Genomic DNA, 56,333 nt, shown 5'->3' on the forward strand with positions numbered 1-56,333 from the left:
TTCGCCCGCGCCTGCGAACAAGCCGGTTTGACCTTCATCGGCCCCAGCGTCGCAGCCATCGAATTGATGGGCAGCAAACGTCAGTCGAAAATCGCCATGCTCGCCGCCGGCGTGCCCTGCATCGCCGGTTATCAAGGCACCGAACAGGACGACACGACCCTGCTGCGCGAAGCCGAACGCATCGGCTACCCGTTGATGATCAAGGCCAGTGCCGGTGGCGGCGGTCGCGGCATGCGTCTGGTCCACGATGGCGCTGATTTACCGGCACAACTGCGCACCGCACGTTCAGAAGCATTGAACGGTTTTGGCTGCGACGAACTGATCCTCGAACAGGCGTTGATCGAGCCGCGTCACGTCGAAGTGCAATTGTTCGGCGATCATCAGGGCAACCTGATTTACCTTGGCGAACGCGATTGCTCGGTACAGCGGCGTCACCAGAAAGTCATCGAAGAAGCGCCCTGCCCGGTGATGACCGCCGAGTTGCGTCAGGCCATGGGCCAGGCGGCACTGAAAGCCGGACGCGCGGTGAATTATGTCGGCGCTGGCACCGTGGAGTTTCTGCTCGATGCGCGTGGGCAGTTCTATTTTCTGGAGATGAATACTCGCTTGCAGGTCGAACATCCGGTGACCGAACTGATCACCGGGTTGGACCTGGTAGCGTGGCAACTGTTGGTTGCCGAGGGGCAGCCGTTGCCGCTGACTCAGGATCAAGTCCAACTCAGCGGCCATGCAATGGAAGTGCGACTCTATGCCGAAGACCCAACACAGGGTTTTCTGCCACAAACCGGCCGCATCACGGCGTGGGAGCCGGCGCAGCAACACGGCACACGCATTGATCATGGCCTGCGCGAAGGGCAACTGATCAGCCCGTTCTACGACCCGATGCTCGGCAAACTGGTCGCCCACGGCGCCACTCGCGAGGAGGCACGACGCAAACTCCTGCGCGCGGTGCAGGACACGGTGCTGCTCGGTGTGCAAAGCAATCAGCGCTTGCTGGTCAGCGTGCTGCAACACCCACAGTTCATCAGTGGCAACTTCAGCACAGACTTCATCGGGCAGCATTTCAGCGATCACCCCTGCCTGCATCCATACGCGCCGAGTGAAGAAGATCTGGCCATCGCCGCGGTGCTGTTTTATCAAACCAGCGCCCTCATCCACCGCAAACCGCTTTCCGGTTGGCGCAATAACGCCAGCGTGCCGCTGCTTTACCGCCTCGGTCTCGACACTCAGAACTGGAACCTGCAACTGCTTGCTGAACCGCAAGGCGTGTTCAAGGTGAAGGTCGCCGAACGCACTCTCGAATTGAAACTGATCAACCACGATACCCAGTCGGTGACGCTGGAAATCGACGGCTTGCGCCAGCGTCACGCCTATCGACTCGATGCCGGTCAACTCTGGCTGTTCACCCATCCCGGCGCCCTGCGGCTGGAGGATCGAACTCACGCGGTGATCGACAGTCAGACCAGCGTCAGTTCCGGCACCTTGAAAGCACCGATGGACGGTGCCATCGTCGACGTACTGGTCAGCGAAGGCAGCCCGGTCAGCAAAGGTCAATTGCTGGTGGTGCTGGAGGCAATGAAAATGGAGCACCCGCTCAAGGCCGGCATCGACGGCGTGCTCAAGCGGGTGCAGGTCAAGGTCGGCGATCAGGTAAAAAATCGTCAGGTTCTGTTGCAGGTCGAGTAGTCAGCCGAGCGCAAATGCAGGGTTTGGCTACGCTCTGAATTATCAGAACGCGGAAATCAGGAACCCTGCGATGCCCCACTGGCTGGTCATAGATCTGGAAGCCACTACCGACGAGGGTGGCTGGCCAGTCACCGAGATGGAAATTATCGAGATCGGCGCCACGCTGGTCGATCGTGCCGGGCGCGAGCAGGATCACTTCCAGCGCTTCGTCAAACCGACACGACGGCCCCTGCTCACGCCGTTTTGTCGCGAGCTGACGCACATCACTCAAGCCAATATCGATGCGGCGCAGCCACTCAACGAAGTCTGGCCGGCGTTCGAACGTTGGCTTGCGCAGCATCAGTCACGCCTCGAAGGCTGGGCCAGTTGGGGCGATTACGACCGCAAGCAATTGCTTCAGGAGTGGCAGCGCCTGCAGATCGACAGCGGCTTGAGCCGCGTGCCGCACATGAACCTCAAGCAACGTTTCGCCAAGGCCCGACGCCTCGAGCGCCCGCTGGGCCTCAACGGTGCACTGCAACTGGCGGGTATGCAGTTCAGCGGTCAGCAACACCGGGCGCTGGAAGATGCGCGCAACACCGCGCGGTTATTGCCACTGGTGTTGCCACTCTAGGGTCAATTCGAGAACTCACCGGACAGACGCCGGGCAGGTGACGGCGTTGAAAGCCTTGTGCATACTGGCCGCCTCAATTTTTTAGCCCTTTTCGAGGAATCGCCCATGTTTAAAGTCAACGAGTACTTCGACGGCACCGTCAAGTCGATCGCCTTTGGCACCGCTGAAGGTCCGGCGACCATCGGCGTCATGGCCCCGGGCGAATACGAATTCGGCACCGCCCAGCGTGAAATCATGCACGTGGTATCCGGCGCACTGACGGTCAAACTGCCAGACAGCGGCGACTGGGAAACCTTCGCCGCCGGTAGCCAGTTCAACGTCCCGGCCAACAGCAAGTTCCAGCTGAAAGTCGCTGTCGATACCGCTTACCTGTGCGAATACCGCGGCTAAGCCCGCGGCCCGCAGCAAAAAAAGAAGTACTGCGCAAAAAAATGCCCGTGTCCAAGGACACGGGCATTTTTCGTTTCGGTGACGGGTTATTCGAGGATTTCCACCGACATCCCGACCTCCAGCAGACCATTGCTGTCGTTCACCAGGTTCTGGCCGAACATCGCCCCGTCGGCCTCGGCTCGGTATTTCTGCAAGGTCGCCAGCGGCTCACGATCAGCGCTGCGCTCACCGGTTTGCGGATCGATGGTGGTCAGGATGCAGCGTGAGCACGGCTTGACCACGCGGAACTCGACATCACCGATACGAATGCGTTTCCAGCTGTCCTCGGCATACGCTTCGCTGCCTTCGATCACCAGATTCGGTCGAAAGCGCAGCATCTCCAGCGGCCGCCCAACCTTTTGCGAAAGGTCCTGCAGCGACGCCTCGCCAATCAACAGCAGCGGAAAACCGTCGGCGAACGCGACTTGATCATCTTCGTTGCCATAGCCGGCTTGCGTGGTGCGGGCGCGATCCAGTGGCACCTGCACCAGACGCGTCGGTTTGCCAATGAAATCGCTGACCCAACGGGCCGCTTCTTCACCGGCATCCGGCACGCGCAAGGTGTCACGCCAGATCGTCACGCCGCGCAACTCGGCATCGTTTCCCGGCAGGGCGATGTCGATGGCAGCCTGCTGCGGCGCACTCAACGTCAGACCGCCCTGTTCATTCCACAGGGCCGACAACTGGCTCATCTTCGCTTCGGCACGCTGTGTCAGAAAACGGCCACTGGCTTCGTCCACGAGCATCCAGCGTCGGTCGCCATCAAGCCCCAGCTTGTCGAGGTCGACACTTTGCAGCACATCGACCTTGCCGGATTTCAACGGGTAACGATAAAGCGCGCTCAGACGCAGCATGGCCAGCTCCCTGGAGGATAAAAACGCCACCCTATACGAGCTTGAGCAGGAATCAAAGAGCAAAAACCGTAGGAGTGAGCCTGCTCGCGATAGCGTTGGGTCAGCAATGATTTGGGGCTGCCCCCCCCTCTATCGCGAGCAGGCTCACTCCTACAAGGGGTGCGTGATCAGGCCGGCACTTCGTCAAGCATCAGGCGCTGACGCACCACGTCGACCAGTTTGTCCGGCTGAAACTTGGAGAGGAAATTGTCGCAGCCGACCTTCTTCACCATCGAGTCGTTGAAGCTACCGGACAGCGACGTATGCAACACCACATACAGGCCTCGCAGACGCGGATCGTTGCGAATTTCGGTGGTCAGACGGTAACCGTCCATTTCCGGCATTTCCGCGTCGGTGAATATCATCAGCAGCTTATCGGTCATGTTCACGCCGGTATCGGCCCAGGCCTTGAGCATGTTCAGCGCTTTCAGGCCGTCGCTGGCAATGTGCATTTTCACCCCGAGCTGGCCAAGGGTGTCGCGCAATTGCGAAAGCGCGACGTTGGAATCGTCCACCAGCAATACTTCACGGCCACGGGCACGCTCCAGCACCGGATCATCGAGCTTTTCACGCGAGACTTTGGCGTTGTACGGGACGATCTCGGCGAGGACTTTTTCAACGTCAATGATTTCCACCAGTTGATCGTCAACCTTGCTGATCGCGGTCAGGTAGTGCTGACGGCCAGCGCTGGTTGGCGGCGGCAGAATGGCTTCCCAGTTCATGTTGACGATACGGTCAACGCCACCGACCAGGAAAGCCTGTACCGAGCGGTTGTACTCGGTGACGATGATCGTGCTGTTCGGCCCCGGCACCAGTGGTCGCATGCCAATTGCCTGAGACAGGTCGATTACCGGCAGCGTCTGCCCGCGCAAATTGACCACACCACAAACAAACGGGTGACGCTGAGGCATCAGGGTCAGTTTAGGCAACTGCAGCACCTCCTGAACCTTGAACACGTTGATCGCGAACAATTGGCGCCCGGCCAGTCGAAACATGAGAATTTCGAGGCGATTCTCACCCACCAGTTGTGTGCGTTGGTCTACCGTGTCGAGAATGCCGGCCATCAATGACTCCTGGGCTTGTTCTGAAGAATTCACTAAGAGGGTTTATCGGCTGCGTGCGGCAAATCTTGATCACTGCCAAATTCGCCATCAAAATGCCACAACCGGTCATTGATGTCACATTAACATCATGCTTTACTGGCCCCCGTGATTTCATCTGTTACAACCCTTGTGGCGCGACCTCGGTTTGCGCTCCAGGTTCCCGCGCCTAAGGGATTCCCCTACCGACAATCAGGCCCAACCTGATATTCGCAATATCCAATAGCCATTAATGTGACGCCATTCTCATTGCATGAACGGAGTCAGGCTATTGTGTGCGATCGCAGTTCAGTGGAAACACATCCTCTTGAAACCCCGAATTTGTGCACCTGCGCACCGGGGCGCGATCTCGCGACGGTTCATGATCGTCGACACACACGGCATTCCCTCATCAGACATGACGTGGTGGAGATAAGCATGCCAATCGACCATAAAGAGTGGGCCCAGCGGTTCCCCGAATTTCTTGTCGAGGCCGAAACGCTGCTGGCCAAGTCCGAGGAGTGCCTCAGCCACCTGCAATTGATCAGCAACGACAAAGACGCCATCGACTGCATGCTCAATACCCTCCTCAAGCTCGCGGGCAGAGCCCAGGCATTGGCACTGGAGGCAGTTTCCGAGTTTTCCCTGCACATCTACGGCTTGCTCAACCTGGCACAGGATCATGTCGACCTGCACGAACAGGCGCTCGCGGCCTTGAAAGACTGCTTCACGCTGATGGCCTGGCAACTCGAACTGGTTGATCAGAACACGGGGCAACTAGGCCTGGATGACAGTGAACAGACCTCGTTGATCGAGGCCTTCGCCTTTCAGGTCGGCCAAAGCCGGTTCAAGCCCCTCCTCGCGCCGCAGCCTTTGTCACTGATGTCCTATTCAGAGCGACAGGCCTGATGAGCGCGCATGTCGTAATTGAATAGTTCATACCTGCCAGCGACAAAACCAATTAAATAACCAACCTGACCAGAGCGGATACATTCCAGCAGGCCTCAGGGTTTTCCTGTGTCCAGGTAACTCAACTTCGGGCACGCAGCAATATCTATCAAACTCAATTAACCGACATTTTCCATTATGGAACTTACGTCCAACATACCGTGTTTTCTGACTCATTGGACATATATGGCGAACGCGACCAACGGTATCTTAAGTGGTATTATGCCGCCCGTTAGTTGCTTTCGAATTAATGGCACAGTGACTTCAGAGATCGACATCGCTCGAAGTTGACGGTCAAACACCGCTCACTGAAGCCTGTTGAAATCAATAATATATTTATCAGCATTTCCAGACAGAGACCCGTCAAACCTCCGGCAGGTCTACCCGCAGCGAACATCCATTGGCTCCATCCGTTATGTACGCCAGCCTCAAGTCAATCTCTACATGGCCACCCTCCCGGGAAAATGCCCGTCGGTTCACCCTCATATTGTGTGTGCTCGCGGCAGTGGGCAGTCTGCTGACCTATGCTTTTTCCCTGCCACTTTGCCTGGGGTTGCTGCTGCTCAACATCGCGGCCACGGCTTGCGTATGGGTGCAATATCGGCTGTCACGCAAATCGATCAAGTTCCAGCCGCAGGAACTCGCTGATCGTTTGCTGGAGGTTCAGGAAAACGAACGTCATCGCCTCAGCCGCGAATTGCACGACGACATTGGCCAGTTGCTGACCGCCGCCAAACTGCAAAGCGAGTGGCTCAGGCGGCGCCTGCCGGAGGACTTGCAGGAGCACTGTACGACGCTCTGCGACACACTCGAAGAAACCCTCAATAAAGTGCGCGACGTCTCGGCGATCCTGAACCCGCGTCAACTGACCAGCCTTGGCCTGGAGGCCAGCCTGCGCGCGCACTTGCTCAAGGCACTGGCCAACACTTCGGTGCACTGGAGCCTCGATTGCCAGCAGCGCCTCAACGGGATCCCTGAAGAAATGGCGGTTGCCGCGTTTCGTATCGCTCAGGAGGCCGTCACCAATATTCTGCGTCACGCGCAGGCGAAAAACCTGCTGATACGCGTGCAGCGACTGCCCCAAGGACTGACGCTGATGATTACTGATGATGGTCAGGGATTTGCCCCTGCCGCCAACCCGGGGCGGGAAGGACAACGGGGCATGGCCGGGATGGCCGAACGTATCGAGCAATTGGGTGGCACTCTGAGCGTCACCAGTGAGCCGGGCAATGGCACTCGGATCGAAGCACTTTTCCCCTGGGCGCCCCGGGCACTCGAGCGGGCCAGTACGAATAAGGTTATGCGTTGACTTGTAACTTACTTCTGGTGGATGACCACTCGCTGATCAGGGCCGGCGTGCGCGCTCTGGTACTGGATATTCCCGGTTACGCAGTAATCGGCGAAGCCAATGACGGCTCGCAACTGCTCGAAATGGTTGAGCAATTGAGTCCCGACATCGTGCTTCTGGATATTTCCATGAAGGAAACCGGCGGCCTCCAAGCCCTGCAACGGCTCAAACGCGTGCGCCCACAAAGCAAAGTGCTGATCCTGTCGATGCACACCGATCCTTCATTGATCATGCAGGCGCTGGAATCCGGTGCCCACGGCTATCTGCTCAAAGACACCACAGCCACCGAGCTCGAACACGCGCTGGAAGCCTTGCGCAACGGCGAGCGTTATTTGAGTCCGGCGATCGCCCACACGGTGATTACCCAGGCGTTGACCCGTAATCAGAAGCAGCAACCGGAAGTCGCCGACTCGCATAATCTGACGGCGCGTCAGCTGGAAATTCTCCGTCTGATCGTGCGCGGCAAATCCACCCGGGAAATTGCCAACGGCCTCGGCCTGAGCATCAAGACCGTCGAGACCCACCGCTCGCAAATCATGAAACGCCTGCAAATCTACGATGTGGCAGGCCTGGTGCTGTTCGCCGTGCGCGAGCAGATCATCAGCCTTGATGATTGACCGAAGGTTTGCCGCTCAACAGTGGTGAACCCTCGGGCAAATGCACCTGCAACGCCGCCGGACGCGCTTCAAAGCGCATGTTGTCGCCCTCCAGCGGTTCGCCATCAAGATTGATATAAAGCCCCTCGGCCACCTTGATCTCGACCCACGGCAAACGGGTACGGACGAACATGTTGTCGATACCGAACCCGTCGCTCAGCAGATTCTTCAATGTACCGACCAACTCCTGTGGCGCCGGCAGGATACTGATATCCAGCATCCCATCGTCGACCAGAGCCTGCGGACACAGCACGTGCCCGCCGCCGGCCTGACGGCCGTTACCGATACCCAATGCCAGCAGTTCGCCACGCCAATGGAAATCCGGCCCTTGCAGTTCACCATAGGCGGCATGCAGCTCACTGAAGCGCGACAATCCGGTGAACAGGTAGGCAGCGCCACCCAGAACCTTCTTCAGGTCTTCGGAGGTGTTAGCGGTGACCTGACTGCCAAAACCACCCGTGGCCATATTGAGGAAAATCTGCCCGCCTACTTCGCCCAGATCGATATCCGATGGCGGTGTATCGAGCAGTTCAAGCGCGTCGGCCGGCTCGAGCGGGATACCCGCTGCGCGAGAAAAATCGTTGGCCGTACCCAGCGGCAGCAGCACCAGACTGGCCTTTTTGGGTTGCTGCGCAAGGGCTTCGGCGATGTCGCGCAAAGTGCCATCACCGCCGCCGGCAATGATTCGCGTGTACCCCGCCTCCAGCGCCTCCCCCACCAGACGCTGTGCATCGCCGGCTTCCCAGGTCAGTCGGACCGCCAGCTCCCAGCCTTTCTCACGCTTGGCCTCGACGGCCGCGCGTACGGACTCGTTGAGTGCCTGCTTGCCATGCAGAATCAATAGCGCCCTTTGCTCACTCATATCACTCACTCCGAAAATGGTTTGGGGTATGAGACATCTTGACCCTTCAAGCGCACAAAAAAGTCGCCGCAATCGCAATTAATTCAAACGTATGGCCACCGCGTCCTACAGGGCGGTATTTATTCTTACAAAAAATGCAGAAACGGCTTAATTGACCAGATTTCATGTGTAGTCCACCGTGTGTCGGCGCTATCAATCTGCAACCCAACAATACACAAGGATGTGCATGTAATGAGTGGATACACCCTGACGACTATCGACTATCAATCGGGTGACATCAGTTGCCAACGCCGACCCGCAGCAGAAGGCGGATGCTTTCATGCAGAGCATTGATGCCAAAAAACCTGTGAGCCCGGCCATACCCGCCAGTGACTGTCACATGTTGCATAAAACCGATACGAAAGGCCGCGCCAAAGCCACTGGAGACATTGATATGGAACCTCGATTTGCCGAGCTTGAAACCCACCTCAAGTACATTCGACGCGACATGGACGAAGTCAGAGGTGACGTCAAATCGATCAAGCATCGCCTTGCCTATGCGGCAGGGGCTACCGCTGTGGTATTGGGTTTACTGGGTTGGGTGGCCAACAGCCGATTTGACCAGCTCGTGACGCTCATAGGCTGAATGCCCGGAGTGCCGGCGCCGGCTGTTTTCCACCGGCGTGGCACTCACGGCGCCGATCTTCAACCGAGAAGATCACTTAACGGGATGAAACCGACCTCATCACCGGCCACCAGTGTTCTTCCCTCCAGTACCTCGACAAGACCATCGGCCCAGGCAGCACTGCGCAGGACACCGGAACTTTGATTGCGGTAAATGATTGCCTGCCCTTGCTCAAGACGGCCACGCAAATATTCCCGCCGATTGCCGGGCTGCGGCCAGTCGAACCCCGCAGGCACCTTGAACTTCAGCGGCTCGAGATCCTTCACACCTTGTCGGCGCAACAGATAAGGGCGAGTCAGCAAGGCGAAAGTCACCAGCGTCGAAGCCGGGTTTCCCGGCAAACCAATCACGGGCACATTGCGAAAATGGCCGACGGTCAATGGTTTGCCTGGCTTGATCGCCAGCTTCCACAACGCCAGCTCTCCTTCCTCCCGCAACGCGATGCCGAGGAAGTCGGCCTCTCCGACCGAAACGCCGCCAGTGGAGAGAATAAGGTCAACGTCCTGCAGTTCACCCAGGCGAGCTCGGGTCGTGGCCAGATCATCCGGAAGAATACCGGCATCGATCACCTCGCATCCAAGCCGCTGCAACCAGCTGCACAGCACCACGCGATTGCTGTTGTAGATCTGCCCCGGGCCCAGCGCCCGCCCCGGCTCGACCAGCTCATCACCGGTTGACAGCACCGCCACACGGACCTTGCGTATGACATCAAGCCCGGCATACCCCAACGACGCAGACAAACCCTGCTCGATCGGCCCCAGCCGGGTTCCAGCCTCGAGAATCAATTCACCGACCGTGGTCTCCTGACCTTGCGGGCGGATATTCTGCCCCGCCGCCATCGTCTCGATGAAACGTACGCGGCCATCGGCCTGGACCTCAGCGTTTTCCTGCATCTCGACGCAGTCCGCACCCGCTGGCACCGGCGCACCGGTAAAAATCCGCGCGCAGGTTCCCCGCTGCAAAGGCTCGGGCGCCTGACCGGCAAAAACCTTCTGGCTGACCGGCAACGGTTCGCCTGTCCAGTCGCCCAGGTTCAAGGCATAGCCATCCATAGCGCTGTTCGGCCAGGGTGGCAGATCCAGGGTCGAAATCAGATCCTCGGCCAGCACCCGCCCCTGAACCTCGGCCAGAGGCAAATACTCACGCTCGCTGACGGGCGAGGCTGCGGCCAGTTCCAGCAAGCGCGCCAACGCCGCCTCGACGGGCATCAGGCTAGCGGTCTTGCCCGGCTTACCCACGGGATTCACAAGGCGCCGCCTGTTTCAGATGCGTGACGAAATTGCACGGGCGGTGCCGGGCATCGAGCTGTTCGCCAAGAATGCCGTCCCAACCCGTACGTACTGCGTTGGTCGAGCCCGGCAAACAGCAAACCAGCGTACCGTTGGCTAGCCCGGCGAGGGCGCGCGATTGCACGGTCGAGGTGCCGATGTCGGCTACCGAAATCTGCCGGAACAGTTCGCCGAAACCATCCACTTGCTTGTCGAGCAGGCACGCTACCGCTTCTGGCGTGCTGTCGCGACCGGTGAAACCCGTGCCGCCAGTGATCAGCACCACCTGTACGACATCGTCGGCAATCCAGTTGGCGACTTGCGCACGAATTTTGTAGAGATCATCTTTGAGCAAAACCCGCTCCGCCAGATGGTGACCGGCCGCCGTCAAGCGGTCGACGAAGACCTGGCCTGAGGTATCGGTTTCCAGGGTGCGGGTATCACTGACAGTCAGTACCGCTATATTGAGCGGCACGAAAGGTACATCAGCCTTGGCTTTCATAGGCTCGTCCAGTTGTAGGAGAAACAGCCCGGTGTTATATCACAGCGCCCCATTTTTTCGCCGCCCCCGTGGAGAGCCGCCATGCCCCTGAATACGCAACTGCCACCCTGCTCCATTCTGCTTTTGGCAGGCGGACGCGGCCAACGCATGGGCGGGCAGGACAAAGGACTGGTGGAGTGGCTGGGCGAGCCTTTGATTGCACATTTGCAACGCAAGGTGCGAGCGCTGACTGACGACCTGATCATCTCGTGCAACCGCAATCGTGAACGCTATGCGCCGTTCGCCGATCAATTGGTCGTAGATGACCAAGGCGATTTCCCCGGACCACTGGCCGGTATCCGTGCGGGTCTGAAAGCCGCGCGCCACTCGCACCTGCTGGTCTTGCCGTGCGATGTTCCGCGGATTGACGCAACATTGCTGCAAGACATGCGCGAGACTGCCAGCCAGAATCCTGAAAAACCTTTAATGTTGCGCCATGATCAGCATTGGGAACCGCTATTGTGTGTGATTCCTGTCGCCCTTTTGCCGGCATTCGAAGAGGCCTGGAACGCCGGTGAGCGCAGCCCTGGCCGGGTAATGCGCAGGCTCGATGCCAGTGCACTGGAATGTCCTGACAATGACCCGCGGCTGGCGAACCTCAACACCCCCGAACTGTTAAATTCGCACAACACTGTGTCAGACTGACAGCACTCAAGGAACTCTCACGCCTTGTATACGTCTCAAGCTCAGTAACCAAAAGAATTCCCATTCGGAGACACACCCATGACTCAACGGACCCTCGCCACTTTCATGCTCGCACTGGGCCTGGCTACCCTCGCAGGTTGCTCGTCGCCTACAGTGATCACCTTGAATGACGGTCGCGAAATCCAGGCCGTCGACACCCCGAAATACGATGACGATTCGGGTTTCTACGAGTTCCAACAACTGGACGGCAAAGAAACTCGCATCAACAAGGATCAGGTTCGTACCGTTAAAGAGCTGTAAGCTCTGCGTCGACACCGGATACAGAAAAGCCCGCATTATTGCGGGCTTTTTCATGGGCGCTGGAAAGTGGACTGGCGCTTACCACTGCAGAGTGATGCGGCTCTCGAATTTACGCTCTTCACCCGTCACCGGATCGATAAATCGCAACCCCTGTGCAAGAAGCTTGAGCGGGTTGGCGTAATCATCCTCGACGTCTTTCAACACCTCAGGATAAAACGGATCGTTGCAGATGCTCGCGCCCAGTGCGGTCATATGCACGCGCAACTGATGCTTCTTGCCGGTCACCGGGAACAGACCGTAACGCCAGAGCTCGCCATTCTTTTCGCGAACTTCCACCGCCGTTTCGGTATTGCTGACACCCGGCCCTTCCTGCATGCGAAAGAACGGCTGACCATCGACCAATCGGCTTTTGTGGATCAGTGGAAAGTTCAGGTCGGGCAAGGCCTTGGCAATTGCCTCGTAGCGCTTGTCGATCTGCCGGGTCGGGAAGAGCGACTGGTAGGCGGAACGGGTTTGCGGATTGGCCGAAAAAATCACCAGCCCCGCAGTGTGCCGATCGATCCGGTGCAGCGGCACCAGATGTGGGTTGTCCAGCCGTCGAATCAAGCGGCGCAGCAAGGTTTGCTCGACATATTCACCGGCGGGTGTCACCGGCAGAAAATGCGGCTTGTCGGCTACCACCAGATGTTCATCGGCATAGAGGATCGACTCGACCACCGGAATCGGCTTTTCGTCCGGCACTTCGCGGAAATAGTGAATCCGCAAACCTTCCCTGTACGGCAGATCCAGCGAGATCGGCTGGCCCTGAGCATCCAGAACCCGACCGCGGGCAATGCGGTCCAGCCATTGCTCGCGACCAATGGCACTGAAATGCTCGCACAGGCAATCGAATACGGTCAGCCAGGCACCGGCCGGCAGATAAAGTGTGCTGGCCTGATTCTGAGCAGCATGGAAAGTAGATGTGGACATACGGGAATTCGAATCCTCAAGGCAGACCGGCATTATCCAACACCGGCGGAAACGAACCTAGCGCGAATCCTCAGGCGGAAATCGATTTGAGCGCCGCGGCCTCGGTGAACTCCTTGAGCCAGCGCAGCACATCGACGGCTTCCCAGCGGCCCGGGTCATACAAGGCGTAGAGCAAACCCTGGTAGCCGACCACATCGAGTTGCCGATGGTAACCGGCACGCTGGAAAAGCGCCTCGATCTCGGCGAAACAAGTGTTGAAATGCAGCTTGTTGAATGGCGTCTTGCCTTCCGTGACCAGCCCGTCCAGGCGCAATTCGAGGACGGCCTCGCGCACCACGTCAACCGACATCCGGTTCACGCTGTTTTTCAACTGTTCGACATTCACCACGGTTCATCCCTCTGACGCAATCACTGTATGAACATACAGTAACCGAATAAACCGGGAAGTGCCAAGGGAAGGATGTGCAATGACGACCAGCGGGGCAACGTTGCGAAAGCCGCTCAGCGCAGGAACGCCACGACCTGATCGGCACTGAACGGCCAATCCAGTTCCGCTCCGGTATCAACCCGACGCAGCACCGGGATGCGCAGGCTGTAAGCCTCGAACCAGCTCTCGTCGTCAGCGATGTCGAGCAGTTCGACCAGCAGACCATGCTCGACAAAAGGCATTAGTTCGGCTTCAGCAACCTCACAGAGATGACACCCCAAGGTGCCGAACAGCTGACATTCAGGAAGCATGTGCGCTCAACCGACAATTTATCCGCCTATTCTAGGCCCGCCCTCGAAAACCGTCGAGCCGCTACCGCCCAAAGGTTTCACACGCAAAACGCTGACGCAAATCAGTTGGCACAAATGGCAAATACGCAATCCTCCCGGACTTTTTGCTTCTACGCTTGAGAAGCCTGAGCCTGACATCGGAGTGTCCAGTGTTTGCCAATCTGTTGATCATCCTCGCCTCGTCCCTCGTGGTGATTGCCCTGTTCCGGCGCCTGCGCCTGCCACCGGTTCTGGGTTACCTGTGCGTCGGACTGCTGGTCGGGCCGAGCGCCTTCGACTGGGTCAACGAAAGTGAACATCTGCCCGATGTGGCAGAGCTGGGCGTGGTGTTCCTGCTGTTTTCGCTTGGGTTGGAGTTCTCCCTGTCGAAGATGATTGCATTGCGTCAGGTGGTATTTCGCCTGGGCAGTCAGCAGGTATTGATCAGCACGGCGCTGCTGGGCTCGGTGCTGATGTTGCTGGGCATGCCGCTGACGCCTGCGCTGTTGCTCGGCGCGGGGCTGTCGTTGTCATCCACGGCCATCGTTACCAAAGAGTTGGGCAGCCTTGGCGAGGTGTTCAGCAGTCACGGCCAGAATGCGGTCGGCGTTTTACTGTTTCAGGACGTCGTCGCCGTATTGCTGCTGACGCTGGTCCCGGTGTTTGCCGGCAGCAGCGATCAGGCCTGGTATTGGGCCCTGCCGCTGACCCTGGCAAAAACCGTGGTGTTGTTTGTCGGTCTGCTACTGGCCAGTCGCTGGTTGTTGCCACGGCTGTTCCATGAAGTCGCTGCGTCGCGCTCGGCGGAATTGTTCGTGCTGCTGGCGCTGGTGATCGTGCTGCTGACAGCATGGCTCACGCATTTGCTGGGCTTGTCGCCTGCTCTGGGGGCTTTCCTTGCCGGCATGTTGCTCGGTGAAAGCCATTATCGGCATCAGATCGAGGCTGACATTCGGCCGTTCCGCGACATTCTGCTTGGCGTGTTTTTTGTCAGCATCGGCATGCTGATCGATCTGCAATTGTTCGTCAGCCACAGCCTGCTGATCCTCGGCCTCACGTTGGGACTGATGATCATCAAGGGCATCGTCGTCACGCTGCTGGTGAAGTGGCGCGGCAATGACAGTGAAACGGCATGGCGCAGCGGCCTGGCCTTGGCGCAGGGTGGCGAATTCTGTTTTGCATTGATGGCGCAGATGCAGCAAAACCGCTTGATGCCTGACCAACTGGGCGCTCTGCTGCTCGCAGCAACCTTCTGTTCGATGCTGCTGACCCCGTTGTTATTGCGCGCCGCGCCACGCATCGCCGCAGCCCTGCACCGCAAGCCCAATCAAGAGGCGCAGATCGAACAGATCAGCGCACTCAACGCTGGCCTCGATAAGCATGTGGTGATTTGCGGATACGGCCGGGTCGGCCAGTCCATCGGCCGTTTCATGCGCAACGCCAGGCAACCTTTCATTGCGCTGGACAATGACCCGGTGCGTGTACAGGAAGCCGCCTCGAGCGAAAGCGACGTACATTACGGCGACTCGTCACGCGGCGATCTGCTGACTGCGGTCGGCCTGTTGCGCGCAAAGTTACTGGTGATCGCCGTCGACCAGAGTGATGTGGCCCTGCGCATTCTCAAGGAGGCGCGTCATCTCCATGCGCACGTGCCGATTCTGGTGCGCACTCGCGACGACAGCCAATGGGCCGAGCTGAAAGCCGCCGGCGCCACCGAAGTGGTGCCGGAACTGTTGGAGTCGAGCCTGATGCTCGCCTCTCACGCCCTGATCATGCTCGGGCTGCCAGCGCATCAGGTGCAGGAAAAAGTCGATCAGGTGCGTATCGATCGCTATCGCCTGCTGCACGGCTTTTACCCGGGCGCAGTCGATGAAGAGACCTAATCCTGGCTCACCGCGCCGATCTTGTGCAGCGACAGATCGGCGCCGTAATACTCTTGTTCCTGACTCAGGCGCAGCCCGTGCAGCGCCTTGATTGTGCCGTACACAACGAACCCGCCGAGCAGCGCCACCGCAACGCCCAGCGCGGTGCCGATAAACTGGCTGATCAGGCTGACGCCGCCGATTCCACCCAGCACAGTCTGGCCGAAAATACCGCAGGCAACCCCACCCCATACGCCGCACAAACCGTGCAACGGCCAGACACCCAGCACATCGTCGATGCGCCATTTGACCTGCGCAGCGGTAAAGCACCAGACGAACAATGCGCCGGCAATCGCCCCGGTCACCAATGCGCCGACCGGGTGCATCAAATCAGAACCGGCGCAGACCGCCACCAGGCCAGCCAACGGGCCGTTGTGCAGAAAGCCCGGGTCATTGCGCCCGACGAGCAAAGCCGCCATGGTGCCGCCGACCATCGCCATCAACGAGTTAACCGCGACGAGACCACTGACGCCTTGCAGCGTCTGTGCACTCATCACGTTGAAGCCGAACCAGCCGACAATCAGAATCCACGAACCGAGCGCCAGAAACGGAATGCTCGATGGCGCGAATGCAACCAGTCGCCCATCGCGATAACGGCCGTTGCGCGGGCCCAGCAAAAGCACGGCGGCCAGCGCCAGCCAGCCGCCCATGGCATGCACCACGACGGATCCGGCGAAATCATGAAACGCGGCACCAAATTGCGACGCCAGCCAGGCCTGCAAGCCATAGTTGCCATTCCAGATCATGCCCTCAAAAAACGGGTAGATGAACGCCACGATCAGCGCCGTGGCGCACAACTGCGGAACGAAGCGCGCACGTTCGGCAATGCCGCCGGAAATGATCGCTGGAATAGCCGCAGCAAAGGTCAACAGGAAGAAAAACTTCACCAACCCGTAACCATGATCGGCACTCAGCACAGCAGCAGGCTGCATGAACGTCACGCCGTAGGAGATCCAATAGCCTATAAAGAAATAGGCCAGCGTCGAGACGGCGAAATCACTGAGGATTTTCGACAATGCGTTGACCTGGTTCTTTTGCCGGACGGTTCCGACCTCCAGAAAGGCGAAGCCGGCGTGCATTGCCAGGACCATTACCGCGCCGATCAGAATGAACAACGTATTGGAGCTGTGAACCAGCGTGTCCACAGCGCTTTGCAGATTTTCCATGAATAGGCAGACCTGGAGGCTAAAAAGGCACCAAAGCGGTTCGTGCGCACATTTCATGCACCAAGTTGCGACCGCGCAGTCACCGATCGGGGTTTCGGCTGAACCGCTTTGGCGCACAAGGTCGATGTGCTGACACCCACCGCAATATTTGAGTTAAGGTTTTTCCTGCATACGCGCCCGGCAACAGCGCACGGCGTGCGGGCGACGCACCACGACACAGCAAAAGTTGTACCAGTCATTTGTACTGAACCTTCACGCAAGGCTCATACTCGAACGCTTCAGACGCCAATTACGGAGATCCACCCATGGCCAGCATCAAGGCAAAGACTGCTCAAGAAATCCTCATGAACGACTTCCAGACACTGGTCGCCGACACCGAGCGTTTGCTCGAGCACACCGCCACCCTGGCCGGCGATCAGGCAGATGAACTGCGCGGACAGATTCACGACAGTCTGCTGCGCGCCCGGGAAACCTTGAAGTTGACTGAAGACACCTTGCGCGAGCGCGGTCAGGCTGCCGTCAGCGCCACTGAAGATTATGTGTCGGCCAACCCATGGCAATCGGTCGGCATTGCAGCGGGCGTTGGCTTTCTGATTGGCCTGCTGGCCACTCGGCGCTGAATCATGTCGATCGGTGAATCCGGCCCGACTGCGGGCACCGCCTCCTCCACCCGGCGCCTGGGCGCAGCCGTTCTCGGTCTGCTGCACAGCCATGTCGAATTGTTCGGCATCGAATTGCAGGAGCAAAAATCACGAACCGTCAGCCTGTTGCTGTTCGCAGGCTTGGCTCTGGTGTTTGCTCTGTTGTTGCTGGTGGGTTTATCGACACTGGTCATGATCATCTTCTGGGACACTTATCGCCTTGCCGCGATCATCGGCTTGTGCGTCTTTTATACCCTGGCTTCGATCTTCTGCGGGCTGCGCCTCAAGGCCGCGATTTTCGATGAGTCCTCGCCCTTCCACGGCACGCTCGAAGAGCTCGCCAACGACCGGGAGCGCCTGCTGCCATGAGCCTGCCCGAACTTCCACACAACAGCTCGCGGCGGGAAATGCGCAAGGCGTTGATCCGCTTGCGCATGGAAATGCATCGCCAGGAAATCCGTCATGAAGCCGGACAAGTGCTGCAACCCTTGCAGCGCGTGCGTGGCATGACGCAAAACCTGCACGACGGTTTTGGCATCAAACACGCGCCGTTGTGGGGCGTGGCAGCAGTCACGCTATTGGGTTTTCTGACCGGCAAAGGCGCAAAAAGCGGCGGCGTCGGCGGTCTGACCCGGTTGATTCGCCTGGGCACCAGCCTCGGCCCATTGATCAAACTGGTGATGCAGAACTCAAGCAAGCGCTAAGCCGATATATCTGGCTACATTCTTGCACTGTCGCAGGGATGAACCTCTTTACCCGGAGGTTCAATCCCGCGCGCCTACCCGGTCGGCGGGGTTCAATCAGAACAAGAACGACTAAGGAGGCTCCGTGATCGACGGGCAACCGCTCGCCTGCTTTCAGCCTTTCATCGATACCGCCACCGGACGTATTGCAGGCGTCGAAGCATGGGGCCGCCTGCGCCAGAATGACGGTCAACTGACGTCAGTCGGGCCGCTGTTCGCCGACCCGCGCCTGCCAGCCATTGCCTTGCGCCGCCTCGACCGGCAGATCCGTGACAATGCCCTGAGCCGTCTGCATGAAGCGCCGGCAGACTGGTTTCTCAGCCTGAACATGTCGCCGCGCTGGATCAGCCGTCTGCGCCCGGACCAGGCATTGCCCAGCCTTAAACAATTGGCGCGACACCATGTCGATCCGCAACGCATTGTGTTTGAAATCACTGAACTGGGCGGGAACGGCCAACGTCTGGCCGAAGTCGTTGCGCGTTATCGCGACGCTGGCGCGAGAATCGCCATTGACGATTTCGGCGCGGGCTATTCACAACTTGATCGCGTACTGGCGCTGCAACCGGACATCCTCAAACTCGACATGCGCCTGTTCCAGGCAGCCGCCCTTGGCGGGCCGAGCAGTGAGGTGGTCAAGGCACTCGCGCAGATGGCCGAGAAAACCGGCTGCTGGATCATTGCCGAAGGGGTCGAGACCGATGCCCAGCTGAATTTCGCCCTCGAGTGCGGATCGCGTTACGTGCAGGGTTTTCTCTTCGCCCGCGCGCAGGAAGCGTTCTTTGCCACCGATACTTTCGTGCCGCGCTTCGCCGAACTGCGCCAGCGCTACGTGCAACAAAAACTCGCCGAGCGCGGGCGCTTGATGCAGATGCGCCAGCAACTCGGCGAATTGATGGCCATCCTGCAAGGCTGGGCCGGGGCACACGCACCGCTCAGCGCACTGCCGCAACTGGAAGCCTTTCCCTGGCTGCTGCGCTTTTATCAGTGCGACCGGCATGGCACGCAGCTAACCCCCAACCTCGAATGGCGGCACAACGGCTGGGTCGCCGATAACCGCTACCTGGGCCACAACTGGTCGTGGCGTCCGTACTTCTATCACCTGCTCGCCGAAGGCTGGGAGGAGCGGCGCCTGACTTTGTCCAACACCTACCGTGACGCCACCAGCAATCAGTATTGCCTGACGGCCGGGCAGTTTTTCGACAACGGCGAGCGGCTATTGTTGATCGACATTGATGCGGCGGGGTTGTAGTTCCGCTTGCAGGCATGCGCACGAACCGGGAAGCTAGGGCAACAGTCATCCTGACGGAGAGAATCAGCCTTGGATTGGCAAACCCTGCTCAACCGCGAACGCCTCGGCAAGCCGCTGCACAGCCCGCAAGAACTCGGCCGCAGCCCTTTCCACAAAGACCACGACCGCATCATCTTCTCCGGCGCCTTCCGCCGCTTGGGGCGCAAGACCCAAGTGCACCCGGTGTCGAGCAACGACCATATTCACACGCGTCTGACCCACTCGCTGGAAGTCAGTTGCGTGGGCCGCTCGCTGGGCATGCGTGTCGGCGAAACCCTGCGCAGCGCCCTGCCCGACTGGTGCGACCCGAGTGATCTGGGCATGGTGGTGCAATCGGCATGTCTGGCCCATGACATCGGCAACCCGCCCTTCGGACATTCCGGTGAAGATGCCATTCGTCACTGGTTCCAACAGGCTGCCGGGCGTGGCTGGCTGGATGCAATGAGCGAAGCCGAGCGCGGTGACTTCCTCAATTTCGAAGGCAATGCCCAAGGCTTTCGGGTACTGACGCAGCTGGAATATCACCAGTTCGACGGCGGCACTCGCCTGACCTACGCGACCCTCGGCACCTACCTGAAGTATCCGTGGACGGCCCGTCACGCTGACTCGCTCGGTTACAAGAAGCACAAGTTCGGCTGCTATCAGAGCGAACTGCCGCTGCTCGAGCAAATCGCCCACAAGCTGGGTCTGCCACAGCTGGAAGACCAGCGCTGGGCGCGCCATCCGCTGGTTTATCTGATGGAAGCCGCCGACGACATCTGCTACGCGCTGATCGATCTGGAAGACGGTCTGGAGATGGAGTTGCTCGAATACGCCGAAGTAGAGTCGCTACTGCTCGGTCTGGTCGGCGATGACCTCCCGGAGACTTACCGCCAGCTCGGTCCGCAGGACTCACGCCGGCGCAAACTGGCGATTCTGCGCGGCAAAGCCATCGAGCATTTGACCAATGCGGCAGCGCGAGCATTCGTCGAGCAGCAGGAGGCATTGCTCGCCGGCACCCTGCAAGGCGATCTGGTGGAGCACATGCACGGTCCGGCCAAACGCTGCGTGTTGAACGCCAAGGACATTGCCCGCAAGAAAATCTTTCAGGATAAACGCAAGACTCTGCATGAAATCGGTGCCTACACCACGCTGGAGATCCTCCTCAACGCGTTTTGCGGTGCGGCACTCGAGCAGCACAATGGCCGCACGCCGTCGTTCAAGAGCCGACGAATCCTCGACCTGCTGGGAAACAATGCACCTGACCCGCATGGGCCTCTGCACGCGTCCTTTCTGCGCATGATCGATTTCATCGCCGGCATGACCGACAGTTACGCCAGCGACATGGCGCTGGAAATGACCGGTCGCTCCAGTCACTGACGTGTTCGTCTCAACCGGTCAGCCTGCGTGGCCGGTTGAGTGCGGGCATGGTGAGCAGCCATCGGCCCCTTATGAGGCTAATAAATCTTTAAAATATTTCCCGAAACATTAATAAACATTAATCCGGTATTGTTGAAACAACTTAAACGCTCCGACAAACATACACCCCTCACTTCCTAACACCGCACCTAGTTCAACCGTAGTCGAATTCCCTTTAGTGTGTAGGAATAATCCTATATTGCCGCTGGAGCCCCCTCAGCTCATGCGAGCGCTCATCCATCTGAGCTAAGGTGCGCGCTTTATTCGCGTACGTATGGGATTTGATTATGAACTCCGTTTTTATTGTCGATGATCACCCCGTCATCCGACTTGCCGTTCGAATGCTGCTGGAGCACGAAGGCTACAAGGTCGTCGGCGAAACCGATAATGGGGTCGATGCCATGCAAATGGTCCGCGAATGCATGCCCGATCTGGTCATCCTTGATATCAGCATCCCCAAGCTCGATGGCCTGGAGGTTCTCGCCCGTTTCAACGCCATGAGCACCCCGCTCAAGACTCTCGTACTGACCGCACAATGCCCGACACTCTTCGGTATTCGCTGCATGCAATCCGGTGCATCCGGTTACGTGTGCAAGGAAGAAGACCTCAGCGAACTGGTGAGCGCCATCAAGGCCGTTCTCTCCGGTTATAACTATTTCCCCAGCCAGGCACTCAATCCTGTCCGCAGCGACGATATCCGTTATGCCGAACTTGAGCTGTTCAAATCCGTCAATGACCGCGAACTAATGGTCTTGCAGTTATTTGCCCAAGGACGCACTAACAAGGAAATCGCCAAAGGCATGTTCCTCAGTAACAAGACCGTCAGTACTTACAAAAAACGCCTGATGCAAAAACTCAAAGCCAAGTCCCTGGTGGAACTTATCGAGATGGCCAAACGTAACGCGTTAGTGTGAGAGCCCGCATGCCCATTCGCTTTGTCCATGTTGCCGGGTTTATTGCCGGCCTGTTCCTGAGCACCCAGGTTCTGGCCTCCCTTCTCGCCCCGCAAAGCTATGTCCTGCGTAGCCGGTCGACGTTCGAATTGATGGCCTTGCCTCTGGATGCCTCACAACGGCAATGGTTGCAGGGACGACATGAACTGGTATTGGGCACCTCCGCCCCGGACTATCCGCCGTTCGACATGACGGCCAGCGGACGCGACTACGAGGGTTTTACGGCGGACTACGCTGGTTTTCTCGGCCAGGCCACGGGCCTGCAAGTGCGCATCGAGCGCTTCGCCTCCCGGGACGCGGCCCTGAAGGCGCTGCTGGCGGGTCAGGTCGATATGCTCGGCAGCGCCAACGGATTCGAAGCAAGCAACCCCGACATCGTGCTTTCCATCCCCTACGCCATTGATCAACCAGTGCTGGTGACCCGAGAGGATGAGACTCGCTCGCTGACCGAAGGGCTGGCCGGATTGCGTCTGAGCATGGTCTATCACTATTTGCCAAAGGAAGAAGTCAAGGCTCTTTACCCCAAGGCCATCCTCACCTCCTACCCGTCCTATCAGAATGCAATCAACGCGGTCGCGTTCGACCAGGCCGATGTGTTTCTCGGTGACACCATTTCCACTCACTACATGATCAACAAGGGTTACCTGAACAACATTCGCATGGCCAACTTCGGCAAACAGGAAGCCCATGGCTTCAGCTTTGCCGTACACACCGGCAACGCACAACTGCTGAGCATCATCAACACCGTGCTCAATGCTGTTCCGCGCAGTGAGCGCGACAGTATCGCCAAACGCTGGAGTGCCGGCAGCGACATTCTGTTGACCGACCAGAAGTTGCAATTGACCCGTCATGAGGAAGAATGGCTCAAACAGCACCCGGTTATTCGAGTGGTGGTGAACGACGCCCTCGCTCCGCTGACATTCTTCGACAGCGACGGCAATTTCCGTGGCATCACCGCCGATCTGCTGGAACTGCTGCGCTTGCGCACCGGATTACGCTTCGAAATTCGCCGCAGCCGCAGCGATGACGCAATGATTGAACAGATCAGCCAGCATCAGGCCGATCTGATCGCCGCCCTGCTACCGAGTCCGCAACGTGAGAAAGACCTGCAATTCAGCCGCCCATACCTGGAAAACTCCTATGTTCTGCTGACGCGCAAAGCCGCTGACAGCCCTTCTCATCTGAGCCAGCTCAAAGATAAATACCTGGCGATCGCCCAAGGCAGTCCCTTGACCGATTATCTGCGCCGCGAGTTTCCGCACATCGACGTCATTGAAACATCCGATACCTTCAGTGCCGCGACCTTGCTCGCCGAGGGCAAGGTTGACGGTGCCGTCAGCTCGCTGGTGATTGCCAACTATCTGATTTCATCGCGCATCTTCGAACACCCATTGCAGATCACCACCACCCTGGGCACACGTCAGGCGGCTTTTTCACTGGCCATTGCGCGAGGCAACACCGAGCTGGGATCAATCCTCGACAAGGCGCTGCTGAGCATCACGCCCGAAGAACTGGGCGTGATCAATAGTCGCTGGCGGGGTTTCTCGACAGCGGCGCAAAGCAACTGGCGTCATTACCAGCGCCTGTTCTATCAGTTGATTGGCGTTGCCTGCCTGCTCCTGTTGCTGTCACTGCTCTGGAACGCCTACATGCGTCGGCAGATCAAACAACGCAAGATGGCCGAACGGGCCTTGAATGATCAGTTCGAATTCATGAGTTCGCTGGTCAACGGCACGCCCCATCCCATCTATGTGCGTGATTGTCAGGGTTTGCTGCAGAGCTGTAACGACAGCTACCTTGATGCGTTCAATGCCAAACGCGAAGACGTCATCGGCAAAAGTGTCATGCAGGGCACACTGAGCAACGCTTTCGAAGCCCAGACATACCAGGCGGATTACCAACGGGTGGTGGCTGAAGGCAGGCCGTTGGTGCTTGATCGTCCGTTGCATATCGGTAACCGACGCTTGACGATCTATCACTGGATATTGCCCTACCGTGATTCCAGCGGCGAAGTCAAAGGCATCATCGGTGGCTGGATCGACATCAGCGAGCGCCGCCAACTGTTCGATGAGCTGCGCTTGGCCAAGGAACAGGCCGATGATGCCAACCGTGCCAAAAGTACCTTTCTGGCGACCATGAGCCACGAGATCCGCACGCCGATGAATGCGGTAATCGGCATGCTCGAACTGACTCTCAAGCGCATGAACCCGCAGCATCCGGACCGCTCGTCCATCGACACCGCTTACCACTCGGCAAAGGATCTGCTGGGACTGATCGGCGACATCCTCGATATCGCCAGAATCGAGTCCGGCCGCCTGAGCCTGAGCCCGGAACGGGTCAACCTTGTTGAAACGGTGGCGTCGGTGGTGAGAATCTTCGATGGCCTGGCCCGACAGAAAAACCTGCCCCTGACACTGAGCGTCAATCCACCGGAACTGGACGTCGATGTACAGCTGGATCCGTTGCGCTTCAAGCAGGTGCTGTCGAACCTGATAAGCAACGCCATCAAGTTCACCGAATGCGGGCGCATTCGTATCAACCTCGACATACTGCCCGGTGGCACGCCCGAGCACTCACTGGTCCAGTTGACGATTCAGGATACCGGTGTCGGCATCAGCGCCGAAGACCAGCAACGACTGTTCGAACCATTTTCCCAGGCCGACAACGCTCAACAGCAAACCCGTGGCGGCGCAGGCCTGGGTTTGTTCATCAGTCGCAGCCTCTGCGAAATGATGGGTGGCCGGTTGCAATTGTGCAGTCAGCCCGGCATCGGCACCCAGGTCTGCCTGTCCATGCCACTACAGACGCTACCCAGTGAAGTGAGCACCGCTCGGCGCGAGCCGCCGATCCGGATGGCTTTTGCGCCGTTGAACATATTGGTGGTCGATGACCATCCGGCCAATCGTCTATTGATGTGCCAGCAACTGGAGTTCCTTGGACACCGTTTCAGTCTGGCCGAAGAGGGTCAAAGCGGACTGGAGAAATGGCAGACCGGCGAATTCGATCTGGTCATCGCCGACTGCAATATGCCGGTCATGAATGGCTATGAACTGACCCGGGCGATTCGCCAGCAGGAGCATCTGACAGGGAAACCACCGTGTACCGTACTGGGCTTCACGGCCAACGCCCAACCTGAGGAGATCCAGCGCTGCAAACAGGCTGGCATGAACGACTGCCTGTTCAAACCACTGAGCCTCAGCGCGCTGAGCCAATGGGTCAACGAACTGAAACCGGCCTTCCCGGCGCCGACCTTCAACCTTGAAGGTCTCAGTCAGCTAACGGGTGAGAGTCCTGTGCAGATCCAGCGTTTGCTCCACGAACTGCTCAACAGCAGCCGGCTGGATCGCCAGGAACTGCTGGCCTTGTCGCCGCACACAGACCGCGAAGCGTTGATCGTGACGGCACACAAGATCAAGGGCGCCGCGCGGATCGCTCAGGCGTCGCGCCTGATTACCTGTTGCGAAGCACTGGAGCAGGCCTGTGTACAAATGCAGACCGCACCGATCATCGCTCAGCGCTGCGAAGCCACCGACGCGGCCATGGTTGAACTGGAGCAGGCACTGCAGCAACAGCTGGAACAGAACCGTAAAAGCAGAATGACCGAGCCTTAACTATGCTTGGGCGCTGAGCAGTGTGTTTATTCCCCATGGAGAGTCAGCAATGCCCAGCCCACTGCGCACGGATCAACGCCGGTTCCCTCTGCACGTGCATATCAGCGTGATGTTCACCTTCCTGATGTTGCTGACTGCAGTGGTGCTGGGGCTGTTCAATTACAGCCAGACGACCCGCATCATTCTTTCGAGCAGTGAGCATCTGTTCAATCGCATCGAACAGGACGTGCGCCTGGATCTGCACGCCACCTACCAGCCGATACGCCACTTGCTGAGCCTGCTGGCAGACAACCCCGCCGCCCAGGCACCTGATCTGCAACAGCGCCTGGCTCTACTCAAACCTTTCAGCCAGTCACTCAAGGACAACCCTGACCTCGCCTCGCTTTACCTCGGCTTCGGCAATGGCGATTTTTTCATGGTGCGGGCCTTGCGCAGCGAAGCCCTGAAGACCCAACTCAAGGCGCCGCCGGCAGCGGCTTATCAAATCTGGAGCATTGAGCGCGACGGCGGTGCAGGCTCGCGTTCACAGTCATTGTTTTTCGATCAGGGTCTGTCGCTCCTTGCCCGCCAGGACAACCCCGATGACCGTTACGATCCGCGTAACCGGGCGTGGTACAGCAATGCACGAGAAAGTGGCGACCAGATCACCACCGAACCTTATGTATTTTTCTCCACTCACAATGTCGGTACCACTCTGGCCCGGCGCAGCGGTGACACGACAGTCATCGGCGCTGACCTGACTCTCGCCGCACTCTCGGCGACGCTGATCAAGCATGTAGTGACGCCGGCCACCGAGATCGTCCTGTTTGATGCCGAGGGCAACGCCGTGGCCTGGCCGGACAGCCGTCGACTGATCGTCGACGACCGCACCGCGCGCCTGGCCAAGGCTGCGGACTTGAGCCCGCGCCTGCACGCCTTGTTGTCCGGCGAGCATCAAGGCAATCGCATAAAAGTCGATGGCCGCCAATGGATCGTTGCCCGCAGCAGCATGCAGGAAGGCGGACCGCAAGGCCTGCAAATGGCCTTGCTGGTGCCAGAGGATGAATTGCTCGTCGACGCTTACCGCATGCGCTGGCAAGGTGCGCTGATAACGCTGGCAACCTTGCTGTTGTGCCTTCCATTGGGCTGGCTGATTTCGCGCACGCTGGTCAAACCCTTGCACGCCTTGGTCAAGGAAGCCGATGCGATCCGCAGTTTCGATTTCAATTTCCCGGTGACCCGGCGCTCGCCCGTGCTGGAAGTTGACCAACTGAGCCTGTCTATGGCGCGCATGAAGGACACCTTGGCGAGCTTCTTTCGCATCACCGACAGTCTGTGCGCCGAAACCCGGTTCGCGCCGTTACTGCAACGGGTACTGTTCGAGACGGTGCAGATCGCTCAGGCGCAGGCAGGTCTTATTTACCTGCGCGAGAGCGATGGCAGCCGCATGGAGCCTTACGGTTTGGTGATCGATGGCGCCTCGCAAACCCTGGAAACATTCGATATTCAGGGGCACGACCTGCAAACGAATCAGGGGCCGGCATGGTTCGAGCAATTGGTGCACGCCGACAATGTGGTGAGCAATTTCGGCTTTGAACAGGCCAGGGATCTGCAAAAGGTATTGCTGGCGATGACTTCACCGCGCGTGCATCTGATCGGTATACGCCTGCGCAACCGCCACAACGAAACCATTGGCTTGCTGATTCTGCTGGTCAATGACAGCGGCACTCCTGCCGATCTGGACAAACTGCGCCCCGATCGCATCGCCTTCCTGCAAGCGGTATCCGGCGCTGCAGCAGTGAGTATTGAAAGCCAGCGCCTGCAGGCGAAACAGAAACAGCTGCTGGACGCTTTCATTCAATTGCTCGCCGGGGCAATCGATGCCAAAAGTCCGTACACCGGCGGCCACTGTCAGCGCGTGCCGGAGCTGACCCTGATGCTCGCCCAAGCCGCAGCAGCCAGCCAGGCACCGGCGTTCAGTGCCTACCAGCCCACCGAGGATGACTGGGAGGCGCTACACATCGCGGCGTGGCTGCACGATTGCGGCAAGGTCACGACACCGGAGTACGTGGTCGACAAAGCCACCAAACTGGAAACACTCAACGACCGTATCCACGAGATTCGCACCCGCTTCGAGGTGCTCAAGCGCGATGCCTGGGTCGATTATTGGCAAGCGCTGGCAAAGGGCGGTGACGAAGCAGCATTGGGCGACCTGCGTGATGCCACTCTGGCTGCGCTGGACGCAGACTTCGCCTTCGTTGCACGTTGCAATCTGGGCGGTGAGGCCATGGCCGAAGCAGATCTGCAACGCCTTGATGAGCTCGCCCGACGAACCTGGACGCGCACACTGGATGATCGATTGGGCGTTTCCTGGGACGAAAACCGCCGTCAGGCACGCACGCCTGCGCCGACGCTGCCGATCAGCGAGCCCCTGCTGGCGGACAAACCGGAACATTTATTTGAACGAGACAGGAACGAACTGATACCCGAAGACAATCCATGGGGTTTCAAGCTGGATGTGCCACGCTATAAATACAATCGCGGCGAGTTGTACAACCTGAGCATCACCCGCGGTACGCTGACCCGCGAGGAGCGCTACATCATCAATCACCACATGGTGCAAACGATCATGATGCTCAGTCACCTGCCCTTCCCCGGGCACCTCGACAGCATCGCCGAAATCGCTGGCGGTCATCATGAAAAAATGGACGGTTCCGGTTACCCGAAACGCTTGAAACGCGAAGAAATGAGCCTGCCGGCACGGATGATGGCGATTGCCGATATTTTCGAGGCGCTGACGGCAGCCGACCGTCCCTACAAAAAGGCCAAATCGCTGAGCGAGGCATTGGGAATCATGGCGACGATGTGCCGCGAGGCGCACATCGATGCACAGCTGTTTGGATTATTCGTCAACGAAGGCGTGTACCTGCAATACGCCGCACGTTTTCTCGACCCACAGCAAATCGACACCGTGGATCCGGCCAGCCTGTTGCACAAGGCTGGCCTCACCACATGATCAGCAGTCGGTCAGACGCAGGAAGATCGACGCCAATTGCTCGATACCGGCCTGATCATCGGCGCCGAAACGCGCAAGTTTCGGGCTGTCCAGATCGAGAACACCGATCAGGCGCCCGTCCTTGACCAAAGGCACCACCAACTCACTGTTCGACGCGCTGTCGCAGGCGATATGCCCGGGAAACGCGTGCACATCTTCGACTCGCTGAGTTTGCAGAGTGGCTGCCGCCGCGCCGCACACACCACGACCGAATGGAATACGCACACAGGCGATTTGCCCCTGGAACGGGCCGAGCACCAATTCTTCGTTGCGATTGAGATAGAAACCGGCCCAGTTCAGATCATCGAGCTGGTTGAACAGGAACGCCGAAAACTGCGCGGCGTTGGCGATGAAATCGCGCTCGTCAGCCAGCAGCGACTCCAGTTGAGCGACCAACATGCCATAGCCTTCGAGGCCTTGGCCGCTTTGTTGCAAATCAATCATGCCTTGTGCTCCAACAATTTCAGTCCCACCCAGTATCGGGCGAATTGATACGCGCAACGTCCATTGCGATTACCGCGGCCGGTGGCCCAGCGCACGGCAAGGATGTCCAGTTCTTCGTCGCGCTGCCAGCTCAAGCCGGCCCTGGCGGCCAGTTGGCCGATCCAGTGTTCGACGACGTCGAGGAAGTGTTCCTGGGTAAAAGGGTAGAACGACAGCCACAAGCCAAATCGGTCCGACAGTGCGATCTTGTCTTCGACCGCTTCGCTTGGGTGCAGCTCGCCATCGACGCGTTTCCAGTTCTCGTTGTCGCTTTCCTTTTCAGGCACCAGGTGGCGACGGTTGGAGGTCGCGTAGAGCAAGACGTTATCCGGTGCCTGCTCCAGAGAACCGTCGAGCACGCTTTTAAGGACCCGGTAATCGCCTTCACCGGACTCGAACGACAAATCATCACAAAACAGCACGAAGCGTTGTGGCAGTTTACCGATCTGTTCGACCACGCGGGGCAGGTCAGCCAGATGGTCGCGCTCGATTTCGATAAGACGCAAGCCGGCATTGGCGTGTTCCGCGAGCAGCGCCCGTACCAGCGAGGATTTGCCGGTGCCGCGCGAGCCCCAGAGCAACGCATGGTTAGCCGGCATGCCGTCGAGGAATTGCTGGGTATTGCGCCCCAGTTGCTCGAGTTGACGGTCGACGCCAATCAGGTCGGACAGGCGCATGTCGAGGCTGACCTCCAGCGGCAACAGGTACCCATTGCGCCCGTCACGCTGCCAGCGCGCCGCCAGACAGGTGCTCCAGTCAATGATGGGGCGTGGTGCCGGCAGGAGCGGTTCGATCCGCGCCAGAACCGACTCGGCGCGTTCAAGAAAAGCATTCAATCGGGAATCCACGTCTTCTCCTCAGGCAGTTTCAAAGTGATGATGGTAACCCTGCGACGACACACAGATTTAAACCCCCGCACCGCGCCTTGTTACAAGGCGATTCGAGAACCTCGGTATCCATACATGATCGACTATGCTTGAGCAGCGAAGGGAAACGGAAGTGGTTCAACACCCCATGGATATCAAATTCACCCACCGGCTGTCGTACAAGCAAGCCAGGCTTACTGTGCTGGTCGGGTTCATTCTGGGCACGCTGCTCAGCCTGCTGCAAATCGGCATCGATTATGCCAGCGAAGACGCCTCCATCAATCGTGAAATCCTGTCTTTGCTGGAAATCAGCCATAACCCGGCATCGCGCATCGCCTACAACATCGACGCGGAACTGGCCCAGGAACTCACGCTGGGATTGCTGCGTTCGCCGGCGATCATCTCGGCGCAACTGACCGACAACGACGGTACGGTGCTGGCCAGTGTCAAACGCCCCGAGCTGCAGAACAGCTATCGGGTGATCAGCGACTTCCTGTTCGGCGCCAAGCGGCAATTCGAAGACCGCCTCTATCTGGATCACCTGCCCAACGAATCTCTTGGTGTCTTGAGCCTTGAAGTCGATACCTATGCCTTCGGCAGCCGCTTTCTGCGCCGCGCGGAAATCACCCTGCTCAATGGTTTCGCCCGCAGCCTGATTCTGACCGGGATCCTGCTGGCGCTGTTTTACGTCATGCTGACCAAACCACTGGTGCGGGTAATCCGCGAACTCAGCGGGCGTGACCCCCGTGCAGCCGAGCCGACGACCCTGGAATGTCCGGCCGGACATGGCAATGACGAAATTGGCGTACTGGTCAAAGTCGCCAACCAGCAGTTCGAAAACATTGCCACCGAGATCCAGCAACGACGTAACGCCGAAAACCGCCTGACCGACTATCTCGGTCAGCTGGAAAACATCGTCTCGGCGCGCACTGCCGAACTCAAGGCAATCAACGCCCGGCTCAGCCAGTCCAACCAGGAACTTGAAGTAGCGCGAAGTACTGCGCTGGAAATGGCCGAAGCGCGCTCGGCCTTCCTCGCCAACATGAGCCATGAAATCCGCACGCCGCTCAATGGTTTACTGGGAATGATCGCGCTGTCACTCGACGGTCCGCTGAATGCCGAACAGCAGCAACAGCTGTCGATTGCCCATGACTCCGGCAAGGTGCTGGTGGAGTTGCTCAACGACATTCTTGACCTGTCCAAATTCGATGCCGGGCAATTGGAACTGGAAAATATCCCTTTCGATCTCGGCTCGCTGATCGAAGACACCGCCAACCTGCTGTCGCAGAATGCCGCGCCGAGCGTCGAGCTGACTTGCCTCATCGATCCACACTTCCCCGCACTGGTACTGGGCGATCCGACCCGGGTTCGGCAAATTGTCAGCAATCTGCTGTCCAACGCGCTGAAATTCACCCGTTTCGGCCGCGTCGATGTACGCCTGTCGGCCTATAAGGATGGCGTGCGCATCGAGGTCTGCGACACCGGAATCGGCATCGCCCAGGACGCCCAGGTGAAAATATTCCAGCCGTTCACCCAGGCCGGCGCCGGGATTACCCGTCAGTACGGCGGCACCGGGCTGGGACTGGCGCTGACCTACAATCTCTGCGAGGCCATGCAGGGACGCCTGACCATCAGTTCCGAGACCGGTTTCGGCAGTCAGTTCTGCGCCGAGTTGCCGTTGCCCTGCCATACCCGGGCGCTGGCCCCGGCGCCACTGCACGGCAAAGTACTGGCTATCACTGCGGGCAGCAGCGGCCTGGCCGAGTTGCTGCAAAGCATGTTGCCGGTCTGGGGTCTCGAGTATGAACAGCGCACCATCGACGATTCGCTCCTGGGCCTGACGCCCGATGTGTTGATCACCGATTGTCCGGAATGCCTGTTCGGTTTGCGCCCGACACTCGTCGCGCCGATTCTGCTGGTGACTGCCTACGGCAGTTTCCTGCCCAGCGAAGAGGCCGCCGCGCTCGCGCCCTTGCAGCAACAGGCACGACCGCTGGCGCGCAATGCGCTCTATCAGAATCTGCGTCGCACGCTGCAACCGGACACCGTCACGATCAACGATGCTCGCCTCGAATCCTCACCCGGCGTGCGACGCGGGCGGGTGCTGCTGGTCGAGGACAACCCGGTCAACCAATTGGTGGCCAAGGGCATGCTCGGCAAGCTCGGCTGCGAGGTTGTGGTGGCCGCGCATGGCGCCGAAGCACTGGATCAGTTGGAGTATCACGAGTTCGACATGGTCCTGATGGACTGCAACATGCCGGTCATGGACGGCTACGAAGCCAGCCGGCAGATTCGCCAGAGCGGGCGCTGGCCGAATCTGCCGATTGTTGCCCTGACCGCCAACGCCATGTCCGAGGAGCGCGAGCGCTGCCGGGCGGCGGGCATGAGCGACTATCTGGCGAAACCGTTCCGCCGGGAGGAACTGGCGGCACTGCTGGATCAATGGATGCCGACTACGACAACGCTTTGATCTGACCCAAGAGGTGATCGAGGCCGGCGCGCAAATCATTGAGCCGGTCCAGATCCACACCACTGTCGCACAGCAGGCGCGCCTTCAGCGGCCCGACCTGCTCGCGCAACGCCTGGCCGGCAGACGTCAGACTCAAGTGCACTTCCCGCTCATCGCGGACCGAGCGCTGCCGCTGCACCAGTTGCAATTGCTCAAGACGCTTGAGCAATGGCGTCAGCGTGCCGGAGTCGAGCGCCAGGCGTTCGCCCAACGCCTTGACCGTCGGTTGTTCCGGTGCGGCGTCCTGCCATTCCCACAACACCAGCATCGCCAGATATTGCGGATAGGTCAGGCCGAGTTGATCGAGCATCGGCTTGTAGGCACGAATCACTGCCCGTGATGCGGCATACAGTTTGAAGCACAACTGATTGTCGAGCTTCAGCGAATCGACCGACAGATTGTTCATTTGAGCAGGGCTTCGATCTCGCGGCTCAAATCCTGCGGCTTGGTGGCCGGGGCAAAGCGCTTGACCAACTGGCCGTCCTTGCCGATCAGAAACTTGGTGAAATTCCACTTGATGCCTTGGGAGCCGAGCACACCGGGAGCGCGCTTCTTCAACTGCACGAACAGCGGATGGGCACCGGCACCGTTGACGTCGATCTTCTTGAACAGGGGGAAGCTGACACCGAAGTTCAGCTCGCAGAATTCGCTGATTGCGCCTTCGTTGCCCGGCTCCTGCTTGCCGAACTGATTGCACGGGAAGCCCAGCACGACCAGGCCTTGATCCTTGTAGGTCTGCCACAGCTCTTCGAGGCCTTTGTACTGCGGGGTGAAACCGCATTTGCTGGCGGTGTTGACCACCAATACCGCTTTGCCGGCGAAATCGGCCAGGGTCTTTTGCTCGCCTTTGATAGTGGTGCACGGAATATTCAGCAGGTTGTCGCTCATGGCAGGGGGCTCCGCAGACTGTCGGGAAAGGCCAAACATAGCGAGCAATTAAATTGTGTGCAATTTAATATTTGAAATTGATACGTGCAGGAGCTGCCGAAGGCTGCGATCTTTTGATCTTGATCTTGAAAAAAAAAATCAAAATCAAAAGATCGCAGCCTTCGGCAGCTCCTACGGGGCTCGCATTACTCGCGGGGTACCAGATCCAGGCACACCGAGTTGATGCAATAACGCAGACCGGTTGGCGGTGGGCCGTCGGGGAACACATGACCCAAGTGCGCATCGCAGCGGGCGCACTTCACTTCAGTGCGGATCATGCCGTGAGTGGTATCACGGATTTCAGTCATCGCGCTGTCGCCAATCGGCGCGTAGAAGCTCGGCCAGCCGCAACCGGAATCGAATTTGGTCTTGGAATCGAACAGCGGCTCGTTGCAGCAGACGCAGTGGTAAACACCATCGGTTTTGGTGTCGTTGTATTTGCCGGAGAACGGTCGCTCGGTCGCACTGAGGCGGCAAACCTCGTACTGCTGCGGATCGAGCATGGCCTTCCATTCTTCCAGGGTTTTTTCCAACTTTTCCATCATCACACCTCAGCGGCTGAAAAAGCCCGATCTGTACCTTTTCCACGGATCGGGTGGCACGTATGATTGCGCCTTGTTTTGACGCCAGTCTGGCAGCCACGTTACACGCACTCAAACGGATTTTTTGCAGCGTTGAGTGCCGGCCACCGATTGGCGTGCACATGCAGGATTCCCAGTACGGTAGTTCATACAGCGTCTGGATCGTTCATTTTCGGGATCACATCGCCATGCAGTTCAGCAAATCGAACAAGCTCGCCAACGTCTGCTACGACATTCGCGGCCCGGTGCTCAAGCACGCCAAACGACTGGAAGAGGAAGGCCAGCGCATCCTCAAGCTGAACATCGGCAACCCGGCGCCGTTTGGTTTCGAGGCGCCGGACGAAATTCTTCAGGATGTGATCCGCAACCTGCCGACTGCGCAAGGCTACAGCGACTCCAAAGGCCTGTTCAGCGCGCGCAAAGCGGTGATGCAGTACTACCAGCAGAAGAATGTCGAAGGTGTCGGCATCGAAGACATCTACCTGGGTAACGGCGTCTCCGAACTGATCGTGATGTCGTTGCAGGCGCTGCTCAACAACGGCGACGAAGTGCTGGTGCCGGCCCCCGACTATCCGCTGTGGACCGCCGCCGTCAGCCTGGCCGGTGGCAACGCCGTGCACTACCTGTGCGACGAAGGCGCCGACTGGTTCCCGGACCTGGCCGACATCAAGGCCAAGATCACCCCGAACACCAAAGCCATGGTGATCATCAACCCGAACAACCCGACCGGCGCGGTGTATTCGAAGGAAGTGTTGCTGGGCATGCTGGAAATCGCCCGTGCGCACAACCTGGTGGTGTTCTCTGACGAGATCTACGACAAGATCCTGTACGACGATGCCGTGCACATTTGCACCGCTTCGCTGGCGCCGGACCTGTTGTGCCTGACCTTCAACGGCCTGTCAAAGTCCTACCGCGTGGCCGGTTTCCGCTCCGGCTGGATCGCCATTTCCGGGCCGAAACACAACGCCCAGAGCTACATCGAAGGCATCGACATGCTGGCCAACATGCGTTTGTGCGCCAACGTGCCGAGCCAGCATGCCATCCAGACCGCCCTCGGTGGCTATCAGAGCATCAACGATCTGGTGCTGCCGCAAGGGCGTCTGCTCGAGCAGCGCAACCGCACCTGGGAGCTGCTCAACGATATTCCGGGGGTGAGTTGCGTCAAGCCGATGGGCGCGCTCTACGCCTTCCCGCGGATTGACCCGAAAGTCTGCCCGATCCACAACGACGAGAAATTCGTCCTTGATCTGCTGCTCTCCGAGAAGCTACTCGTGGTACAGGGCACAGCGTTCAACTGGCCGTGGCCGGATCACTTCCGCGTCGTCACGCTGCCCCGCGTCGACGATCTGGAAATGGCCATCGGTCGTATCGGCAACTTCCTCAAGTCCTACCGCCAGTAACTGGCCAGCAGTGCGCAACGGCTCGAACGTTGCGCACTGTCTGATTCAGCAACACTTCTGCATCGCACCTCCGTGCACGCCTTCTACACTTGCGATTCGTACCGCTCACTTGCGTCTGACGTAATGGCGACGGGACGCGGCTGGTCCTCGCCCATGTCGGTATTGGCTGTGGGAAACGGACTGCACACCGAGGAATCCGCTGTAGGACACAGTTTGAAATAGTCACTCAGTTGAATAGCCCGGTGCGGCACCTTATATACCCCGCAGTACGCTACATCTTTAGCTTGAGGAGATTTCTACAACCATGATGCGCATCCTGCTGTTTTTGGCCACTAACCTGGCGGTCGTGCTGATAGCCAGCATCACCCTGAGCCTTTTCGGCTTCAACGGGTTCATGGCGGCCAACGGGGTTGATCTCGACCTTAGTCAGCTGCTGGTTTTCTGTGCGGTCTTTGGTTTCGCCGGCTCGCTGTTCTCGCTGTTCATCTCCAAGTGGATGGCAAAGATGAGCACCGGTACCCAGATCATCAGCCAGCCACGTACCCGTCATGAGCAATGGCTGCTGCAAACCGTCGAGCAATTGTCCCGCGAAGCCGGGATCAAGATGCCCGAGGTCGGCATTTTCCCGGCCTACGAGGCGAACGCGTTCGCTACTGGCTGGAACAAGAACGACGCGCTGGTCGCGGTCAGTCAGGGCCTGCTGGAGCGTTTTTCGCCCGATGAAGTGAAAGCCGTACTGGCCCACGAAATCGGTCACGTAGCCAATGGCGACATGGTGACGCTCGCGCTGATCCAGGGCGTGGTGAACACCTTCGTGATGTTCTTCGCGCGGATCATCGGCAACTTCGTCGACAAGGTGATCTTCAAGAACGAAGAAGGCCAGGGCATCGCCTACTACGTGGCGACCATCTTCGCCGAACTGGTGCTGGGTATTCTGGCCAGTGCGATCGTCATGTGGTTCTCGCGCAAGCGCGAATTCCGTGCCGACGAAGCCGGTGCACGTCTGGCCGGCACCAGCGCGATGATCGGCGCACTGCAACGTCTGCGCGCCGAGCAGGGCCTGCCGGTGCACATGCCGGACACCCTGAATGCCTTTGGCATCAACGGTGGCATCAAACAGGGTTTTGCCCGCATGTTCATGAGCCACCCGCCGCTGGAAGAGCGTATTGACGCTCTGCGTCGTCGCGGTTGATCAGATTGACGTAAAAACAAGAGGCCCGCAGTGATGCGGGCCTTTTTTTTGCCTTGATTAATTGGCTGTTCTCACTGGCCTCATCGCGAGCAGGCTCACTCCTACAGGTTCTGTGCCGGCCACACATCTGCGATTCAGCACAAATCACTGTAGGAGTGAGCCTGCTCGCGATGACGCCAGAAAATCCCACGCTATTTATCGGGAAGACACGCGGTATACCCGCTCCTCCAGCCGCGTCACACCCGCCTGCAGGAACTTCCCGCTCTCTCCCAGCACATCCTGCTCTTCCAGCGCCTGCACCTGCCAAGCACCACTCAGCAACCGCTTGACCTCATCATCCCCCACCGCAAACGGCGGCCCCGGCATCTGCGTCTGATCGTAATCCAGCGTAATCAACAGTCCCTGCACACCCAACGGCAGAATCTGCTGAAGATGCGCCGCATAACGTTCACGCATCGGCGCGGGCAAGGCGATCAGCGCGGCGCGGTCGTACAACGCGGTGCAATCGGCCACATCGCTCGCCGTCAGCGCAAAGAAGTCACCGCACCAAAGCTCGATGGCGCCACCACGATAGGCCTTGAACGCGCCCTTCTGGCTGATCTGCGGCTGCACCTGATGCTCATTGAAAAAGTCCTCGATAGCCTTTTGCGACAGTTCAATCCCGAGCACCTGATGACCGCGCCCGGCCAGCCACGCCAGATCCAGACTTTTCCCACACAAAGGCACGAGCACTCGCGCCGTTTCAGCTACCGCCCAGTGTCGCTGCAAATACGGATTCACCTCCGGCTGGTGAAAACCGATCTGCCCCGAATCCCACTTCTTGTGCCAAAACTCAGGCTGCATGCATCACCCCCAATAATTCGATCAAAAAGCGTTAAAACTTATATTAGATTTAGATCAATGATCTGACTGAAGATGAGGGCATCTTAACGCTCAGGAACCCATCATGTTTCCCAGCCTGTTTATTTCCCATGGTTCACCCATGCTGGCGCTGGAGCCCGGTGCCAGTGGCCCGGCGCTGGCGCGGCTGGCAGCCGAATTACCGAAACCCACAGCCATCGTGATCGTTTCTGCGCATTGGGAAAGCCATGAGTTGCTGGTCAGCAGCCATGCGCAACCAGAAACCTGGCACGACTTCGGCGGCTTCCCCCGCGCACTGTTTGAAGTGCAATACCCGGCACCGGGCGATCCGCAACTGGCTGCCGAAGTGGCTGATTTGCTGACAGCCAACAACCTGCCCGCACGCCTCGATCCGCAGCGTCCATTCGATCACGGCGTCTGGGTTCCTTTGTCACTGATGTATCCGCAGGCGGATATTCCAGTGGTGCAAGTCTCGCTGCCGAGCCGTGCTGGTCCGGCGCTGCAAACCCGTGTCGGCCGGGCACTGGCGAGCCTGCGCGATCAAGGTATTTTGCTGATCGGATCCGGCAGCATCACGCACAACCTGCGCGAACTGGATTGGCACGCCGGCCCGGAAAGTGTCGAGCCGTGGGCACGTGATTTCCGTGACTGGGTGATCGAGAAGTTGGCGGCCGACGATGAGGCAGCGCTGCATGATTATCGCCAGCAGGCGCCGCATGCAGTGCGCAGCCACCCGAGTGATGAGCATTTGTTGCCGCTTTATTTCGCGCGAGGCGCGGGCGGTGAGTTCAGCGTGGCACATCAGGGCTTCACGATGGGTGCGCTGGGCATGGATATTTACCGCTTCGGTTAAAAGCAAAATCAAAAGATCGCAGCCTTCGGCAGCTCCTGCATTTGGAATGCGTTCCCCCTGTAGGAGCTGCCGAAGGCTGCGATCCTTTGATCTCGAAAAGCAGGCAAAAAAAATCCCCGAACCAGTCGGGGATTTTTCATGCTTGATCAATCAGCCCAGAGGCGGATCAATCTTCGCGATAGCGACGCAGCTTCAACTGCTTACCGGCAACGCGAGTGTCCTTCAGTTTGGTCAGGAGTTTGTCCAGACCATCTTCCGGCAGCTCAACGAGGCTGAAGCTGTCACGCACCTGGATGCGACCGATCGCTTCACGGGCCAGACCGCCTTCGTTAAGGATGGCGCCCAGCAGGTTTTTCGCAGCGATACCATCACGCGCACCCAGCGCGGTACGGCAACGAGCACGGCCTTCGCCCAAAGGCATTGGCGCGCGACGCTCGCGGTCACCACGATCAGGACGGTCGCCAGTGCGCTCAGGACGGTCGCCACGCGGTGCGTTGTTCGGCACCAGTGGACGTTCCTTCTCGATGGCAGCCAGGTTCAGCGCTTGACCGTTGGTGGCTTTGCGCAGCAGGGCTGCAGCCAGAGCACGCGGGGTGCAGCCGATGTCTGCAGTCAGACGATCGAGCAACTCACCGTGAGTCGACTCGGCATCAGCGACCAGCGGCGACAGGCTGTTGGTCAGTTTCTTGATGCGCGCATCGAGAACGGCTTGAGCGTCCGGCAGGCGTACTTCGGCAACTTTCTGACCGGTTACACGCTCGATCACTTGCAGCATGCGGCGCTCACGCGGAGTCACCAGCAGCAGTGCACGACCTTCGCGACCGGCACGGCCGGTACGGCCGATACGGTGAACGTAGGATTCCGGATCGTACGGCATGTCAACGTTGAACACGTGAGTGATGCGCGGAACGTCCAGACCACGAGCAGCTACGTCGGTCGCGACAACGATGTCCAGACGGCCATCTTTCAGCGAGTCGATGACGCGCTCACGCTGGTTCTGGGCGATGTCGCCGTTCAGCGCCGCAGCTTTGTAGCCTTTGGCGTCGAGGGCACTGGCCAGATCCAGGGTCGCCTGCTTGGTACGTACGAACATGATCAGAGCGTCGAAATCTTCCACTTCCAGCAAGCTGAGAACGGCCGAAGTCTTCTGGTCAGCGTGAACCAACAGGTGAGCCTGTTCGATCGCGGTAACAGTCTGAGTCTTGGTCTGGATCTTCACGTGTTGCGGATCGCGCAGATGGCGTTCGGCAATGGCGCGGATCGACTGCGGCAGGGTAGCCGAGAACAAAACGGTCTGACGGGTCGCTGGCAGAGCCTTGAAGATGACTTCCAGGTCATCCATGAAGCCCAGTTTCAACATTTCGTCAGCTTCGTCGAGAACCAGGTGGTTAACGGTCGACAGAACTTTTTCGTCGCGACGAAGGTGGTCGCACAGACGACCCGGAGTGGCGACAACGATCTGTGCGCCATTACGGATTGCTTTCAGTTGTGGGCCCATCGGCGCGCCGCCGTAAACGGCCACAACGGTAACGCCCGGCATTTGCTTGGCGTAGGTTTCAAAAGCGGTTGCTACTTGCAGCGCCAACTCACGAGTTGGCGCCAGGATCAGGGCTTGCGGTTCGCGCTTGGCAGGATCGATGCGGTGCAGAATAGGCAGTGCGAACGCGGCGGTTTTACCGGTACCGGTTTGCGCCTGACCAATCATGTCCTGGCCGGCCATGATGATCGGGATCGATTGCTGCTGAATCGCCGAAGGCTCTTCGTAGCCGGTCGCTGCGACGGCTGCAAGAATATTCGGGTTAAGATTAAAAGCGGCGAATCCGCCGGTTTCCTGGGTCATGGGTCTGCCTCTAAGTGCATCCGCAAAGACCCATGCTCCAAAGCTGCGCATGCCGTGTTGAGACTCAAGAGTCGCCCTGGCAGCTTTGTCGGCGGGGATTTGCGAAAACGAATGAATGAAAAAAAAGAATCGTCCGGGAAGAGCCCGCAATGCGGACGTGCAGCCGAAGCTGACTTCGGGGAATTGCGCTACCTAAACGCGGCCCGGTTAAAGGCCGGCGCGCACTATACCGGATTTCGCCCGAAAAGGGAGCTTTTTTTATCGGCTGAATGCGTGTGTCACCGCTATGTAACGGGGTTTTGCGGATAATCGCGCCAAGGTCTATTTTTCAAAGGCCCGGCCCTGCGGGTGATGACGCTTAAACGATTCACTGCGCTGCGGCATACCGTCGCTGCCCCGCCCTTCCCGCCCGAGGATTTCGCCATGAATCAGCCCTGTGCCGGCCGCGTCAGCCGAGAACGCCGAGGTCACGTCCACCTGATTGGCCTGGATCGAGCGGCCAAACGCAATGCTTTCGATCTCGACCTGCTCAATGACCTGAGCCTGGCTTATGGCGAGTTCGAGGCCGACAGTGAGGCGCGGGTAGCGGTGGTGTTTGGCCACGGCGAGCACTTTACCGCCGGTCTGGATCTGGTCAACGCCAGCTCGGCTTTGGCCCAAGGCTGGCAGGTTCCGACCGGCGGTTGCGATCCGTGGGGGGTTTTTGTCGGACCTCGGGTGAGCAAACCTGTGATTGTCGCCGCGCAAGGGTACTGCCTGACCATCGGCATCGAGTTGATGCTGGCGGCAGATATCAATCTCTGTGCGAGCAATACCCGCTTCGCACAAATGGAAGTGCAGCGTGGGATTTTTCCTTTTGGTGGCGCGACTTTACGTTTTCAGCAAATTGCCGGTTGGGGTAATGCCATGCGCTGGCTGCTGACCGGCGATGAGTTTGATGCGCACGAAGCCTTGCACTTGGGACTGGTGCAGGAAGTGATGGCCAGTGAAGATCTGCTGCCACGGGCGATTGAACTGGCTGAACGGATTGCCCGGCAGGCGCCGTTGGGGGTGCAGGCGACGTTGATGTCGGCGCGGCAGGCGCGATATGAAGGTGAGACGGCGGCGGCGCAAGGGTTGCCGGCACTGGTGAAGAAGTTGCTGGCGAGTGAGGATGCCAGGGAGGGAGTGCGGTCGTTGGTGGAGCGGCGACCCGGGATCTTCAAAGGGATCTGAAAATTTGGCGCCTGTCATGACGCCATCGCGAGCAGGCTCACTCCTACAAGGGAACGCATTTCAATGTAGGAGTGAGCCTGCTCGCGATAGGGCCAGCAAGGCCAACAGCCTCAGGTGGCCGGGCGAATACTGTTGATCAACGACTGCAACGAATACCCCAACCGCGGCGCCAGCGCCTCGGCCCGCGCAGTCAGTGCCTGCATGTCCAACATCTGATCAAGGTCCGCCGGCACAATCAGAATCACATTGCCCTCCTTCACCGGCAGCTCCCAGTAATGCCGGTGATACAGCCCGCGCAACAACGCCGCGCCCAGCGGCTTGCCGTCATCGGTGGCCCACTGGTTGATCACCAGCCAGCCGCCCGGATTCAGGCGCTTCTGGCAGTCACCGAGAAAACTCCAGGCCAGATGCCCGACACCCGGGCCGACATCGGTGTACAGGTCGACAAAAATCAGATCCGCAGGCTCTGCCGTCGGCAGCAGTTCAATGGCGTCACCGACGCGAATGTACAAACGCGGATCATCATCCAGGCCCAGGTATTCGATGGCCAGACGCGGCACGTCAGGGCGCAACTCGATGGCTTCGACATCTTCCAGCGGCAAAAACCTGAGGCAGGCCTGAGTCAGCGTTCCGGCACCGAGCCCGAGAAACAGCGCACTCTCCGGTTGCTCATGGCACAACGCGCCAATCAGCATCGCCCGGGTGTAGTCGTATTCCAGCCAGCTCGGATCAGCGGTGAACACACAGCTCTGCTCGATGGCATCGCCGAACTCGAGAAAGCGGTAATCGGCCACTTCCAGCACGCGAATCACGCCGAACTCATCCTGTACTTCGGCGAGCAGATGCTCGACGCGCTCCTCAGTCATTTCGTCTCCTGATGGTCACCGGGCGCGGTGACGCGATGGCACCGCTGTGGCGCCGTGGCAAAGCGGCGATTGTCGGTGATGGGGCGGGAGCAGGTCACGCACTAATTGCTGCTAACATGGCCTTCCGTGCGTAGAACCTTAGAGACCGTGATGAGCCAACCGTGGAGCCCTGACAGCTGGCGCGCCCTGCCGATCCAGCAGCAACCCCAATACCCCGACGCCGCGCACCTGCGCCAGGTCGAACAAACCCTGGCCAGCTATCCGCCGCTGGTGTTTGCCGGCGAGGCGCGCGAACTGCGTCGTCAGTTTGCCGAAGTCACCCAGGGTCGGGCCTTCCTGCTGCAGGGCGGCGATTGCGCGGAAAGCTTTGCCGAGTTCTCTGCGGCAAAGATTCGCGACACGTTTAAAGTGTTGCTGCAAATGGCGATCGTCATGACCTTCGCCGCCGGTTGCCCGGTGGTCAAGGTCGGGCGCATGGCCGGTCAGTTCGCCAAACCGCGCTCGGCCAACGACGAGACCATCGACGGCGTGACGCTGCCGGCTTATCGCGGCGACATCGTCAACGGCATCGGTTTCGACGAAAAGAGCCGTGTACCCGATCCGGAACGCCTGCTGCAGTCCTACCACCAGTCCACCGCGACGCTGAACCTGTTGCGCGCGTTTGCTCAGGGCGGTTTTGCCGACCTGCATCAGGTGCACAAGTGGAACCTCGATTTCATCGCCAACTCGGCGCTGGCCGAGAAGTACAGCCACCTCGCCGACCGCATCGATGAAACCCTGGCGTTCATGCGTGCCTGCGGCATGGACAGCTCGCCGCAACTGCGCGAAACCAGTTTCTTCACCGCTCACGAAGCGTTGCTGTTGAACTACGAAGAAGCCTTCGTGCGTCGCGACAGCCTGACCAACGATTACTACGATTGCTCGGCGCACATGCTGTGGATCGGCGACCGTACTCGTCAACTCGATGGCGCGCACGTTGAATTTCTGCGTGGCGTGAACAACCCGATCGGCGTCAAGGTCGGCCCGAGCATGAACCCGGATGACCTGATCCGCCTGATCGACGTGCTCAACCCGGACAACGATCCGGGGCGCCTCAACCTGATCGCGCGGATGGGTGCGAACAAGGTCGGCGATCACCTGCCGGCGCTGATTCAAGCGGTACAGCGTGAAGGCAAGCAAGTGCTGTGGAGCTCCGACCCGATGCACGGCAACACCATCAAGGCCAGCAGCGGTTACAAGACCCGCGACTTCGCGCAGATCCTCGGTGAGGTTAAACAGTTCTTCCAGGTGCACGAAGCGGAAGGCAGCTATGCCGGCGGGATTCACATCGAGATGACCGGGCAGAATGTCACCGAGTGCATTGGTGGCGCGCGGCCGATTACTGAAGACGGCTTGTCGGATCGCTATCACACCCATTGTGATCCGCGGATGAATGCCGATCAGTCGCTGGAGTTGGCGTTTTTGATTGCTGAAACCCTCAAGCAGGTTCGCCGCTAGACCGCGTCGCGCAAACTTGTAGGAGCTGCCGAAGGCTGCGATCTTTTGATCTTGTTTTTTATAGGATCAACATCAAAAGATCGCAGCCTTCGGCAGCTCCTACAGGGATCAGTCCAGTTCTGCCAATGCCACCCGCAACCGCGCCGCACTCTCGCGCTGACAATTCAATTGCAGCCGCGCAAGCCCCAGCCAATCTGCCATCTGCCGCAAATTCACGGCCAGCGCCAACATCCCTTCCTCATCCAGCCCCGGCTCTTCCTCGTGCACCGCATGCACCGCCAACTGCCCCGCCGCCCGTTCGGCACGCAAATCCACCCGCGCAGCAATCCGCTCGTTGTGCAAAAACGGCAACACGTAATAGCCGTAGACTCGCTTGTCCTGCGGCGTATAAATCTCCAGCCGATAGCGAAAGTCGAACAAGCGCTCAGTCCGGCTGCGTTCCCAGATCAACGAATCGAAGGGCGACAACAACGCACTGGCCGCCACTTTGCGCGGGACTTTCGGCTCCGGCAGGCAATAGGCGATTTGCCGCCAACCGGCGACTTCGCACATTTGCAGCTGCCCTGCTTCGACCAGTTCTGCAAGGCGCGGACGCGCATCCGCCGGGTTCAGGCGAAAGTAATCACGCAGGTCTTTCTCTGTACCAACGCCCAATGCCTGCGCTGCATGCAGCAACAAGCCACGCTGCGCTTCGGCCTCTCCGGGCAATGTCTGTTGCAGAATCGATGGAGGAATCACCCGCTCCGGCAAATCATACAAACGCTCAAAACCGCGACGCCCCGCCACCGTGACTTCACCGGCGGCGAACAACCACTCCAGCGCATGCTTTTCAGCACTCCAGTCCCACCATGGCCCGGCCTTGTCTTCACGGGTTGAAAGGCTGCCGGCGCCCAACGCGCCCTGCTCTTCCACCGAATTCAAGACCCGACGAACCACGTCCTGCTGCTCACGACCGAATTTCGCCAGTTGCTGGTAGATATCCTCGCCACGCTTGGCGCGCTGCATCCGCCAAGCCATCAACGGATACATCGACAGCGGCAACAACGACGCTTCATGCCCCCAGTATTCGAACAACGTGCGACGTCGCCCCGAACTCCAGGCAGCCTGGTCGAGCAAATCAGAAGAGTAGGCACCGAGACGGGAAAACAGCGGCAGGTAGTGCGAGCGCACCACGGCGTTGACGGAGTCGATTTGCAGCAGACCCAGCCGTTCGATCAGCCGGTTGACGTGAGCGGCTTTGACAGTCGGCGGCTGGCGCCCGTTGAACCCTTGGGCCGCCAGCGCCAGTCGTCGCGCCTGTTTGAGGGAAAAGGATACTGTTGCGGGCATGAGCATCTCCTTGTCTGCTCGCAACCTACCTCACTGGAAGTTGGTTTGTGTAGCGCTTTGCTCATCATTTATGCAGTGGGTCATTTATGCATCGGGTCATCCCAGAACGGCCGCACGGCTTCGTGTTCAACGTCGGCACGACTGACGCCGATGTCCTTCAACGCTTCATCACTCAGACTGGCGAGCAACTCGCGTTCACGGTGCAGTTCGTACCAGCGGCTAAACTTGTGCAGCAGATCGGAAACGATATGGCCGTGGCCGGAAAATTTTGCTTCGTCTACATACTCTCTTTGACCTTTCATCGTGTTGCCCTCCTTGTGGATGGATCAAGTCTCTGCCTGGCGCTAAGATCAATCCAACGAATGTTTCTGATGGCATGCATCACGGAGATTCATCAATTGTCGGCCTACCCCAGTATCGATACCGATGTCCTGCGCACCTTTGTCGCCATCGCTGATCAGGGCGGTTTCACCCGCGCTGGCGAAATGGTCAACCGCACGCAATCGGCGGTGAGCATGCAGATGAAGCGCCTGGAAGAAGACGTGTTGCAGCGCCAGTTGTTCGAGCGTGATGGACGTCAGGTGCGCCTGACCGCCGAAGGTCAGGTGTTGCTCGGTTACGCGCGGCGCATCCTCAAGCTGCACAGTGAAGTGTTCAACACCTTGCGCGAGCCGCACATGGTCGGCACCGTGCGCATCGGCACGCCGGATGATTACGTGATGCGTTTTCTGCCGGGGATCCTGTCGCGGTTTGCGCAGTTCTATCCGCTGATCCAGATCGAAGTGCATTGCGAGTCGACTAAACAATTGCTGCAGCGTACCGATCTGGATCTGTCGATCGTCACCCGCGAACCGGGTAACGAGATCGGCCAGTTGTTGCGCAAGGAGCGTTTTGTCTGGGCCGAGGCGCAGAATTTCAGCGCCCACGAACAAACACCGCTGCCGCTGGCGATGTTCAACAGTGATTGCTTCTGCCGCTTGTGGGCGTGCAATGCGCTGGATGCGATGGGCCGCGATTACCGCATCGCTTACAACAGCACCAGCCTATCGGCGCTGATGGCCGTGGTCAGCGCGGGTCTGGCGATCACTGCGCAACTGGAGAGTCTGATTACCCCGGACATGCGCATTCTCGGAGCCGAGGAAGAACTGCCGCTGTTGCCGGAAGCCAGCATCATGCTGATCCGCAACCTTAACAACCCTTCGCCGATCACCGAGTGCCTGGCCGAGCACATCGTCGAAGGCTTCAAACTTTAAACGCGAGCATCACCGCGCACAGCACCAGAAAACCGCAGAACAGCCCGCGCAGGTATTTTTCCGGCATGGCGTGGGCGACTTTCACCCCCCAACTGATGCTCGCCAGACCACCTAGGGCCAGCGGCAGGCCGATTATCCAGTCCACTTCCTGATGCACCGCGTAGGTCACCAAGGTCACGCCGGTACTTGGCAGCGCCAGCGCCAGCGACAAGCCTTGCGCGACCACCTGCGTGGTGCCGAACAGGCTGGTCAGCACGGGCGTCGCCACCACTGCCCCGCCGACACCGAACAGACCGCCCATGGTTCCTGATGCAGCCCCGAGAACACCCAGCCACGGCCATGAATAACGCATCTCGGACGTTGCTGCGGGTTGGCGACCGAACATCTTCAACAGGTTGTAAGCCGACAAAACGACAAGGAACGCGACAAACCCGACGCGCATGGTTTGCGCGTCAATGCCGACCGCCCAGATCGACCCGACCCGGGCAAAGCAGACCCCCATCCCCGCCAGCGGCAGTGCGTGACGCAACTCGATGCGATTGCGCTGGTGATACCGCCACAGCGCCAGCATCACGTTAGGCACGACCATGACCAGCGCCGTGCCTTGGGCGATCTGTTGATCCAGGCCGAACCAAACGCCCAGCAACGGAATGGCGATCAAGCCGCCGCCGATGCCGAAGATGCCACCCAGTGTGCCAAGCGCCGCGCCGAACAGCAGGTACAACAAAAACTCCATCACAGCCGAATTCCTCTCACGTCAGGCGAATCATCCTACGCAGTCGCGGCTGGCGTGGAAACGCATAGCAACGCACAATGGCTATGCCGATTTCGCACAGGCGTTCGCTGACCATGAATCCCAATCAATTGACCGAGCAACTTGGGCTATTTCTCGATGTATTGGAAAGTGGCAGTTTTTCCGCCGCTTCGCGTCGTCATCCGCTGACACCTTCGGCGGTCGCGCGGCGTATCGACAGCCTGGAAAGCGCGGTCGGCAGCCAGTTGTTCATTCGCAGCACTCACGCCGTACTCGCCACGCCGGCCGGTCTCGCGTTTGCCGAACGGGCCCGGCGGATCGTCGCCGAATTGCAACTGGCCCGAGCTGAAGCGGTGTCGCTAAGCAGTGCGCCAGAGGGCCTGATTCGCATCGATGCCCCGGCAGCCTTCGGGCGACGGCATCTGGCACCCGTAATCGCTGACTTTCTCGTTCTGTATCCGGGCCTGGACGTGCAATTGCACTTGATCGACAGCTTCGTCGATATGGCCGGTTCCAATCTTGGCAAAGTCGATCTGGTCCTGCGCGCAGGGCAAATGGCTGATACCCGATTGGTGGCCACACCCTTGGCGAGCATGGTGCGTATTGCCTGCGCCAGCCCTGACTACCTCAAACGCCGTGGTGTGCCCGGCAGGCCCGCGCAACTGAGCGAGCATGACGGCCTCGACTGGGACGGCCTCGCACCGCCCTTCGCCTGGCGCTTTGAACAGGACGGCCAGATGCAACTGCACCGCCCGGGGCGAATCCGCATGAGCGCCAACAACGCCGAAGCATTGGTCTGTGGCGCCTTGGCCGGATTGGGCATTGCCCATCTACCGACCTGGCTGGCCAGTGAATACCTGTTACGCGGCGAATTGCTGCCATTGTTTTGCGAAAGTGGGCTACCTAATCCGGAGTCCACCGGCATTTACGCGTTGCGCATGGAACAGCAGACGAATTCGCGTAGTCGCTTGTTGCTGGAGTACCTGAAAAGCCGCTTCAGCCCGGTGCCGCCCTGGGATCTGGCGCTACAGCGAGATTTGGGCCGCCACTGAGGCTGGAGAATTATCTAGCGCATTAAACATTCGGGCGCTAGATTCATGACCATCACCGATCAAGGCTTTGTTATGAAATCCGAGCGCAATACCCCCGACCTTTGCGAAGAACTGCTACTGGATAACCAGGCCTGCTTCGCCCTTCATTCCACTTCACTGATGATGACCAAGGTCTACAAGCCACTGCTGCAAGCGTTGAATCTGACCTATCCGCAGTACCTGGCAATGATGGTGTTGTGGGAAAAGGATGGTTTGACGGTCGGAGAGATCAGCACACGGTTGCTGACCGACCCCGGTTCGCTGACTCCACTGCTCAAACGCCTGGAAGGCGAAGGGTTACTCAGCCGCACGCGCAGTCGAGAGGATGAGCGGGTGGTGATTGTCGAGTTGACCGAGCAAGGCCGCGCGCTGCGTGACAAGGCGCAGACCATTCCGCAATGCATCCTCGGCGCCAGCGGCTTCACCCTGGAACGCCTGCAAAAGCTGCAAGCGGAATTGCAGGCACTGCGCGGTCACTTGCAAGAAAGCCTGATCTGACTTCCACACAGTCCCTGTGGGAGCGAGCCTGCTCGCGAATGCTTAGTGTCAGTCGATATGAATGGTGACTGATACACCGCATTCGCGAGCAGGCTCGCTCCTACATTGATTTCATCGACAAGAAAATATTTTCACCATCTGATCTACCGCGCAATCCGCTCTAACTCAAGCCTTACAACCACCCTCTCATACCCGCCGCTTCGTCGAAGTGCAGCTTTTTTCAAAATTTATCTTGCGCGCAATATATTGGCGCGATACATTTATCTCGCACTTACTTAGCGCGCAAACAATTAGCGCACACAATCACACCCAATGAGGCTCACACCATGCAAACTCTCTACACCGCAATCGCAACCTCCACTGGCGGCCGTGATGGTCGTGCGATCTCCAGCGACAACATCCTCGACGTCAAACTTGCCACCCCGAAAGAACTCGGCGGTGCCGGCGGCGCGGCGACCAACCCAGAGCAACTGTTCGCTGCCGGCTACTCGGCCTGCTTCATCGGCGCACTGAAATTCGTCGCCAGCCAGAGCAAACGCAAAATCCCTGACGATGCCTCGATCACCGCCCACGTCGGCATCGGCCAGATCCCCGGTGGCTTCGGTCTGGACATCGACCTGCACATCAGCCTGCCTGGCCTGGAACAAGCCGACGCACAAGCGCTGGTCGACGCTGCTCACCAGGTCTGCCCGTACTCCAACGCCACCCGTGGCAACGTCGATGTGCGTCTGCACGTCACCGTCTAACCGCTGATAGCCCAGGCCCGAACAGGAAATGAACATGCACACTTTCAGCAAAGTCTTGACCGGTACCCTTCTCGCCCTGTCCATCCACAGTGCATTTGCCGGTGATGTCGAACACAACACTCAGGCATTCCTCGATGTGCTGAATGCCGGCACCGGCAAACCGATGGAACAGCTGACGCCTAAAGATGCCCGCGCCGTGCTGGTCGGCGCGCAGTCCGGGGTCAAGTTGACGCTGCCCAAAGCGGACGTCAGCGAGAAAACCATCCAGGTCGATGGCCAACCGTTGAGCCTGACCATCGTCCGGCCGGCCGGGGTCAAGGGCGAGCTGCCAGTGTTCATGTTCTTCCATGGCGGTGGCTGGGTGCTGGGCGACTTCCCGACGCACGAGCGGCTGGTGCGGGATCTGGTGGTCGGTTCTGGAGCGGCGGCGGTGTTCGTCAATTACACGCCATCGCCGGAAGCGCATTACCCGGTGGCGATCAACCAGGCCTACGCCGCAACGAAGTGGGTCGCAGAGCACGGCAAAGAGATCAATGTCGACGGCAAGCGTCTGGCCGTGGCGGGCAACAGCGTCGGCGGCAACATGGCGGCCGTGGTTGCACTGATGGCCAAAGACAAGGGCACGCCGGCGATTAAATTCCAGGTGCTGCTATGGCCGGTGACGGATGCCAATTTCGATACCGGTTCCTACAACCAGTACGCCGAAGGACACTTCCTCACGCGCAACATGATGAAGTGGTTCTGGGACAACTACACCACCGACGCCAAACAGCGCAGCGAGATCTACGCCTCGCCGCTGCGGGCCACCACCGCACAACTGAAGGGCCTGCCGCCCGCGCTGGTGCAGACCGCCGGCGCCGATGTCTTGCGTGATGAAGGCGAAGCCTACGCACGCAAACTGGACGAGGCCGGAGTGCCGGTGACGTCAGTGCGGTACAACGGCATGATTCACGATTACGGTTTGCTCAACGTGGTCAGTCAGGTGCCAGCAGTGCGTTCGGCGATGTTGCAGGCATCTGAAGAACTCAAGGAACACCTGAAGTAACCACAATCCCATTGTGGGAGTGAGCCTGCTCGCGAAAGCGGAGTGTCATCCAGTGATGTGCTGGCTGACAGAACGCATTCGCGAGCAGGCTCGCTCCCACAGGGAATAGGTGTGGAGCACAAAACCCAGGCACAAAAAAGCCCGACTCGATGGTCGGGCTTTTTCTTTCCGCGAAAAGCAGTGCTTATTTGGCACGGCCTTTGTAGGAACCGCCTTCGCGGGTGTCGATTTCGATCTTGTCACCGATTTCGATGAAGTCAGCAACCTGCAGCTCGGTACCGTTGGCCAGCTTGGCTGGCTTCATGACTTTGCCGGAAGTATCGCCGCGGGCCGAACCTTCGGTGTAGTCAACTACACGTACGATGGTGGTCGGCAGCTCTACGGAAACCAGACGCTCTTCGAAGAAGATCGCTTCGCAAACATCGGTCATGCCTTCTTCAACGAAAGGCAGAACAGCTTCGATGTCTTCAGCGTTCAGCTCGTACATGGTGTAGTCAGTGGTGTCCATGAACGTGTAGGTGTCGCCGCTGATGAAGGACAGGGTCGCTTCTTTGCGGTCGAGGATTACGTCGTCCAGTTTGTCGTCAGCGCTGTAAACGATCTCGGTCTTGTAACCGGTCAGCAGGTTTTTCAGCTTGGTCTTCATGATCGCGCTGTTACGGCCCGACTTGGTGAATTCAGCTTTCTGAACCAGCCAAGGATCGTTCTCGAGACGGATCACGGTACCGGGTTTCAGTTCTTTACCAGTTTTCATTGCGAATATCCGAATTTGGATGGGATTTACAAAAATCTAGGCCGCGTATCATATCCAATTTAGGTAAAACTGTACCAGCGCTGCGGCAAGATCGGCCTGCAAGCCTTGTTCCAGACACCATTTTTCGGCATTTTCCTGCAGTTCGGGCCAGTGTTTGCGGCTCGCCAGCCAGTGATCACCGATCGGCTGCCCGGCACTCCAGGCTCGCCAAAGACCGTTCATCGCCTCAGTAGCGGCCGGCGACAGACCTTTCGTGTACAGCGCAAGAAACGCGTCGAGTTTGTCCAGGTGGATGTCTTCGTCCTGCTGATAGATGTGCCAGAGCATCGGCCGCCCCGCCCATTGCGCGCGAACGAACGAATCCTCGCCGCGCACGGCGTTGAAATCGCAGCACCACAGCAGGTGATCATATTGATCCTGTCGGACGAACGGCAGGACCTGCACGGTCAATGACTGCCGCACATGGATCGCACCGACCGTCAGGGTTTCAACCCCGAGCCAGCGCGCAACATCGCCAAGAATTCGCCCTTCCGGCACCAGTAGATGGGTTGGCGTGGCGTCCGCTGCCAATACGTCCAGCCAACTGGCCAGCCCGGCATTCTCGTAGGCAAATAACGAAATCAGCTGCGCCTCAGGCGCGCGATCAATGCCCAGGCCCTGCAGGAATTGTCGCTGCGCCTCGGGATCCTGCTGAAACTGCTGACGCTGCTCAAGCAATCCACGCTCACGCAGCAAGCCGCCAGTACCGGGCTGGAAGCCGGGGAAAAAGAAGATTTTCTGCACCGATTTGTATTTCACCGATGGCAGACCATGACAGCCAAAGACCCAGTCCTCGGCGCTGAGGTAGTCGAGGTTCATCCACAACGGCGGCTTTTCGCGTTCGGCCATCGCGTCCATGTAATCACTGGGCAACTGACAGGCGAACGCGGCGATGACCACATCCGCCGCGTCAGTCTGTGCCCACTCACTCGGCCAAAGGCGCACCTCGACGCCCTGCTGCCATTGCTGCGCGGCGTTGACGTCAATGTCCGGGCAGATCCGTTCGAACGCACGCAGGTCATCGACCCACAGGCGCACCGCCAAAGAGTGCTCGGCGACCAATTGCCGGGCCAGACGCCAGGTCACGCCGATATCGCCATAGTTGTCGACTACGGTGCAAAAAATATCCCAGCGGGTGTTCACTTCCGGCATTCAAGACTCCCGTTGGCAAAAGCAGCGATTGTCCGCATAAATGACCTCGTGCAGAAGAGCCGACGAGTATTAATCTTCGTGCGACAATCGCCACTTGCCCGTAATCATCCGCCAGGAGGCAGCCATGCCCTATCGTCCCAATCCGCGCCGCCCATTGCCTGTACAGCTTAGCGCGCTGCATCTGACCGGCAGCATTGCCTTGGGCATGTGGCTGGGTTTTCTCGCCATCGCGCTGACCTGCTGGCTGCTGTCGCGTTTTCTGTTCAGCGAACAATTGGCACCGGTCGCGCAGGCGGTGCAGGAACTGGCCAAGCCACCGGCGGCCGTGCAGGTGCAGCCGGATATTCCAGCGCAGAGCCTGTTGTTCGAACAGTACGAAGAAAACCTGCGCAAGAACGAACAGCAGGCTCGACTCGATCAAGCGCGCAGCAGCTCGCGAAATCAGTCCAACCCAAAATGCCAGTTCTGGTTGCAACAGGACCAGACCGCCCCGAGCGAAAAAAGCCGCGCCAACGTTTTGCAATTCTGCGATTGATCATGAACAAGCACATCGTCCACCAACTGATTCTCGACAAACTGCGCATCGACCTCGACATTGCCGAACGCGCTGCGCAAACCGCTTACGAAACCGCGACCCACGAAGAAAACATCGCCGAAAACAAGTACGACACGCTGGGGCTTGAGGCGTCGTATCTGGCGGCGGGTCAGGCGAAACGGGTTGAGGAAATTCGTCAGTCACTGGCGCTGTGTCAGAACCTGACGCTACGTGCCTACGATGAAAATCGCGGTATCGAAATCGGCGCCCTGCTTGGTCTGGAGGACGAAAAGGGTCGCGAACAATGGCTGTTTCTGGCGCCGGACGCGGCGGGTCTGAAAGTCGACGTGGTCGGTCAGCCGATTACCGTCATCACCCCGCGCTCGCCGCTGGGCAAAAGCCTGCTGGGCAAGTTCGAAGGCGATGAGGTGGAGATTCTGGTGGCGGGCACCCGGCAACAGTTCGCTGTCACCGAGGTGCTCTGAAACAACTGATCAGTGAACCGGCAGTTCGACGCCGTCGAACAGTTCTTCCAGCTCTTGCTTGTTGTGGCACTGAATCGCTTTGGCCATGACTTCGCGGGTCAGGTGCGGGGCGAACTTCTCGATGAAGTCGCACATGAAACCCCGCAGGAAGGTGCCGCGACGGAAACCGATCTTGGTGATGCTCGACTCGAACAGTTCGCTGGCATCCAGCACCACCAGATCGTTGTCGAGTTTGGTGTCGACCGCCATTTTAGCGACGATGCCCACACCCAGACCCAGACGCACATAGGTTTTGATCACGTCGGCGTCGGCGGCGGTGAACACCACTTTCGGCGTCAGGCCGCGATGGCTGAAAGCTTCGTCGAGTTTCGAACGGCCGGTGAAACCGAACACGTAAGTCACGATCGGGTATTCGGCCAGAGCTTCAAGGGTCAGCTTCGGCAGCTTGGTCAGCGGGTGGCCCTGCGGCACGACTACGCAACGGTTCCAGCGGTAGCACGGCATCATCACCAGATCGCCGAACAGCTCCAGCGCTTCGGTAGCGATGGCGAAATCGACGGTGCCGTCAGCGGCCATTTCGGCGATCTGCATCGGCGAACCCTGGTGCATGTGCAGCGCCACGTCCGGGTATTGCTTGATGAAATTGCTGATCACCGGCGGCAGGGCATAACGCGCCTGGGTGTGCGTGGTGGCGATCGACAGGGTGCCTTTTTTCTCGTTGGAGAATTCCTGGGCGATCTGCTTGATGCTTTCTACCTTGCGCAGGATCTCACCGGCTGTGGTGATGATGCGCTCGCCGGCCGGGGTGACGCGGGTCAGGTGCTTGCCACTGCGGGCAAAGACTTCAACGCCGAGTTCGTCTTCGAGCAGACGGATTTGTTTACTGATGCCCGGTTGCGAGGTGTAAAGGCTCTGGGCTGTAGCGGAAACGTTGAGGTCGTGGTGCGCCACTTCCCAGATGTAGCGCAATTGTTGAAGCTTCATATGAATCCCTCAAAGCAGGTAGACGCCACGGGCATCAGCGACGGTATATAACTATATTAATGGTTTGAAGAATAAATCTAGAACTTTTTTATCATAGTGCCATTATTCCTGCCTCAGCGATCCTCCCGGCGCCGACGCTCCACCAGCGGCACCAGATAAACCGGCACCTTGGCCAATTGCAGGACCCGGGCCGCCGTGCGCCCCAATGGCGTTTCCGCACCCACCCCGTGGCTGTGACTTCCTACGATCAGCAAATCGACAGAGAGTTTCTGCACCTGGTCGAGAATCACCTGCGACGGATCGCCCTGCAGCACGCGCACTGCGCGAATGCGCTGCAGGTCTTGTTCGCCCTCTTCCCCCAGTTCTTCACGAAAGCTTTCCAGCACCCGCTGTTCGATATTGGCGATGACGGTTTTCAGACCCTGGCTGTGAAATTCGTTCAATGCCTGCTCGTCGAGATAGCTCTGCAACACCGACTCGGCAAACAGCCCCATCGGCTCTACCGCGTGCACCACGTATAAATCGGCATTGAATGTTCGCGCCAATGCCAAGGCATGCTGCATCACTAACGGTGCGTACAGACCGAGGTCAGTGGCATACAGCATCGAACGAATCATATGACCTCCTCGCGTGCCAACATGGCGGAGATTTGATTCAGCTTAGCAGTGCCTTGGCGAGTACGACGTGCGGCGCAACGTCTTGAACCACTGGGGTTTAGATCGACGGTTCGTTGCTGATGCCATGCGGCACGTGGCCAGTGGCAACGACTTCGCGGGCGAGTTCGCAATGGCCGGCCTGATCATCGAAGAAGACGTCGGCGGCGAACGCTTCGAGAAACGCCGATTTGGTCAGGCCACCGAGAAATAACGACTCGTCGAGACGAATGTCCCATTCGCGCAACGTGCGGATCACCCGTTCATGAGCCGGGGCCGAGCGCGCGGTGACCAGCGCCGTGCGGATCGGGCAATCGTCGTCGGGGAATTCGCGCTGCAACAGATTGAGCGCCGCCAGAAAGCCTTTGAAGGGGCCGCCACGCAAAGGCTCGCGGGCCGCTTCGCGCTCCTTGGCCTGGAACGCTTCGAGCCCGCCAGACTGATAGACGCGCTCCGACTCATCGGAAAAAATCACCGCGTCACCGTCGAAGGCGATGCGCAATTCATCACTCGCGGCACGGCTGGCACCACCGGATAAAATCGTTGCCGCCGCGAACCCGGCGTCCAGCGCCGCGCGCACATCTTCCGCATGGGTGGAAAGAAACAGGTCGCAACCAAACGCCTTCAAATAAGGATAAGGACTGCGCCCGCCAACGAACGCCGCGCGGGAAATCGCCAGGCCGTAGTGGTGAATCGAGTTGAACACACGCAGCCCGGTGTCGGCGCTGTTGCGCGAGACCAGAATCACCTCGACCCGCGCACGTCCGAGGCGACTGTTGAGGCTCAGGAGTTTTTCCACCAGCGGGAAGGCATCGCCGGGCGCAAGGATTTCGTCTTCGTGCTCGATCTGATATTGCCGATAGGCTTCGACGCCGCTCGACAGATAGACCTTGTGGCTCTCGCTCAGGTCGAACAGCGCGCGCGACGAAATCGCCAGCACCAGTTTGTCATCGATGTTTTTGGCCATGCCTTCCCCCCAAGCAACCGGCTTAAACGTTGCGCCGGTCGATAAAACTTAAATTGCGATACAACGCTTCGATGCGCGGCAACTCACAGCCTGCCGCTTTCGCCGCTGCCAGTGGCCGAGCGTAGATCGCTTCCAGCTCCAGCGGTCGTTTATGTAAAAAGTCGTGGTACATGCTCGGCCAGTAGTCGGGCATTTTCTCGGTCATCATGAACAGATAGTCGGCGTATCCCGGCGGCACCTCATGGCCACAGGCCTTGGCACCCTGCACCACTTCAGCCATCAACGCCTGAATCGATGCGCGGCTGTCGGCATCAGCCATCAGCTGGGTGGTGCCAGCACCAAGCAGCACCGACAGGCCGTTGTAGGGAATATTCCACACCAGTTTCTGCCAGCGCGCCTGTTGCAGATTGGGCATCGCCTGGGAATCGATCCCGGCAGCGCGGAACATCCCGGAACCCTCCTCGACAATCGCCATACAGGCGGCGTCATTGCTGGATGGACCACTGTGATAACCGACGTTCACCGCGCCCAAGGCTTGATGGGTG

General features: G+C 58.9%; 57 protein-coding genes (2 of these 57 cut by a window edge). 31 read left to right on the forward strand and 26 right to left on the reverse strand.

Annotated features, from left to right (window positions below):
* From AK821_RS20640 to ppnP, 3 genes are all read left to right on the forward strand, one after another.
* On the forward strand, window positions 1–1,686 hold the 3' portion of the coding sequence (locus tag AK821_RS20640; protein WP_064391357.1) for an acetyl-CoA carboxylase biotin carboxylase subunit. 276 nt of this gene lie to the left of the window's left edge; 1,686 of the gene's 1,962 nt are visible here — the last part of the coding sequence; its start codon lies beyond the left edge, outside the window; its stop codon occupies window positions 1,684–1,686.
* 70 nt (window positions 1,687–1,756) lie between these two features.
* Complete coding sequence (locus AK821_RS20645; RefSeq protein WP_064391358.1) at window positions 1,757–2,299, forward strand: exonuclease domain-containing protein; 543 nt, start codon at window positions 1,757–1,759, stop codon at window positions 2,297–2,299.
* Between the two features lie 105 nt (window positions 2,300–2,404).
* Window positions 2,405–2,689 (forward strand): pyrimidine/purine nucleoside phosphorylase, encoded by a 285-nt coding sequence (gene ppnP / locus AK821_RS20650; RefSeq protein ID WP_064391359.1) that lies wholly within the window; start codon window positions 2,405–2,407, stop codon window positions 2,687–2,689.
* 86 nt (window positions 2,690–2,775) lie between these two features.
* On the opposite strand, the gene AK821_RS20655 is transcribed toward ppnP, so the two are convergent.
* Both AK821_RS20655 and AK821_RS20660 read right to left on the reverse strand, forming a co-directional pair.
* A complete protein-coding gene (locus tag AK821_RS20655; protein ID WP_064391360.1) occupies window positions 2,776–3,582 on the reverse strand; it encodes an MOSC domain-containing protein in 807 nt (268 codons plus the stop codon).
* 167 nt (window positions 3,583–3,749) lie between these two features.
* The gene (locus AK821_RS20660; RefSeq protein ID WP_064391361.1) at window positions 3,750–4,685 is read right to left on the reverse strand and encodes a chemotaxis protein CheV; all 936 of its coding nucleotides are present in this window, start codon (window positions 4,683–4,685) and stop codon (window positions 3,750–3,752) included.
* A gap of 453 nt (window positions 4,686–5,138) precedes the next feature.
* Here AK821_RS20660 and AK821_RS20665 point away from each other — a divergent pair, with 453 nt between their 5' ends.
* From AK821_RS20665 to AK821_RS20675, 3 genes are all read left to right on the forward strand, one after another.
* Complete coding sequence (locus AK821_RS20665; RefSeq protein ID WP_064391362.1) at window positions 5,139–5,609, forward strand: hypothetical protein; 471 nt, start codon at window positions 5,139–5,141, stop codon at window positions 5,607–5,609.
* A 454-nt stretch (window positions 5,610–6,063) separates the two neighbouring features.
* Entirely contained in the window at window positions 6,064–6,957 is an 894-nt protein-coding gene (locus tag AK821_RS20670; RefSeq protein ID WP_064391363.1) for a sensor histidine kinase, read from the forward strand.
* Entirely contained in the window at window positions 6,954–7,613 is a 660-nt protein-coding gene (locus AK821_RS20675) for a response regulator (RefSeq protein ID WP_064391364.1), read from the forward strand. Before AK821_RS20670 ends, AK821_RS20675 begins: the two co-directional genes overlap by 4 nt.
* Here AK821_RS20675 and yegS read toward each other — a convergent pair.
* A complete protein-coding gene (gene yegS, locus AK821_RS20680; protein ID WP_064391365.1) occupies window positions 7,597–8,514 on the reverse strand; it encodes a lipid kinase YegS in 918 nt (305 codons plus the stop codon). The two genes, AK821_RS20675 and yegS, sit on opposite strands and share 17 nt — an antisense overlap.
* 319 nt (window positions 8,515–8,833) lie before the next feature.
* Here yegS and AK821_RS30950 point away from each other — a divergent pair, with 319 nt between their 5' ends.
* On the forward strand, window positions 8,834–9,139 hold the full coding sequence (locus AK821_RS30950) for a hypothetical protein (RefSeq protein ID WP_177330967.1): 306 nt from the start codon (window positions 8,834–8,836) through the stop codon (window positions 9,137–9,139).
* A 59-nt stretch (window positions 9,140–9,198) separates the two neighbouring features.
* Here the strand turns inward: AK821_RS30950 and AK821_RS20690 are convergent, their stop codons facing one another.
* Both AK821_RS20690 and moaB read right to left on the reverse strand, forming a co-directional pair.
* Window positions 9,199–10,425, reverse strand: coding sequence for a molybdopterin molybdotransferase MoeA (locus tag AK821_RS20690; protein ID WP_064391366.1), 1,227 nt, complete (start codon window positions 10,423–10,425; stop codon window positions 9,199–9,201).
* On the reverse strand, window positions 10,409–10,948 hold the full coding sequence (gene moaB / locus AK821_RS20695; RefSeq protein WP_064120226.1) for a molybdenum cofactor biosynthesis protein B: 540 nt from the start codon (window positions 10,946–10,948) through the stop codon (window positions 10,409–10,411). The genes AK821_RS20690 and moaB overlap by 17 nt, the downstream gene beginning before the upstream one ends.
* Before the next feature lie 81 nt (window positions 10,949–11,029).
* Between moaB and mobA the strand changes: the two genes are divergently transcribed.
* Both mobA and AK821_RS20705 read left to right on the forward strand, forming a co-directional pair.
* Entirely contained in the window at window positions 11,030–11,632 is a 603-nt protein-coding gene (gene mobA / locus AK821_RS20700; protein WP_064391367.1) for a molybdenum cofactor guanylyltransferase MobA, read from the forward strand.
* A gap of 78 nt (window positions 11,633–11,710) precedes the next feature.
* Window positions 11,711–11,932, forward strand: a complete 222-nt coding sequence (locus AK821_RS20705; RefSeq protein WP_016770600.1) for a YgdI/YgdR family lipoprotein — start codon at window positions 11,711–11,713, stop codon at window positions 11,930–11,932.
* Between the two features lie 78 nt (window positions 11,933–12,010).
* Here AK821_RS20705 and AK821_RS20710 read toward each other — a convergent pair whose 3' ends face one another.
* From AK821_RS20710 to AK821_RS20720, 3 genes are all read right to left on the reverse strand, one after another.
* Window positions 12,011–12,901 (reverse strand): pseudouridine synthase, encoded by an 891-nt coding sequence (locus AK821_RS20710; protein ID WP_064391368.1) that lies wholly within the window; start codon window positions 12,899–12,901, stop codon window positions 12,011–12,013.
* Window positions 12,902–12,971: 70 nt separating this feature from the next.
* The gene (locus AK821_RS20715; RefSeq protein ID WP_064391369.1) at window positions 12,972–13,289 is read right to left on the reverse strand and encodes a transcriptional regulator; all 318 of its coding nucleotides are present in this window, start codon (window positions 13,287–13,289) and stop codon (window positions 12,972–12,974) included.
* Between the two features lie 113 nt (window positions 13,290–13,402).
* Entirely contained in the window at window positions 13,403–13,639 is a 237-nt protein-coding gene (locus AK821_RS20720) for a glutaredoxin family protein (RefSeq protein ID WP_064391370.1), read from the reverse strand.
* Window positions 13,640–13,827: 188 nt separating this feature from the next.
* Here AK821_RS20720 and AK821_RS20725 point away from each other — a divergent pair, with 188 nt between their 5' ends.
* On the forward strand, window positions 13,828–15,540 hold the full coding sequence (locus AK821_RS20725) for a cation:proton antiporter (protein ID WP_064391371.1): 1,713 nt from the start codon (window positions 13,828–13,830) through the stop codon (window positions 15,538–15,540).
* On the opposite strand, the gene AK821_RS20730 is transcribed toward AK821_RS20725, so the two are convergent.
* On the reverse strand, window positions 15,537–16,745 hold the full coding sequence (locus AK821_RS20730) for an ammonium transporter (protein WP_064391372.1): 1,209 nt from the start codon (window positions 16,743–16,745) through the stop codon (window positions 15,537–15,539). The genes AK821_RS20725 and AK821_RS20730 overlap by 4 nt on opposite strands.
* A 305-nt stretch (window positions 16,746–17,050) precedes the next feature.
* On the opposite strand from AK821_RS20730, the gene AK821_RS20735 reads away from it, so the two are divergent.
* The 8 genes from AK821_RS20735 to AK821_RS20770 all read left to right on the forward strand — a co-directional run bounded on the left by AK821_RS20735 (window position 17,051) and on the right by AK821_RS20770 (window position 28,374).
* Window positions 17,051–17,365: a DUF883 family protein gene (locus AK821_RS20735; protein ID WP_064391373.1), complete on the forward strand. Its 315-nt coding sequence runs from the start codon at window positions 17,051–17,053 to the stop codon at window positions 17,363–17,365.
* A 3-nt stretch (window positions 17,366–17,368) separates the two neighbouring features.
* Window positions 17,369–17,755: a phage holin family protein gene (locus AK821_RS20740; protein ID WP_008079909.1), complete on the forward strand. Its 387-nt coding sequence runs from the start codon at window positions 17,369–17,371 to the stop codon at window positions 17,753–17,755.
* Entirely contained in the window at window positions 17,752–18,090 is a 339-nt protein-coding gene (locus AK821_RS20745; RefSeq protein ID WP_064391374.1) for a hypothetical protein, read from the forward strand. The genes AK821_RS20740 and AK821_RS20745 overlap by 4 nt, the downstream gene beginning before the upstream one ends.
* 124 nt (window positions 18,091–18,214) lie before the next feature.
* Window positions 18,215–19,378, forward strand: a complete 1,164-nt coding sequence (locus tag AK821_RS20750; protein ID WP_064391375.1) for an EAL domain-containing protein — start codon at window positions 18,215–18,217, stop codon at window positions 19,376–19,378.
* A gap of 69 nt (window positions 19,379–19,447) precedes the next feature.
* The gene (locus AK821_RS20755) at window positions 19,448–20,776 is read left to right on the forward strand and encodes a deoxyguanosinetriphosphate triphosphohydrolase (RefSeq protein ID WP_064391376.1); all 1,329 of its coding nucleotides are present in this window, start codon (window positions 19,448–19,450) and stop codon (window positions 20,774–20,776) included.
* 326 nt (window positions 20,777–21,102) lie between these two features.
* The gene (locus AK821_RS20760) at window positions 21,103–21,729 is read left to right on the forward strand and encodes a response regulator transcription factor (RefSeq protein ID WP_064391377.1); all 627 of its coding nucleotides are present in this window, start codon (window positions 21,103–21,105) and stop codon (window positions 21,727–21,729) included.
* A gap of 8 nt (window positions 21,730–21,737) precedes the next feature.
* A complete protein-coding gene (locus AK821_RS20765; protein ID WP_064391378.1) occupies window positions 21,738–25,379 on the forward strand; it encodes a transporter substrate-binding domain-containing protein in 3,642 nt (1,213 codons plus the stop codon).
* A 49-nt stretch (window positions 25,380–25,428) separates the two neighbouring features.
* Window positions 25,429–28,374, forward strand: a complete 2,946-nt coding sequence (locus tag AK821_RS20770) for an HD domain-containing phosphohydrolase (protein WP_064391379.1) — start codon at window positions 25,429–25,431, stop codon at window positions 28,372–28,374.
* Here the strand turns inward: AK821_RS20770 and AK821_RS20775 are convergent, their stop codons facing one another.
* Both AK821_RS20775 and AK821_RS20780 read right to left on the reverse strand, forming a co-directional pair.
* Window positions 28,375–28,857: a GAF domain-containing protein gene (locus tag AK821_RS20775; RefSeq protein WP_064391380.1), complete on the reverse strand. Its 483-nt coding sequence runs from the start codon at window positions 28,855–28,857 to the stop codon at window positions 28,375–28,377.
* Window positions 28,854–29,744, reverse strand: coding sequence for an ATP-binding protein (locus tag AK821_RS20780; protein WP_064391381.1), 891 nt, complete (start codon window positions 29,742–29,744; stop codon window positions 28,854–28,856). Before AK821_RS20780 ends, AK821_RS20775 begins: the two co-directional genes overlap by 4 nt.
* Before the next feature lie 166 nt (window positions 29,745–29,910).
* Here AK821_RS20780 and AK821_RS20785 point away from each other — a divergent pair, with 166 nt between their 5' ends.
* Window positions 29,911–32,232: a hybrid sensor histidine kinase/response regulator gene (locus tag AK821_RS20785; protein ID WP_064391382.1), complete on the forward strand. Its 2,322-nt coding sequence runs from the start codon at window positions 29,911–29,913 to the stop codon at window positions 32,230–32,232.
* Here AK821_RS20785 and AK821_RS20790 read toward each other — a convergent pair.
* The 3 genes from AK821_RS20790 to msrB form a co-directional block, all read right to left on the reverse strand.
* Entirely contained in the window at window positions 32,216–32,677 is a 462-nt protein-coding gene (locus AK821_RS20790) for a MarR family winged helix-turn-helix transcriptional regulator (protein ID WP_064391383.1), read from the reverse strand. The two genes, AK821_RS20785 and AK821_RS20790, sit on opposite strands and share 17 nt — an antisense overlap.
* The gene (locus tag AK821_RS20795) at window positions 32,674–33,159 is read right to left on the reverse strand and encodes a glutathione peroxidase (protein WP_064391384.1); all 486 of its coding nucleotides are present in this window, start codon (window positions 33,157–33,159) and stop codon (window positions 32,674–32,676) included. Before AK821_RS20795 ends, AK821_RS20790 begins: the two co-directional genes overlap by 4 nt.
* A 185-nt stretch (window positions 33,160–33,344) precedes the next feature.
* Window positions 33,345–33,740, reverse strand: coding sequence for a peptide-methionine (R)-S-oxide reductase MsrB (gene msrB, locus AK821_RS20800; protein ID WP_064391385.1), 396 nt, complete (start codon window positions 33,738–33,740; stop codon window positions 33,345–33,347).
* Between the two features lie 227 nt (window positions 33,741–33,967).
* On the opposite strand from msrB, the gene AK821_RS20805 reads away from it, so the two are divergent.
* Window positions 33,968–35,179 (forward strand): pyridoxal phosphate-dependent aminotransferase, encoded by a 1,212-nt coding sequence (locus AK821_RS20805; RefSeq protein ID WP_003226761.1) that lies wholly within the window; start codon window positions 33,968–33,970, stop codon window positions 35,177–35,179.
* Between the two features lie 304 nt (window positions 35,180–35,483).
* The gene (htpX, locus tag AK821_RS20810) at window positions 35,484–36,371 is read left to right on the forward strand and encodes a protease HtpX (protein WP_007908619.1); all 888 of its coding nucleotides are present in this window, start codon (window positions 35,484–35,486) and stop codon (window positions 36,369–36,371) included.
* 195 nt (window positions 36,372–36,566) lie between these two features.
* Here the strand turns inward: htpX and AK821_RS20815 are convergent, their stop codons facing one another.
* On the reverse strand, window positions 36,567–37,214 hold the full coding sequence (locus AK821_RS20815) for a thiopurine S-methyltransferase (RefSeq protein ID WP_064391386.1): 648 nt from the start codon (window positions 37,212–37,214) through the stop codon (window positions 36,567–36,569).
* A gap of 103 nt (window positions 37,215–37,317) precedes the next feature.
* Between AK821_RS20815 and AK821_RS20820 the strand changes: the two genes are divergently transcribed.
* Entirely contained in the window at window positions 37,318–38,085 is a 768-nt protein-coding gene (locus AK821_RS20820) for a DODA-type extradiol aromatic ring-opening family dioxygenase (protein WP_064391387.1), read from the forward strand.
* A gap of 166 nt (window positions 38,086–38,251) precedes the next feature.
* Here the strand turns inward: AK821_RS20820 and AK821_RS20825 are convergent, their stop codons facing one another.
* Window positions 38,252–39,925, reverse strand: coding sequence for a DEAD/DEAH box helicase (locus AK821_RS20825; protein ID WP_008088238.1), 1,674 nt, complete (start codon window positions 39,923–39,925; stop codon window positions 38,252–38,254).
* 423 nt (window positions 39,926–40,348) lie between these two features.
* Here AK821_RS20825 and AK821_RS20830 point away from each other — a divergent pair, with 423 nt between their 5' ends.
* Window positions 40,349–41,140 carry a crotonase/enoyl-CoA hydratase family protein gene (locus tag AK821_RS20830; protein ID WP_064391388.1) on the forward strand — a complete coding sequence of 264 codons (792 nt, stop codon included), beginning with the start codon at window positions 40,349–40,351 and terminating at the stop codon, window positions 41,138–41,140.
* A 110-nt stretch (window positions 41,141–41,250) separates the two neighbouring features.
* Here AK821_RS20830 and AK821_RS20835 read toward each other — a convergent pair whose 3' ends face one another.
* On the reverse strand, window positions 41,251–42,006 hold the full coding sequence (locus AK821_RS20835; protein WP_064391389.1) for a spermidine synthase: 756 nt from the start codon (window positions 42,004–42,006) through the stop codon (window positions 41,251–41,253).
* A gap of 150 nt (window positions 42,007–42,156) precedes the next feature.
* Here AK821_RS20835 and AK821_RS20840 point away from each other — a divergent pair, with 150 nt between their 5' ends.
* Window positions 42,157–43,503 carry a class II 3-deoxy-7-phosphoheptulonate synthase gene (locus AK821_RS20840; protein ID WP_064391390.1) on the forward strand — a complete coding sequence of 449 codons (1,347 nt, stop codon included), beginning with the start codon at window positions 42,157–42,159 and terminating at the stop codon, window positions 43,501–43,503.
* 108 nt (window positions 43,504–43,611) lie between these two features.
* On the opposite strand, the gene AK821_RS20845 is transcribed toward AK821_RS20840, so the two are convergent.
* Entirely contained in the window at window positions 43,612–44,832 is a 1,221-nt protein-coding gene (locus tag AK821_RS20845; protein WP_064391391.1) for a winged helix-turn-helix domain-containing protein, read from the reverse strand.
* 80 nt (window positions 44,833–44,912) lie between these two features.
* Window positions 44,913–45,134 (reverse strand): DUF1127 domain-containing protein, encoded by a 222-nt coding sequence (locus AK821_RS20850; protein ID WP_016985493.1) that lies wholly within the window; start codon window positions 45,132–45,134, stop codon window positions 44,913–44,915.
* Between the two features lie 96 nt (window positions 45,135–45,230).
* Here AK821_RS20850 and AK821_RS20855 point away from each other — a divergent pair, with 96 nt between their 5' ends.
* Complete coding sequence (locus tag AK821_RS20855; protein WP_177330971.1) at window positions 45,231–46,085, forward strand: LysR substrate-binding domain-containing protein; 855 nt, start codon at window positions 45,231–45,233, stop codon at window positions 46,083–46,085.
* Here the strand turns inward: AK821_RS20855 and AK821_RS20860 are convergent.
* Window positions 46,075–46,824 (reverse strand): sulfite exporter TauE/SafE family protein, encoded by a 750-nt coding sequence (locus tag AK821_RS20860; protein ID WP_177330968.1) that lies wholly within the window; start codon window positions 46,822–46,824, stop codon window positions 46,075–46,077. The two genes, AK821_RS20855 and AK821_RS20860, sit on opposite strands and share 11 nt — an antisense overlap.
* A gap of 110 nt (window positions 46,825–46,934) precedes the next feature.
* Here AK821_RS20860 and AK821_RS20865 point away from each other — a divergent pair, with 110 nt between their 5' ends.
* From AK821_RS20865 to AK821_RS20880, 4 genes are all read left to right on the forward strand, one after another.
* The gene (locus tag AK821_RS20865) at window positions 46,935–47,891 is read left to right on the forward strand and encodes a LysR family transcriptional regulator (protein ID WP_064391671.1); all 957 of its coding nucleotides are present in this window, start codon (window positions 46,935–46,937) and stop codon (window positions 47,889–47,891) included.
* Between the two features lie 72 nt (window positions 47,892–47,963).
* Entirely contained in the window at window positions 47,964–48,428 is a 465-nt protein-coding gene (locus AK821_RS20870) for a MarR family winged helix-turn-helix transcriptional regulator (RefSeq protein WP_064391673.1), read from the forward strand.
* A gap of 326 nt (window positions 48,429–48,754) precedes the next feature.
* Window positions 48,755–49,174, forward strand: coding sequence for an organic hydroperoxide resistance protein (locus AK821_RS20875; protein WP_064391394.1), 420 nt, complete (start codon window positions 48,755–48,757; stop codon window positions 49,172–49,174).
* A gap of 34 nt (window positions 49,175–49,208) precedes the next feature.
* Window positions 49,209–50,219, forward strand: coding sequence for an alpha/beta hydrolase (locus AK821_RS20880; protein WP_064391395.1), 1,011 nt, complete (start codon window positions 49,209–49,211; stop codon window positions 50,217–50,219).
* Window positions 50,220–50,403: 184 nt separating this feature from the next.
* Here AK821_RS20880 and AK821_RS20885 read toward each other — a convergent pair whose 3' ends face one another.
* Both AK821_RS20885 and earP read right to left on the reverse strand, forming a co-directional pair.
* Window positions 50,404–50,973: an elongation factor P gene (locus tag AK821_RS20885; protein WP_007908599.1), complete on the reverse strand. Its 570-nt coding sequence runs from the start codon at window positions 50,971–50,973 to the stop codon at window positions 50,404–50,406.
* A 48-nt stretch (window positions 50,974–51,021) separates the two neighbouring features.
* On the reverse strand, window positions 51,022–52,164 hold the full coding sequence (gene earP / locus AK821_RS20890) for an elongation factor P maturation arginine rhamnosyltransferase EarP (RefSeq protein ID WP_064391396.1): 1,143 nt from the start codon (window positions 52,162–52,164) through the stop codon (window positions 51,022–51,024).
* Between the two features lie 124 nt (window positions 52,165–52,288).
* Here earP and AK821_RS20895 point away from each other — a divergent pair, with 124 nt between their 5' ends.
* Entirely contained in the window at window positions 52,289–52,699 is a 411-nt protein-coding gene (locus AK821_RS20895) for a hypothetical protein (RefSeq protein ID WP_064391397.1), read from the forward strand.
* Between the two features lie 2 nt (window positions 52,700–52,701).
* Entirely contained in the window at window positions 52,702–53,184 is a 483-nt protein-coding gene (locus AK821_RS20900; protein WP_064391398.1) for a GreA/GreB family elongation factor, read from the forward strand.
* Window positions 53,185–53,193: 9 nt separating this feature from the next.
* On the opposite strand, the gene cysB is transcribed toward AK821_RS20900, so the two are convergent.
* The 4 genes from cysB to AK821_RS20920 form a co-directional block, all read right to left on the reverse strand.
* Entirely contained in the window at window positions 53,194–54,168 is a 975-nt protein-coding gene (cysB, locus tag AK821_RS20905) for an HTH-type transcriptional regulator CysB (RefSeq protein ID WP_007908591.1), read from the reverse strand.
* Between the two features lie 113 nt (window positions 54,169–54,281).
* Window positions 54,282–54,785, reverse strand: coding sequence for a universal stress protein (locus AK821_RS20910; RefSeq protein WP_064391399.1), 504 nt, complete (start codon window positions 54,783–54,785; stop codon window positions 54,282–54,284).
* 97 nt (window positions 54,786–54,882) lie between these two features.
* Window positions 54,883–55,788, reverse strand: coding sequence for a 5'-nucleotidase (locus AK821_RS20915; RefSeq protein ID WP_064391400.1), 906 nt, complete (start codon window positions 55,786–55,788; stop codon window positions 54,883–54,885).
* 22 nt (window positions 55,789–55,810) lie between these two features.
* Window positions 55,811–56,333 carry the 3' portion of a putative 2-dehydropantoate 2-reductase gene (locus AK821_RS20920; RefSeq protein ID WP_064391401.1) on the reverse strand. It continues 449 nt past the right edge of the window, so the window shows 523 of its 972 coding nt (coding positions 450–972); its start codon lies off the right edge, out of view; the stop codon is at window positions 55,811–55,813.

Origin of the sequence: Pseudomonas sp. RIT-PI-r (genome assembly GCF_001297015.1) — a bacterium.
Classification (GTDB): Bacteria; Pseudomonadota; Gammaproteobacteria; order Pseudomonadales; family Pseudomonadaceae; genus Aquipseudomonas.

What these genes read in the sequence shown, in the direction of transcription:
- AK821_RS20840 (WP_064391390.1), top strand. Translation starts at nt 42,157, where the DNA reads ATGAGCCAACCGTGGAGCCCTGACAGCTGGCGCGCCCTGCCGATCCAG.
- AK821_RS20900 (WP_064391398.1), top strand. Translation starts at nt 52,702, where the DNA reads ATGAACAAGCACATCGTCCACCAACTGATTCTCGACAAACTGCGCATC.
- AK821_RS20820 (WP_064391387.1), top strand. Translation starts at nt 37,318, where the DNA reads ATGTTTCCCAGCCTGTTTATTTCCCATGGTTCACCCATGCTGGCGCTG.
- AK821_RS20880 (WP_064391395.1), top strand. Translation starts at nt 49,209, where the DNA reads ATGCACACTTTCAGCAAAGTCTTGACCGGTACCCTTCTCGCCCTGTCC.
- AK821_RS20775 (WP_064391380.1), bottom strand. Translation starts at nt 28,857, where the DNA reads ATGATTGATTTGCAACAAAGCGGCCAAGGCCTCGAAGGCTATGGCATG.
- AK821_RS20670 (WP_064391363.1), top strand. Translation starts at nt 6,064, where the DNA reads ATGTACGCCAGCCTCAAGTCAATCTCTACATGGCCACCCTCCCGGGAA.
- htpX (WP_007908619.1), top strand. Translation starts at nt 35,484, where the DNA reads ATGATGCGCATCCTGCTGTTTTTGGCCACTAACCTGGCGGTCGTGCTG.
- AK821_RS20830 (WP_064391388.1), top strand. Translation starts at nt 40,349, where the DNA reads ATGAATCAGCCCTGTGCCGGCCGCGTCAGCCGAGAACGCCGAGGTCAC.
- AK821_RS20870 (WP_064391673.1), top strand. Translation starts at nt 47,964, where the DNA reads ATGAAATCCGAGCGCAATACCCCCGACCTTTGCGAAGAACTGCTACTG.
- AK821_RS20915 (WP_064391400.1), bottom strand. Translation starts at nt 55,788, where the DNA reads ATGGCCAAAAACATCGATGACAAACTGGTGCTGGCGATTTCGTCGCGC.
- AK821_RS30950 (WP_177330967.1), top strand. Translation starts at nt 8,834, where the DNA reads ATGCAGAGCATTGATGCCAAAAAACCTGTGAGCCCGGCCATACCCGCC.
- AK821_RS20795 (WP_064391384.1), bottom strand. Translation starts at nt 33,159, where the DNA reads ATGAGCGACAACCTGCTGAATATTCCGTGCACCACTATCAAAGGCGAG.
- earP (WP_064391396.1), bottom strand. Translation starts at nt 52,164, where the DNA reads ATGCCGGAAGTGAACACCCGCTGGGATATTTTTTGCACCGTAGTCGAC.
- AK821_RS20660 (WP_064391361.1), bottom strand. Translation starts at nt 4,685, where the DNA reads ATGGCCGGCATTCTCGACACGGTAGACCAACGCACACAACTGGTGGGT.
- AK821_RS20765 (WP_064391378.1), top strand. Translation starts at nt 21,738, where the DNA reads ATGCCCATTCGCTTTGTCCATGTTGCCGGGTTTATTGCCGGCCTGTTC.
- AK821_RS20790 (WP_064391383.1), bottom strand. Translation starts at nt 32,677, where the DNA reads ATGAACAATCTGTCGGTCGATTCGCTGAAGCTCGACAATCAGTTGTGC.
- AK821_RS20770 (WP_064391379.1), top strand. Translation starts at nt 25,429, where the DNA reads ATGCCCAGCCCACTGCGCACGGATCAACGCCGGTTCCCTCTGCACGTG.
- AK821_RS20895 (WP_064391397.1), top strand. Translation starts at nt 52,289, where the DNA reads ATGCCCTATCGTCCCAATCCGCGCCGCCCATTGCCTGTACAGCTTAGC.
- AK821_RS20655 (WP_064391360.1), bottom strand. Translation starts at nt 3,582, where the DNA reads ATGCTGCGTCTGAGCGCGCTTTATCGTTACCCGTTGAAATCCGGCAAG.
- AK821_RS20745 (WP_064391374.1), top strand. Translation starts at nt 17,752, where the DNA reads ATGAGCCTGCCCGAACTTCCACACAACAGCTCGCGGCGGGAAATGCGC.
- yegS (WP_064391365.1), bottom strand. Translation starts at nt 8,514, where the DNA reads ATGAGTGAGCAAAGGGCGCTATTGATTCTGCATGGCAAGCAGGCACTC.
- AK821_RS20850 (WP_016985493.1), bottom strand. Translation starts at nt 45,134, where the DNA reads ATGAAAGGTCAAAGAGAGTATGTAGACGAAGCAAAATTTTCCGGCCAC.
- AK821_RS20705 (WP_016770600.1), top strand. Translation starts at nt 11,711, where the DNA reads ATGACTCAACGGACCCTCGCCACTTTCATGCTCGCACTGGGCCTGGCT.
- AK821_RS20865 (WP_064391671.1), top strand. Translation starts at nt 46,935, where the DNA reads ATGAATCCCAATCAATTGACCGAGCAACTTGGGCTATTTCTCGATGTA.
- mobA (WP_064391367.1), top strand. Translation starts at nt 11,030, where the DNA reads ATGCCCCTGAATACGCAACTGCCACCCTGCTCCATTCTGCTTTTGGCA.
- AK821_RS20760 (WP_064391377.1), top strand. Translation starts at nt 21,103, where the DNA reads ATGAACTCCGTTTTTATTGTCGATGATCACCCCGTCATCCGACTTGCC.
- AK821_RS20885 (WP_007908599.1), bottom strand. Translation starts at nt 50,973, where the DNA reads ATGAAAACTGGTAAAGAACTGAAACCCGGTACCGTGATCCGTCTCGAG.
- ppnP (WP_064391359.1), top strand. Translation starts at nt 2,405, where the DNA reads ATGTTTAAAGTCAACGAGTACTTCGACGGCACCGTCAAGTCGATCGCC.
- AK821_RS20875 (WP_064391394.1), top strand. Translation starts at nt 48,755, where the DNA reads ATGCAAACTCTCTACACCGCAATCGCAACCTCCACTGGCGGCCGTGAT.
- AK821_RS20845 (WP_064391391.1), bottom strand. Translation starts at nt 44,832, where the DNA reads ATGCCCGCAACAGTATCCTTTTCCCTCAAACAGGCGCGACGACTGGCG.
- AK821_RS20825 (WP_008088238.1), bottom strand. Translation starts at nt 39,925, where the DNA reads ATGACCCAGGAAACCGGCGGATTCGCCGCTTTTAATCTTAACCCGAAT.
- AK821_RS20665 (WP_064391362.1), top strand. Translation starts at nt 5,139, where the DNA reads ATGCCAATCGACCATAAAGAGTGGGCCCAGCGGTTCCCCGAATTTCTT.
- AK821_RS20710 (WP_064391368.1), bottom strand. Translation starts at nt 12,901, where the DNA reads ATGTCCACATCTACTTTCCATGCTGCTCAGAATCAGGCCAGCACACTT.
- AK821_RS20835 (WP_064391389.1), bottom strand. Translation starts at nt 42,006, where the DNA reads ATGACTGAGGAGCGCGTCGAGCATCTGCTCGCCGAAGTACAGGATGAG.
- AK821_RS20815 (WP_064391386.1), bottom strand. Translation starts at nt 37,214, where the DNA reads ATGCAGCCTGAGTTTTGGCACAAGAAGTGGGATTCGGGGCAGATCGGT.
- AK821_RS20785 (WP_064391382.1), top strand. Translation starts at nt 29,911, where the DNA reads ATGGATATCAAATTCACCCACCGGCTGTCGTACAAGCAAGCCAGGCTT.
- AK821_RS20720 (WP_064391370.1), bottom strand. Translation starts at nt 13,639, where the DNA reads ATGCTTCCTGAATGTCAGCTGTTCGGCACCTTGGGGTGTCATCTCTGT.
- AK821_RS20645 (WP_064391358.1), top strand. Translation starts at nt 1,757, where the DNA reads ATGCCCCACTGGCTGGTCATAGATCTGGAAGCCACTACCGACGAGGGT.
- AK821_RS20805 (WP_003226761.1), top strand. Translation starts at nt 33,968, where the DNA reads ATGCAGTTCAGCAAATCGAACAAGCTCGCCAACGTCTGCTACGACATT.
- AK821_RS20910 (WP_064391399.1), bottom strand. Translation starts at nt 54,785, where the DNA reads ATGATTCGTTCGATGCTGTATGCCACTGACCTCGGTCTGTACGCACCG.
- AK821_RS20730 (WP_064391372.1), bottom strand. Translation starts at nt 16,745, where the DNA reads ATGGAAAATCTGCAAAGCGCTGTGGACACGCTGGTTCACAGCTCCAAT.
- AK821_RS20735 (WP_064391373.1), top strand. Translation starts at nt 17,051, where the DNA reads ATGGCCAGCATCAAGGCAAAGACTGCTCAAGAAATCCTCATGAACGAC.
- msrB (WP_064391385.1), bottom strand. Translation starts at nt 33,740, where the DNA reads ATGGAAAAGTTGGAAAAAACCCTGGAAGAATGGAAGGCCATGCTCGAT.
- cysB (WP_007908591.1), bottom strand. Translation starts at nt 54,168, where the DNA reads ATGAAGCTTCAACAATTGCGCTACATCTGGGAAGTGGCGCACCACGAC.
- moaB (WP_064120226.1), bottom strand. Translation starts at nt 10,948, where the DNA reads ATGAAAGCCAAGGCTGATGTACCTTTCGTGCCGCTCAATATAGCGGTA.
- AK821_RS20740 (WP_008079909.1), top strand. Translation starts at nt 17,369, where the DNA reads ATGTCGATCGGTGAATCCGGCCCGACTGCGGGCACCGCCTCCTCCACC.